42 protein-coding genes are annotated in these 47,599 nt (G+C 37.4%); 12 read left to right on the top strand and 30 right to left on the bottom strand.

What is annotated here, in order from left to right:
* Together PP182_RS20820 and PP182_RS20815 are read left to right on the top strand one after the other, a co-directional pair.
* Positions 1-923: gliding motility-associated C-terminal domain-containing protein (locus PP182_RS20820; RefSeq protein WP_272653180.1), on the top strand; the 923-nt coding region annotated here is incomplete at its 5' end.
* 23 nt (positions 924-946) lie between these two features.
* Entirely contained in the window at positions 947-1,837 is an 891-nt protein-coding gene (locus PP182_RS20815; RefSeq protein WP_272653179.1) for a PorP/SprF family type IX secretion system membrane protein, read from the top strand.
* Positions 1,838-1,892: 55 nt separating this feature from the next.
* On the opposite strand, the gene PP182_RS20810 is transcribed toward PP182_RS20815, so the two are convergent.
* Entirely contained in the window at positions 1,893-3,644 is a 1,752-nt protein-coding gene (locus PP182_RS20810) for an aromatic amino acid hydroxylase (protein ID WP_272653181.1), read from the bottom strand.
* 175 nt (positions 3,645-3,819) lie between these two features.
* On the opposite strand from PP182_RS20810, the gene PP182_RS20805 reads away from it, so the two are divergent.
* Positions 3,820-4,284 carry an Lrp/AsnC family transcriptional regulator gene (locus PP182_RS20805; RefSeq protein ID WP_272653178.1) on the top strand — a complete coding sequence of 155 codons (465 nt, stop codon included), beginning with the start codon at positions 3,820-3,822 and terminating at the stop codon, positions 4,282-4,284.
* Between the two features lie 55 nt (positions 4,285-4,339).
* Here PP182_RS20805 and PP182_RS20800 read toward each other — a convergent pair whose 3' ends face one another.
* A complete protein-coding gene (locus tag PP182_RS20800) occupies positions 4,340-4,915 on the bottom strand; it encodes a DUF4136 domain-containing protein (RefSeq protein ID WP_272653177.1) in 576 nt (191 codons plus the stop codon).
* A 73-nt stretch (positions 4,916-4,988) separates the two neighbouring features.
* On the bottom strand, positions 4,989-5,147 hold the full coding sequence (locus PP182_RS20795; RefSeq protein ID WP_272653176.1) for a DUF5522 domain-containing protein: 159 nt from the start codon (positions 5,145-5,147) through the stop codon (positions 4,989-4,991).
* Between the two features lie 566 nt (positions 5,148-5,713).
* Between PP182_RS20795 and PP182_RS20785 the strand changes: the two genes are divergently transcribed.
* From PP182_RS20785 to hemL, 3 genes are all read left to right on the top strand, one after another.
* Positions 5,714-6,619 carry a 1-aminocyclopropane-1-carboxylate deaminase/D-cysteine desulfhydrase gene (locus tag PP182_RS20785; RefSeq protein ID WP_272653174.1) on the top strand — a complete coding sequence of 302 codons (906 nt, stop codon included), beginning with the start codon at positions 5,714-5,716 and terminating at the stop codon, positions 6,617-6,619.
* Between the two features lie 83 nt (positions 6,620-6,702).
* Entirely contained in the window at positions 6,703-7,542 is an 840-nt protein-coding gene (locus tag PP182_RS20780) for a glucosaminidase domain-containing protein (RefSeq protein WP_272653173.1), read from the top strand.
* Positions 7,543-7,545: 3 nt separating this feature from the next.
* Positions 7,546-8,829, top strand: coding sequence for a glutamate-1-semialdehyde 2,1-aminomutase (gene hemL, locus PP182_RS20775; RefSeq protein WP_272653172.1), 1,284 nt, complete (start codon positions 7,546-7,548; stop codon positions 8,827-8,829).
* A 2-nt stretch (positions 8,830-8,831) separates the two neighbouring features.
* Here hemL and PP182_RS20770 read toward each other — a convergent pair whose 3' ends face one another.
* The 23 genes from PP182_RS20770 to PP182_RS20660 form a co-directional block, all read right to left on the bottom strand.
* The gene (locus tag PP182_RS20770) at positions 8,832-9,068 is read right to left on the bottom strand and encodes a DUF1059 domain-containing protein (protein ID WP_272653171.1); all 237 of its coding nucleotides are present in this window, start codon (positions 9,066-9,068) and stop codon (positions 8,832-8,834) included.
* Positions 9,069-9,100: 32 nt separating this feature from the next.
* Positions 9,101-9,385 (bottom strand): hypothetical protein, encoded by a 285-nt coding sequence (locus PP182_RS20765; RefSeq protein WP_272653170.1) that lies wholly within the window; start codon positions 9,383-9,385, stop codon positions 9,101-9,103.
* 111 nt (positions 9,386-9,496) lie between these two features.
* A complete protein-coding gene (locus PP182_RS20760; protein ID WP_272653169.1) occupies positions 9,497-10,261 on the bottom strand; it encodes a DUF6090 family protein in 765 nt (254 codons plus the stop codon).
* A gap of 11 nt (positions 10,262-10,272) precedes the next feature.
* Positions 10,273-11,376 carry an adenylate/guanylate cyclase domain-containing protein gene (locus PP182_RS20755; protein ID WP_272653168.1) on the bottom strand — a complete coding sequence of 368 codons (1,104 nt, stop codon included), beginning with the start codon at positions 11,374-11,376 and terminating at the stop codon, positions 10,273-10,275.
* A 244-nt stretch (positions 11,377-11,620) separates the two neighbouring features.
* Positions 11,621-12,337, bottom strand: coding sequence for a DJ-1/PfpI family protein (locus PP182_RS20750; protein WP_272653167.1), 717 nt, complete (start codon positions 12,335-12,337; stop codon positions 11,621-11,623).
* A gap of 206 nt (positions 12,338-12,543) precedes the next feature.
* Positions 12,544-13,011: a DUF2306 domain-containing protein gene (locus PP182_RS20745; protein ID WP_272653166.1), complete on the bottom strand. Its 468-nt coding sequence runs from the start codon at positions 13,009-13,011 to the stop codon at positions 12,544-12,546.
* A gap of 82 nt (positions 13,012-13,093) precedes the next feature.
* Positions 13,094-14,710, bottom strand: a complete 1,617-nt coding sequence (locus PP182_RS20740; protein WP_272653165.1) for a M28 family metallopeptidase — start codon at positions 14,708-14,710, stop codon at positions 13,094-13,096.
* Between the two features lie 198 nt (positions 14,711-14,908).
* Positions 14,909-15,859 carry an NAD(P)-dependent alcohol dehydrogenase gene (locus PP182_RS20735; protein WP_272653164.1) on the bottom strand — a complete coding sequence of 317 codons (951 nt, stop codon included), beginning with the start codon at positions 15,857-15,859 and terminating at the stop codon, positions 14,909-14,911.
* A 368-nt stretch (positions 15,860-16,227) separates the two neighbouring features.
* A complete protein-coding gene (locus PP182_RS20730; protein WP_272653163.1) occupies positions 16,228-17,529 on the bottom strand; it encodes an alpha/beta hydrolase family protein in 1,302 nt (433 codons plus the stop codon).
* A gap of 26 nt (positions 17,530-17,555) precedes the next feature.
* Positions 17,556-19,148 (bottom strand): amidohydrolase family protein, encoded by a 1,593-nt coding sequence (locus tag PP182_RS20725; RefSeq protein ID WP_272653162.1) that lies wholly within the window; start codon positions 19,146-19,148, stop codon positions 17,556-17,558.
* A gap of 122 nt (positions 19,149-19,270) precedes the next feature.
* A complete protein-coding gene (locus tag PP182_RS20720; protein ID WP_272653161.1) occupies positions 19,271-19,750 on the bottom strand; it encodes a helix-turn-helix domain-containing protein in 480 nt (159 codons plus the stop codon).
* A 934-nt stretch (positions 19,751-20,684) separates the two neighbouring features.
* Complete coding sequence (gene ppk2, locus PP182_RS20715) at positions 20,685-21,458, bottom strand: polyphosphate kinase 2 (RefSeq protein ID WP_272653160.1); 774 nt, start codon at positions 21,456-21,458, stop codon at positions 20,685-20,687.
* Positions 21,459-21,469: 11 nt separating this feature from the next.
* The gene (ppk2, locus tag PP182_RS20710; protein WP_272653159.1) at positions 21,470-22,318 is read right to left on the bottom strand and encodes a polyphosphate kinase 2; all 849 of its coding nucleotides are present in this window, start codon (positions 22,316-22,318) and stop codon (positions 21,470-21,472) included.
* 226 nt (positions 22,319-22,544) lie between these two features.
* On the bottom strand, positions 22,545-23,060 hold the full coding sequence (locus PP182_RS20705) for a DinB family protein (protein WP_272653158.1): 516 nt from the start codon (positions 23,058-23,060) through the stop codon (positions 22,545-22,547).
* Positions 23,061-23,204: 144 nt separating this feature from the next.
* Complete coding sequence (locus tag PP182_RS20700; RefSeq protein WP_272653157.1) at positions 23,205-23,966, bottom strand: DUF6090 family protein; 762 nt, start codon at positions 23,964-23,966, stop codon at positions 23,205-23,207.
* Positions 23,967-24,203: 237 nt separating this feature from the next.
* Positions 24,204-24,659: a hypothetical protein gene (locus PP182_RS20695; protein ID WP_272653156.1), complete on the bottom strand. Its 456-nt coding sequence runs from the start codon at positions 24,657-24,659 to the stop codon at positions 24,204-24,206.
* Between the two features lie 160 nt (positions 24,660-24,819).
* On the bottom strand, positions 24,820-24,999 hold the full coding sequence (locus PP182_RS20690; RefSeq protein ID WP_272653155.1) for a hypothetical protein: 180 nt from the start codon (positions 24,997-24,999) through the stop codon (positions 24,820-24,822).
* A gap of 169 nt (positions 25,000-25,168) precedes the next feature.
* The gene (locus tag PP182_RS20685) at positions 25,169-27,658 is read right to left on the bottom strand and encodes a zinc-dependent metalloprotease (RefSeq protein ID WP_272653154.1); all 2,490 of its coding nucleotides are present in this window, start codon (positions 27,656-27,658) and stop codon (positions 25,169-25,171) included.
* A 202-nt stretch (positions 27,659-27,860) separates the two neighbouring features.
* The gene (locus tag PP182_RS20680) at positions 27,861-29,291 is read right to left on the bottom strand and encodes an SLC13 family permease (protein ID WP_272653153.1); all 1,431 of its coding nucleotides are present in this window, start codon (positions 29,289-29,291) and stop codon (positions 27,861-27,863) included.
* Positions 29,292-29,387: 96 nt separating this feature from the next.
* Positions 29,388-31,079, bottom strand: coding sequence for a lysine--tRNA ligase (lysS, locus tag PP182_RS20675; RefSeq protein WP_272653152.1), 1,692 nt, complete (start codon positions 31,077-31,079; stop codon positions 29,388-29,390).
* A 39-nt stretch (positions 31,080-31,118) separates the two neighbouring features.
* A complete protein-coding gene (locus PP182_RS20670; RefSeq protein ID WP_272653151.1) occupies positions 31,119-31,853 on the bottom strand; it encodes an SGNH/GDSL hydrolase family protein in 735 nt (244 codons plus the stop codon).
* Positions 31,854-31,892: 39 nt separating this feature from the next.
* A complete protein-coding gene (locus tag PP182_RS20665; RefSeq protein WP_272653150.1) occupies positions 31,893-32,453 on the bottom strand; it encodes a thioredoxin family protein in 561 nt (186 codons plus the stop codon).
* Positions 32,454-32,564: 111 nt separating this feature from the next.
* Complete coding sequence (locus tag PP182_RS20660) at positions 32,565-33,608, bottom strand: response regulator transcription factor (RefSeq protein WP_272653149.1); 1,044 nt, start codon at positions 33,606-33,608, stop codon at positions 32,565-32,567.
* Positions 33,609-33,700: 92 nt separating this feature from the next.
* Here PP182_RS20660 and PP182_RS20655 point away from each other — a divergent pair, with 92 nt between their 5' ends.
* Genes PP182_RS20655 through lipB form a run of 3 tightly spaced genes read left to right on the top strand, consistent with a single transcriptional unit; the run spans position 33,701 to position 35,353 of the window.
* Positions 33,701-33,856: a YqaE/Pmp3 family membrane protein gene (locus PP182_RS20655; protein ID WP_211018664.1), complete on the top strand. Its 156-nt coding sequence runs from the start codon at positions 33,701-33,703 to the stop codon at positions 33,854-33,856.
* A gap of 15 nt (positions 33,857-33,871) precedes the next feature.
* The gene (locus tag PP182_RS20650) at positions 33,872-34,609 is read left to right on the top strand and encodes a hypothetical protein (RefSeq protein WP_272653148.1); all 738 of its coding nucleotides are present in this window, start codon (positions 33,872-33,874) and stop codon (positions 34,607-34,609) included.
* Positions 34,610-34,636: 27 nt separating this feature from the next.
* Entirely contained in the window at positions 34,637-35,353 is a 717-nt protein-coding gene (gene lipB / locus PP182_RS20645) for a lipoyl(octanoyl) transferase LipB (RefSeq protein WP_272653147.1), read from the top strand.
* A 38-nt stretch (positions 35,354-35,391) separates the two neighbouring features.
* Here lipB and PP182_RS20640 read toward each other — a convergent pair whose 3' ends face one another.
* From PP182_RS20640 to PP182_RS20625, 4 genes are all read right to left on the bottom strand, one after another.
* On the bottom strand, positions 35,392-36,003 hold the full coding sequence (locus tag PP182_RS20640; protein ID WP_272653146.1) for a TapB family protein: 612 nt from the start codon (positions 36,001-36,003) through the stop codon (positions 35,392-35,394).
* Between the two features lie 98 nt (positions 36,004-36,101).
* Positions 36,102-37,421 carry an OmpA family protein gene (locus tag PP182_RS20635; RefSeq protein ID WP_272653145.1) on the bottom strand — a complete coding sequence of 440 codons (1,320 nt, stop codon included), beginning with the start codon at positions 37,419-37,421 and terminating at the stop codon, positions 36,102-36,104.
* A gap of 134 nt (positions 37,422-37,555) precedes the next feature.
* A complete protein-coding gene (locus tag PP182_RS20630; protein WP_272653144.1) occupies positions 37,556-40,021 on the bottom strand; it encodes a ribonuclease HII in 2,466 nt (821 codons plus the stop codon).
* Positions 40,022-40,049: 28 nt separating this feature from the next.
* On the bottom strand, positions 40,050-40,643 hold the full coding sequence (locus PP182_RS20625) for a ribonuclease HII (RefSeq protein WP_272653143.1): 594 nt from the start codon (positions 40,641-40,643) through the stop codon (positions 40,050-40,052).
* A gap of 213 nt (positions 40,644-40,856) precedes the next feature.
* Here PP182_RS20625 and PP182_RS20620 point away from each other — a divergent pair, with 213 nt between their 5' ends.
* The 3 genes from PP182_RS20620 (at position 40,857) to PP182_RS20610 (ending at position 47,204) form a co-directional block, all read left to right on the top strand.
* Positions 40,857-43,670: a TonB-dependent receptor domain-containing protein gene (locus tag PP182_RS20620; protein ID WP_272653142.1), complete on the top strand. Its 2,814-nt coding sequence runs from the start codon at positions 40,857-40,859 to the stop codon at positions 43,668-43,670.
* A 13-nt stretch (positions 43,671-43,683) separates the two neighbouring features.
* Positions 43,684-45,102 (top strand): hypothetical protein, encoded by a 1,419-nt coding sequence (locus PP182_RS20615; protein ID WP_272653141.1) that lies wholly within the window; start codon positions 43,684-43,686, stop codon positions 45,100-45,102.
* A gap of 116 nt (positions 45,103-45,218) precedes the next feature.
* Positions 45,219-47,204, top strand: coding sequence for a putative porin (locus PP182_RS20610; protein WP_272653140.1), 1,986 nt, complete (start codon positions 45,219-45,221; stop codon positions 47,202-47,204).
* Positions 47,205-47,599 lie beyond the last annotated feature (395 nt).

Below are 47,599 nucleotides of genomic sequence, written 5' to 3'. Positions count from 1 at the left end.
CGGATACCGATGACGACAACGATGGTACCCCGGACACGGATGACGACTTCCCGTTGGACGAGAACGAGGATGCCGATACGGATGGTGACGGAACGGGCGACAATACGGATACCGATGACGACAACGATGGTATCCCGGACACGGATGACGACTTCCCGTTGGACGAGAACGAGGATACGGATACGGATGGTGACGGAACCGGTGACAATGCCGATGAGGATATCGATGGGGATGATATCCCAAATGATGAGGATCTTTATCCTTACGGAGAGTCAGAAGATCGGGACAATGATGGTGTGCCCGATGTAGACGATGCTTTTCCAGATAATCCGCAAGAAAGTGTGGATAGTGACAGAGACGGTCAAGGAGATAATTCGGACATGGACGATGATAACGATGGTACCCCGGACAATGAAGACGCATTTCCATGGGATTCACAGGAGGATACCGATTCGGATGCTGATGGAATTGGGGATAACGAAGATAATGATGATGACAATGATGGTATTTCTGATGCACAGGATGTATTTCCAAAAGACCCATCCGAATCTAAGGATACTGATGGTGATGGTATTGGTGATAATACCGATACGGATGACGATAATGACGGGGTAGTCGACTTGAACGATGCATTTCCTAGCAACAATGAACCCACTTTGGTACCGGCCCAAGCCTTCACTCCAAATGGAGATGGAAACAACGACGCTTGGATAATTCCTGGAATTGACAATTACCCCAATAATGTGGTGAAAGTCTTCAACAGATGGGGGCGCGAAGTATTTGCCGTACAATCCTATAAAAATGATTGGGAAGGCTTTTACAAGGAAAACAGTGAGAAATTGCCATCTGGTTCCTATTTATATGTCATCGACCTGGGCGATGGTTCCGAGGTAATCCGCGGATGGATATTTATCAACTATTAAATCAACCTAAAAGAATAATTAAAATGACGCGAATTTTAAATACAATAATGGTAATGTTTGCCCTGCTTTTAGCAGGACAGGTATGGAGCCAACAGGATCCCCATTATACCTTTTATCGATATAATATGAACATCTACAATCCCGCATATGCCGGAAGCTCAGAGGGGGTTGAGTTTGTTCTCGGACTTAGAAGCCAATGGGCGGGTATTGAGGGTGCTCCCGAAAGCCAAAGTGCCATTTTTGGAATACCCGTCGGCAATAAAGTGGGACTAGGTGTAAGTATCCTTAACGACAAAACCTTCATTGAGACCCAAACTTGGATGGCTGTTGACTTTTCTTATCATATTCAATTAAACGATGCCAACCGAATCTATTTTGGAATTAAGGCGAGCGCAAACTCGTATAATGCAAATACGCAAGGTCTTTTGACCTATGGAGTTGGTCAGGACGGTTCTTTGATGAACTTTGAGAGTCGCTTTACACCGAATATCGGTGCAGGTGTTTACCTGAAAAATGAAAAGTATTTCATAACACTCTCAGCTCCCAAACTTTTGACTCCTGATAGACTTCAAGAAGCCAACGGTAATGCTTTTCTAGGTGCCGATCGAATTCATGCCTATTTAGGTGGAGGTTATGACTTCTTTTTAGGTAGTAACACCAAACTTCAGGCTTTGGGAATGATCAGATACGTTGATGCATCTCCAATCTCATATGAGATTACAGGGCTCTTGGATTTAGCAGAGCGTTTTACCTTGGGTGCAGGGTATAGGTTCAATGAAAGCCTGAGCGGACTTTTTCTTTTCAAGGTTTCAAATGGATTTCAATTGGGGTACGCCTATGAGTCTGCTTGGCAAAGACCTATAGACGGGTTAGATCAAGGGACGCACGAGGTTTTTATGAGATTTGTACTTTAAATAGATTTGTTTTTTATTAAGAGCCCTTGACCACATATATGGACAAGGGCCTTTCTTATTGTATGATAAATTGCTTATCCGTCAATGCAACACCATCATCGATTAAATGCCCAAGTTTTGGATTTTCCAGTTTTATGGTATTAAGATGTTCCATTATTTCCTTGGCAAATTCCAAATCCTGGTTTCCTACCGCCAGTTCATATAATTCAACGGACAATAACCAATCTTTGGGATAGTTCTTCTTCAATTCTTTAAATACTTTATTTCTTGAAATGGTCGTGTTCGTTCTATTTCTAAAGTCTCGAATTTGCTGGTAAAAGTTCTCCAGCCCATTATTTTCACGACTTTCTGTTTTGGAATCGGAAGTACTTAATTCGTGGTCTATTAAATCAAAACTTTTGAGGTCGGCCGGTCCATGATAAGCGGAAATGATTCTTTCGCCTATAGCCATATTGTAAAGTTCATCATTGGATTGAAAGAGAATCTTTCCGTTATAGGTAACTTTACAATGTTCAAAAGTGATGAGGATAATCTGGCCCTGTAGGTTTCTGGTGCCAGTTACAATTTTACCGCTCACATTAATTCCGCCTTCGAAATTTAAGGAAACTTCATTTCCTTCATAAATGTTATACGCCTTTAAGTCACGTGGGCTCATATCCTCAATCGCGATGTTAATCCCCTTAAGTCGGCCAACCGGTGAACCAAAGCCAGTATCGTGTTGATTGGTATCTTGACCAACCAGCTCCTTTTCTCGGTAGGCCAAAGCAGATTTACCAGTGGTCTGAAAATAGATGGGCTTACCATTATGGGCAATAACGCTTTCAAAATTCCCCGAAACCTGAAGCCCGGTACTCAATTCAATGGTTCCTAGATCTTTTGAATCTATAAGCTTCTTAATTCCGCTAAGACCACCAGTTCGTAGTGCCATAGTGTTAGCGAAGTCTTCGAGAACTTGACTCAAAAATGCAAAATCAGGGGTCACGTAAAGCTGAGGTTGTGGTTTGGTAATATCAAATGGAGTGTGCGCTGCTTCAATAGTGTAGGGTACCTTTTTTACCTTATCGGTCATGCACCACGCACTTTCTCCGATACTGGATAAAAGGCCCGCCCCGTAAATTTTTGGATTTTTCAAAGTTCCAATAAGGCCATATTCAACGGTCCACCAATGAAGGTTTCTGATCATGGCCATTTCGCTAGGTTCTCCCATATTCTTCTGGAGCTCTTCCACCTTGTTATCGGCTTTAGTTATGTCCTTTGGATTTGTTCCTTTAGCTTCTTTGATTATGGATAGTGTTCGTACTGCTTGATATAACTCAAAATCCTTGGCGTTGGATACGGCTTTACTTCCGATTTCACCAAACCTTCTTAGGTATGCGGCATATTCCGGGTTTGCAATAATTGGGGCATGACCGGCACCTTCATGTATAATGTCCGGTGCGGGCGTATATTCAATATTTTCAAGTTGACGAATATCCGAAGCAATCACCAAAACATTATACGCCTGAAATTCCATAAACGCAGCCGGAGGTATAAATCCGTCGACCGCTACTGCTGCCCAACCTAAATCCTTTAGTATACGATTCATTCCATACATATTAGGTATGCTTTCAATGGAGATTCCCGTTTTCTTCAAGCCTTGTGTGTAGGAATCATGGGCAACCTTACTCAGGTAATCCACATTTTTTCGCATAACATAACGCCAAACTGCTTGGTTTATAGCTGTGTAATCCTCATAGTTTTGAGGCTTGATGTATTGCTGTAGATGCTTTGGAAGTTTATCGAGTATAGGATTGCTTTCGTAGCTCATGTGTTCGGATATCGAGGTTTTTTTCATTGAATTTAGGTACTATTAAAGTTACAATATTTAGTTCATTAATCTTTAAATTGTAAGTATTTAGGGTAAAAATCCTTTAATTTCGTTATTTATTAGGAACAAATAGTATTTTTAGTTGTTTTAAACCCCAAATAAAGGAAAAAGTAAAATGGAAAGATTAGATGATATAGATCGGCAGATACTCAGAATCTTGGAAAAGGATGCAAAAACGGTGGCGAAGTCCATTGCCGATCAATTGGGGCTTACTAAAACACCAGTTTATGAGCGGATTAAAAGATTGGAAAATGAAGGATTTATAAAAAACTATAAAGCCATTTTGGATACCTCTAAAATCGAACGTAGTATTACGGTATTCAGCTTTGTATCACTAGAAGCTCAAAAAGGAAGGTTAATAGATGATTTTCTTGAGAATGTTGCCCTTTTTAATGAGGTAACCGAATGTTATGTGGTCGGTGGAGAATTCGATTTTCTATTAAAAGTGACCGTAAAAAATCTGGATGCCTACTACGAATTTGCCAAAACAAGGATAGCCACGTTACCAAATATTGGAGCTGTAAAAAGTGCTTTTGTGCTTAATGAAGCCAAAAATAGTCAACACTTTCCTTTGCTATAAAAAAAGCCCTCCCGATGATTCGAGAAGGCTTTTCCTTTTAATTACATTGAGTTTTTTATCTAGCAGCGACCGAGTTAGGCGGATACTGCTCCAAAATTTGAGAAACAAACTCCCTAATGCGCTGTTCTTTCTTTTCAATGTTATTGGTGTTGGCCAATGTCCCTTCACCTTTACCTTGCCAAACGAGTTCCTTGTTGTTTGTATCGATTAAATCGATGTACAGAGACCCTTGAGTGCGTGTGCTAACGCTACTACCCCCCCAGCCCCAGCCCCAACCGGGACCCCAAGCATAAGGATTATAACCCCAGCCCCAGGCACCGCCCCAGCCGAAGTTGTTATTATATATGTCCACGCGTTCTTGTTCTTTGGTGAAAATACTTATCAGTAAATCGGGATTTTCAGATTTTACGAATCCTCTGGAGGACATTTCCTCCTCTATAGCACGAAGAATTCTTTTTTTATCCAAGTCTGATATTTGTGCTTTATCTATACCGGTTTTGTAAAAAGCATAGGATTTATATTCGCTAAAGTTGGCTTGTTGATCATAGTCCGACAGTACCCTGACCGAAGAACACGAACTAAGTACCGTCAATACCAAAGTAACCAATGCCAGTAATTTAAAGTTTTTCATAACAATCGATTTATTTGTTTAAGGAATTATTTCTCAATATAAATGCCTCAAAAATCATGCCGAAGGTCCTAGTTTATTGACTATTTGTTTTTGGGTCGTAGCCGTATGGGCAATGTCTACATCCACTCTCACAACAGTATCCCCTTTTTAAATGATACTGACGCGTAAACACCCGGTAACCTTCGTCCGACCAGTAAAAGTCGCCATCTTCAATAGGGATTATTTCTTTCATTTATGTGCAAATTCAAGCTTATCGTTTTCGTTTTTCGAAATCTTAAATCAATATAAAATTACTTTATTTCTGTTGATAACCCCAGCAATTAGCGACAAGTAACCTATGTTTAACGGGGTTTTAGCATTTTATATGTCGATTTCACACTGTTAGCAACAAAAGAAATTAACTTTTTATTCGTTAATTTTAACAAGTATCTTTGAGTAGATAAGAATTCAAGTGCCTATGATATTGGTTTTCAAGCATTTCTTTTATAAAAATTATGTGGGCTTATCACTTTGGCCTTTTATTTTTATTAAAAATCATACACTTAAAAATGATAGGGAGCTTATAAATCATGAAAAAATTCATTTAAGGCAGCAGCAAGAACTATTAATAATTCCTTTTTATTTTGTGTACGTTTCGGAATGGCTCATTAGGTCCCTTATATATTTTGATACCTATAAGGCCTATCAAAACCTTAGTTTTGAACGTGAAGCCTATGCTAATGAAGGTTCTAAGGATTATCTGAAGAATCGCAGACCTTATAGCTTCATAAAATACCTATTCCTTAGAAAATAATAGCCTTGCAAATTAAAAATCAATATGTAGACCTTCCCATTTTAAAGGAGAAAAATATTGTCCTTGCCTTAAAACGTGAAGATTTAATCCACCCATTAATTTCAGGAAATAAATTTAGAAAGTTAAAGTACAATGTGCTGGAAGCAATACGCCTGGGACACGATTCGATACTAACTTTTGGGGGTGCTTTTTCCAATCACATTCTGGCTACCGCTGCGGCTGGAAAGAATAATAATCTTAAAACTATAGGAATCATTAGGGGAGATGAGATAGGGAACAAATGGATTGATAACCCAACCTTAAAATTGGCTTCCGAAAATGGAATGCAATTTAAGTTTGTAAGTAGGGAATCTTATCGCAATAAAGAGAATTCCGATTTTTTGGAATCCTTAAAGGAAGAATTTGGTACATTTTATTTGGTTCCAGAAGGGGGTACGAATTCCTTGGCTATAAAAGGCTGTGAGGAAATTTTAGTGGACTCGGATTCTGATTTTGAAATTATAAGTGTTTGTGTAGGAACAGGAGGAACCATGGCAGGTTTGATCAATGCTGCGAACAATAATCAAAGAATATTGGGGTTTCCTGTTTTAAAGGGGGATTTCTTTCAGGATAAGCTGAAAAAATTAACCAAGAAGAATAATTGGACGATTAACTCGGAATATCACTTCGGGGGCTACGGCAAAATCGATGAGAACTTGGTCCGGTTTATTAATGAATTTAAGGAACAAACGAATATCCCCTTGGACCCCGTTTACACGGGAAAAATGATGTATGGGTTGTTAGATATGATCGAGAATGATAATTTTGTACCTGGAACGCGCATTCTGGCCATTCATACGGGAGGCTTACAGGGCATTGCTGGAATGAATACCGTATTGGAAAAGAAAAAATTACCTTTGCTGGATATATGAAATAAGCCGTAAAATTTGATGATTCCTCAGGATATTCAAAGGCGAAGTACATCCGACCGTTAAAAAGAAATGATTTTGAATAGATGAAAAAGAAAATAGTACTGCTTTTATTCTTAGGTATTGCCGCCGTGGGATGTAAGTCAAAAAAGGCATATTCCGATAAGCTTAGAACAAAAAATGTGCTCACCGAAAGTAAAAGGGGAGCCTCAAAAGCTTCAGGGAACCAGAGAGATACCTCCATGCCCGAAGATGCTGGCAAGTTTGTAAAATTTAGAATTGAGACCATTTCAGAGTATATCAATACCTTTTCGGAAGTCGCCCAAATGGAAATGAAGGCTTACGGTATTCCTGCCAGTATTACCTTGGCCCAAGGTTTACTTGAAAGTGGTTATGGACAAGGAGAACTAGCGTTAAAGACTAACAATCATTTCGGAATCAAATGTCATACAGGTTGGCAAGGGGATTATGATTTTCATGACGACGATGCAAAGGGCGAATGTTTTAGAAAGTACAACCATCCTATGTATTCCTTTCGGGATCACAGTATTTTTTTAACCACAAGAAGTCGGTACGCCTTTTTATTCGATTATAAAACTACGGATTACAAAAGATGGGCACATGGTTTACGTAAAGCCGGTTATGCGACGGATAGGAGATATCCCCAAAAATTGATTTATTTGATCGAGAAGCATCAACTATACAAGTATGATGGAGGTGTTTTGGATGCAGGTTATGATGGGGATACGATAGTTGCTACCGAGACTGATGCCGTGCACATTGTAAAAAGAGGGGATACCTTATATTCTTTATCCAGAAGATATTACGTATCCGTAGATGAATTGATGCGAATGAACAATCTTAGGGATTCTGGGCTTTCCGTTGGTCAGAAGCTTTTGGTGAAGTCCACTTCCATAAACAAGTAACACATGATTTATAAAAGAAGTAGTGCACTCTTTGCGGAGGCTAAACAATATATACCTGGCGGTGTTAACTCACCTGTTAGGGCTTTCAAAGCGGTAGGGGGTGAGCCAATTTTTGTTAAGGAGGCCAAAGGAGCATATTTATATGATGAAGATGGCAATAAATTGATAGATTATATTGCTTCCTGGGGACCATTGATTTTAGGACATGCCCATGAGCCCGTTATTTCTGCCCTCATAGAAAAGGCAAAAAAGGGAACTTCTTTTGGAATGCCTACTGAGATAGAGACCGACTTGGCAAAGTTGGCCGTATCCATGGTTCCAAATATTGATAAAATTCGATTTGTAAATAGCGGTACGGAAGCTTGTATGAGCGCAGTACGCTTGGCTAGGGGGTATACTGGAAAGGACAAGATTATTAAGTTTTCCGGTTGTTATCACGGTCATTCCGATTCTTTTTTGATACAGGCCGGTAGCGGTGCCGTTACCTTTGGTAGTCCCAATAGTCCTGGAGTTACCCAGGGCACAGCTAAAGATACCTTGTTGGCTTCTTACAACGATTTGGAAAGTGTTTCCCGATTGATAAAGGCAAATAAAGGTGAAATTGCAGCCGTGATTATAGAACCGGTTGCAGGAAACATGGGTTGTATTATTCCTACGGATGGATTTATTCATGGACTAAGGGCGCTCTGCGATGAGCACGATATCCTTTTAATTTTCGACGAGGTCATGACGGGTTTCAGATTAGGTAGAGGAGGAGCACAGGAAGCATTGGGCGTAAAGGCCGATGTTCTCTGCTTTGGTAAGGTAATTGGAGGTGGATTGCCCGTTGGTGCGTTTGCGGCAAGTAATGAAATTATGAGTTATTTGGCACCGGAAGGGCCTGTTTATCAAGCAGGGACCTTAAGTGGTAATCCTTTGGCGATGAGTGCGGGGTTAGCCATGTTGACAGAATTGAACAATAATCCGGAGGTGTTTACCAGTCTTCAGGAAAAGACCGCCCATTTGCATATTGGTATTTCCGAGGCATTGGATAAAAAGGGGGTTGATTATCAAATTAATCGATTTGGAAGTATGATTTCAGTTCACTTTACAGATGAACCTGTAGTCGATTTCGCTACATCGGCAAAAGGAAATAATGATACATTTAAGAAGTACTTTCATGGGATGTTAGACCAAGGAATATATTTGCCACCCTCCGCTTTTGAAAGCTATTTCCTTAATGATGCGCTTTCATACGACGATTTGGACGCCACTGTTGAAGCGGTTTACAATTTGGACTTAAGTTAGTTTTAGTCTTCCGGCAAGGCATTAAATTCTTCTCGTTTACTATTAAACCAGTTTTGCATAGCTTCAGGAGATTGCATCATGGACTTCATATTTTCCATGGCTTTTAGGTGTGGTTCATCACCCTTTAAAAACATTTCCGTGCCATGTTTTTTGCTCAATTCGGCCATTTCTTCAAAATTCTCCGCTTGGAATTGCATCTCACAAGCTCCTCCTAGTTGTTTACAGGTCATTGTTTTCATTGGAATCGGTATTTACAAATAATAAATAGATTTTAACTTCCTGCGAACGGAGTGCCGAAGACACCTACCGCCAATTCTGCCCAAACCAAAAGAAACAAAACGAGTAGGGCTATTATAAAAGCAACACGGAATTTTGGGGCCACTTTCCGTAGAATTATATTGATTCCTAATCCTACAGTAAATAAAAGAAGGCCAGCTACTACAAAATCACCTAGGCTCCAAGCCACCTCATTGGAAAACTGCATACCAACAAAAGGTATTAAAAGTAAAGCCATTGGGGCTAGGATGGTAAGCGGTTGTTTTTTTTGAAGCGTCATTTTAAATTACTTTATCACTAATTTATAAATTTTTCCTTTTGGTCAGTTTATCCAGAGCCTAAAAAACTTTAATACACCTTTTTGGGAATCAATTAAATACAGCAATATTCTTTAATCTAATTCCTTTGAGATAGTTTCCAATATAGAATCCAAGTACAACATTAATGGTTGGTAATGGGCATCTCCCGTTGCTTGACTAGTAAGGATAAACATAAGGAGTTTGTTTTCAAATTCCGTCGAGGACAATAAACTTAGGTTCGATTGTGTTCCAGCTACTTCGGGAAGACCCATTTCTTTGTAAATACCGGAATCCTCAAAAACGGTCTTAAGGCTATATTCATTGGTTCTGAACATATCCAATAAATTTTCACGCTGCAATCCCAAATCTTTTTCCTGTCTAGCGATATCCTCCAAAGTTGCCAGCCAATTCGTAAGCTTAATTCTAAGTTCAGCATTGGAAATGTTTTTAAGATTTCCGGAATTAATGATTTCGTTTAATAAAGAGTTGTTTGGATTAAAGGCAATATCCGATACCAATGTGTTAAATAAGAGTTTGGAGAATTTCTCTTCTGAAGGTAAGTTGTCCTTAAGATTCGCTATTTCCATTATTCTTTCAGCTCCATTAATATTTTGTTCGTTAATGTTTATGAGTTCCGTTAATTTGGCTTTACTGGTTAAAAATTCCTCTTTTAGACCAAGTAGATAGGTTTGTTCGGTTTGGGCATTAATATTTTGCTGATTTTTATTGTTAATTGCCAAGGCTATAAGTATTCCAATAACCACAAGTACAATCTCTCCAAGGGCATAGGCCAGGTATCGACCGACTTTTTTTTCGGCGAGTAATTTTTTTCTGGTTTTTCTAAAAAACTTTATCATGTGTAAAATAGCTAGTTTGGATGTTTCAAGTTTCTTTCGACCTTGGCCAAAATCAATGATTCATTCTTGCCTTTGAGGGCAACGTTACCAATTTTGGTTATGGAAAACATTTTGTCTTCCAGTTTTAAACGGTCTAACAATTCCATGGATATGAGAAAATCGGTTTTATATGGATTGCATGCTGCTTGTATCCTTGCCGTTGTATTGAGGATGTCACCCGTAAATACAATTTCTTTTTTCAGGGCTCCAATTTCCCCTGTGGTCACTTCCCCAAAATGCATACCACCCTTAAAACTAGGTGCATAACCATAGGATTCAAGAAAGAAGCTTGATTTAGTTGCTAGTGCATCTTTCATTTCAAAAAAAGTATGTAGACAATTGTAATTTTTTACTCCCATTTGGTACTCCCAAGTGATTACGATTTCATCCCCAATATATTGATAGACTTCCCCACCGAATTTGATTATGGCATCTTCCACGGCATTATAATAATCCCTTAAAAAAAGGAAGTATTTCTTGGTTCCCAATTTTTCTGCGATGCTTGTTGAGTCCTTCATATCCGTAAAAAGGAATATTCTGAATTCCTCTATGGGGTTATGGTATTTTCCCGTAAAAAAATTGAGTAAAACCCCGTGCCCTAAATTATCGCTTATTTCTGCATAAATTAGGGAAAGGAACAAGGAGGCCGATAGCTGCACCATAGTGCTGAAATGCACCATACTTTTCAAGAAACTAAAATATTTGGTCCAAACGGTTTTAGAAAATACGGAAGTATCCAATTCAATACTTGCCGCAATGGGATACAGGATAAGCATCACCAAGGAAAATAGCATCAAATAAAAGATCAGTTTAAATAAAATCTTTTGGTAAAAGGGTCTTTGATGGAAGCGTCGGTTAAGAAACGAAAGTTCAATATATCCTACCAAAATACCCACTAAAAATACGGCAAAGGTGGCGAAAAGAAATACCGGAAAATTTAGGTTTATCGCATCAGTCTGGGAATTGTCCGTGCCATCTGCATGTTCAATAAATAGAAATAACCATCCCAACAGCACCCATATTATACCAAATGGGAGTATTCTGCTTAGCTTTCGTTTGGTCTTATAGTTTGGCAAACTCGGTGTTTAGGTTTGGCAGGTTGCATGTTAAATCCGGTATACCAATTTAATGATTCTTATGGAATAGTAATTTTAGGTTCAAGACCTGTCTGAACTTTTAATCTCCTATCATTAAAACTAAAAGTCTAAAAGGAATCTTATATTTAATGATTATCGAGAAAAATTATTCTGTCTAAAAGGCTCAATTTCCTTGAGATTTTTAATGAACTAACAAACAATCCATGGCTTACTAAAATAGTATTTATTCAGCCACAAAATTGTCATTGTCTTTATCCTCAGTCCAATTATATTCGATTTCCTTGGCAATCTTTCTAGCAAAGTCAATTCCGTGTCTATCGGCAAGAAATCCCAGTGCCATATCCATTCCTGCACTCACTCCCGAGGAAGTATAGTATTTGCCATCAATGGCCCATCTCGCTCTTTTGTCCCAATTTACCTGCGTACCTTGTGAGGAAACCCAAGAAAAAGCTCGCTTATTCGAAGTCGCCTTTTTTCCATCCAAAAGTCCTGACTTTGCTAAAAGTGCGCTACCTGTACAAACGGTAAGAACATAATCACTTGCTAGAGAAAGCTCTTTAATTTTAGTAATAAGGGGTATATTATTGACTTCTTTTCTGGTACCCAAACCTCCTGGGATTAGTACTAATTCGGGACTACTACTAATCGATTCTAGTTTTTTGGTCATAATCGGGACCTTATGTCTGTTAGAAATTACTCCACCTTCTAAAGAATAGAACTGAAGATTATATTGGTCTACCAATCGACCAAAAATTTCTGCCGGGCCAAAAACATCAAGGGTTTCATAGTCATCGAACAAAATGAAAGCGATTTCCATAAGCGTATCTTTTTGAGGATTATTATTATTTTCTTGAGCAAAAGCGCCACCCATGGTAAAAATAATTAGGGTTGTAATGAATATATGAATGAAAGAGTTCTTAGAAATATAGCTAGTGTTCATATGCTCCGTTTATTGCGTATTATTAGAATTGGCTAGGTATTCATGTTTGGTTTTAAGTTTTGAAGATAAGATTTTTAGCCTAATCAGGAGATTATATGTAAGAGGTGATTAAAGGGTTGGGCACAGAATACGAGATAAAGATTTTCCTTTAAATATGGGGTAGGACTATAACTTATCTAAGGGGCTAGAATTATCCCTCGTTTTTACTATTTCCCAATATTTTTGGCGGCTTTTTCCGCTCTATTATCTTTGTTTTTAAAAATAAGAACGCTACCCGTAAAGTAAGGGAAGACCCAAAATAATCCAATTCGCAACCAATTTGGCCAATCGGGGAACACGCCGAACAAATGAGAACCAGCAGCCATAACTAAACCGACATAGCTATAACCCATCCATATCGAATGTTGTAAAATCCACTTTTTATTCTTTCTGCCAAAAAGTGGAAAATAAAGTGCAATTACTAAGGTTAAAAAACTAACAATGGACAGAACATGATAAACTCCAAAACTACCCCATAAATTGAACAACCCGAAAGAGGTAACGACACATAGTATCATACTTATAGAATATATGTACCCTATTTTTTTATGTTTTTTGGACCCTTTGGGAAGAAGAAAAATGAGTCCGGCAAGTAATGCCAATATTGAGAAGGTAGTATGAACAACAAAAATCATAATGCCAATTAATTTTTAATTCAACTATTTAAGGAAGTACTTATCGCTAGTTAAATTATGTACTGTAGTGAAAATATTTCAATTAGTCCCTTGCCGCTTTAAACTCACTAGTATCATACCATTTGGGAAAATAATCCTCATTGGATAATTTCAACCCTACATTAAAAAGCAATTGTAAATCTGATTGAACACCGCTTAATTCCGTAGTTTCAGCATTGTATTCATCTGAGGGCTGATGATATTTTTTCAAACGGTAGTCATCGTTATACTTTATTATCTCTTCGATGCTTTTATCTTGTCCTTCATAAGCACCACTAGCATACAAAGCTGGAATCCCAATTTTAGCAAAATTGAAGTGATCCGATCTAAAGAAATAGCCTTTTTCAGCTTCTGGATCCGGTATCACATATCTATCTTGTTTTTCGGCCGCTTCCTTGGCGTATTCATCCATTTCAGATTGACCAAAACCAGTTATCGTTAAATCTTTCATTTTTCCCGGACTGTCCAGCGCATCAATATTAATATTGGCCACTGTTTTATTGGGAGGAAAAATAGGATTCTCTGCATAAAATGCTGATCCCAATAAACCTTGTTCCTCTCCAGTTACCGCCATAAAAACAACTGAACGTTTTGTGTCAGCACTCTTTTTGAATGCCTCTGCTATTGCTAATAGACCTGCAGTACCGGATGCATTATCTACGGCACCATTATATATAGTATCACCTTCAATAGCTTTGCCAATGCCAAAATGATCCCAATGCGCAGAGTAAATAATATATTCGTCCTTACTATCCGTACCTGGTAAAAGTGCCACTACATTTTTAGAAACATCTTTTTTAATTTCATTTTTAATTGCTACGGAAACATTTAAATCCAGCGGAATGGGTGCAAAGCTTTTATTTCTAGCCAGGGTTTTGTAGTCTTGCCCATTCATGGCCGAAGCATCGAACAATTTTCCGGCACTTTCACCACTTATCCAAGATTCGACATTTAACAGCGGCAAATCACTTTCAATAACCAGTCGGGCACCGCTCCAACCCGATTCAATTACGTTCCAACCATAAGAGGCCGGCTCGGTATCATGAATAATAATAAGTCCGGCAGCACCTTGCCTTGCAGCTTCTTCGTACTTGTAAGTCCATCGACCATAATACGTCATTGCATTTCCTTTAAATAATGTGGAATCGCCAGATTTAAAACCTGGGTCATTAATTAGGACAACAGCTGTTTTTCCTTTCCAATCAATACCTTCATAATCGTTCCATCCATATTCAGGAGCAACCACTCCATAACCGGCAAAAACAAGTTCCGAATTTTCAAGGCCTACATCTGACACAGGTTTGTTCGTTGTGGCCACAAAATCCTTTAAATATTCTAGATTAAAGCTACCGTTCTTACCGGAAATAATCATGTTTTCAGAAGGCGTCCCTGTGATTTCTATCATTGGAACATCTTGAAAATAACTGTTCCCATTCCCCGGTAAAAGGCCTAGTTTTTCAAACTCATCTTTTAAGTAGTTGACCGTTTTAACTTCACCTTCCGTGAATGGTTTTCTTCCAAGAAAATCATCAGATGCCAGACGTTCAATATGATTGGCAATCGTTGTTTGATCTACTTCCACTACATTTGCTGTGTCTTGTTTGTCATTTCCGCAACTCATAAAAAGTACTAATACTAAAATTTTTAAGCAGTTCTTCATGTCTGATCTTTTAAATAAATTATTGCCAATGAATGAGTAAGAACAATTGGGTGGTTTAGACGGTAAGGTAGTAAAAGAAAAACAACGTTTTGTAAGTCCGAAGGACTTTCTAGTGAACACGGATCTAGTATTTATTATTAAATAGGGTCCTTTAATATATCGTATATCTTATTGTAGTTAGATTTTTATCTTTATGAATTACTTCTCCCAAGACATAGCCACTTTACCCCTTGTTCTCATTAACTCTATATATGCAATAGCCTGTGGAATTTTGGAATAAGCGTATGTTTTTTCTATATGTGGTTTAAGCTTTCCTTCTTGTACAAGATTAGCCAGAATAGTTAGATCGTCATTATTGGCTTGGGCAGTGAATTGCATAAGGGAAAACCTACTAAATATCTTTTTGATCAATACAGATATCATATGTCCCATGGTTGTAAATCCAACCACAACACCCCGTTTTCCGAGACGTTTAAAATCAGCAAAATTTAGATTGCCATTCGTATCCAAAACCAAATCAAATTTTCCATTGTATTGGTGAATGCTCTCCTGATCATAGGCAATGACCTTATCTGCTCCCATGGATTTAACAAATTCTATATTTCTAGTGGAGCAAACAGCGGTAACATGAGCTCCATATGACTCGGCAATTTGCACGGAAAAATGACCGACTCCTCCTGATGAACCATTAATTAGGACTGATTCTCCTTTTTTTAATTTTCCATGGGTTACTAAAGCCTGTAATGCTGTCAATCCAGCGATGGGTACACATGCCATTTCATTATAGGTTGCCCTTTCTGGCATCAACCCACATACGTTTTCAGCTGCACAGGTATATTCTGCAAAAGCTCCTCCTTGTAAAGATTCTCCATACACCTGATCCCCAACTTTGAACTTAGTAACACCTTGACCAACTTCTTTGACAATCCCGGCAAAGTCGGCACCAAGTTTTTTGTTTTTTGGTTTAAACAACCCAAAAGAGAGTCTGGCGAATAACGGCTTTCCTCTTAGGATATGCCAGTCAGCGGGATTGGCAGAATTTGCTTTGACATTAATAAGTAAATGACCTTCCTTTAAGGTTGGTTTTTCAACTTTTTCCAAGCTTAGAACCTCAGGTCCTCCGTATTTATATCTTGTAAATGCCTTCATGGTCCTCTGTTTTTATCTCTAAGTTGTTTGGTTGCCTTACCTAATTTACTACAACGTCGCACCTTGTAAGACGGTCATAGAGCAATCCATGTGTTGCTGCGGTGGATTTTAATTTTATGGAAATATAGCAAAAACCATTCAACCATCGGATGGGAGGAGCTACTACCTTTTAGTCTCTTGGTGCAAGTGACGTCTGCGATAGTAAACGTCCCAATTGATAAGTTGGCAAATCTAGGATATAATATAGACACATTTGAATGTTATATCATTTATCTATTGCTACATAGGGGGTGTGAAGCTCTTAGGTTTCTTTTGAGTACAGGGTTTTATTAAAGCCTAAAGCCTTGATTTTGTAAATAAATCGTCTACTATTTATTTACAATGTTAGAAAGATTATATATCCAATTTTCAATTGTTGCTAAATAATCAGGATGCAGTTTGGACCAATAAGGGAAATCACTTTCTCCGATATAATACATTGAATGAGAGGCTTCTTCTAGTAAAATAGCTTTAAAGTTATCATTCTCTGATTTCATCAGTGCCTCTGAAATAACCTCATAACTATTTTCAGGTATTATTTCATCCTTTGTTCCCTGAATAATAAGCATGGGTTGCTTTGTTGTTTCAAAGTAGGGTAATGGACTATATAAAAGCTTTTTGTCGGTTTGGACTTCATCCAGATTTGGCACCCAAACATGGGCAAACCACGAATTGGATTTTTCATCATTTATAGCTTTTTCCAAATCTGTTCTTGATAGTTTACCTGCTATAAATTCAAAAACCTTTCGTTGAAATTTAGTTGCAACATCAATTTCATTTCCGATAACATCTCGATTTCTATTCCTCCAATAATTCAAATCGCTTTCTAATAAAGTAACTCCCGGGCAACTTACTGCAACCCCATATTTTAAATTCCCTAATTCACCTAAAATGAATGGTATTTTTGAAGCTCCCTGACTACTCCCTTTTACTCCTATTTTGTTCAATGGAATTCCTGTTTTCTCGGAGAAATAGGTAATAGCATTTACATCATCTGTCGATAATTCCTCAATTGTTGCACTATTCCAATTACCCTCAGAATTTCCGGTTCCTCTTTTATCATAATGAAATGTTGTAAATCCCATTTGTGCAAATAATATGGCTTCTGCACGTGAAGCACTTCGGTCCGCGTTTCCAGAGGAAGTCACAATTACAAGGGCTTTTTCTTCATTGTTATCAGGATACCAAATAGTTCCATTTAGACCTAATCCGTTGGATTCAAAACTAACTTCCTCACTTTTTGGCGTATTGCTATGGTCTAAATATTTTTTTTCTAATGTATATAGGGTTGTAGTAGTGTCCACACTAAGTGAACCCTGAAGTTTGCTATAATTATCTACCCATTTGTTTTTGAAGGAGTAGGAGTAAAAATCACTTTGTAACTTAAAATTTATCGAGTCTTCCTTTACTTCCACATTTTGAAACGGAATTCGGTTGGCGTTTTGCTCTAAACTTGTGAAGAATACATTGAAACTTACAGAATCTCGTTCTATTTCGAATAGTATCTTATCGGAAAAGTTACCCTGTTTAAATATCCCACTGAAGTTCCCTGTCTTTTCATCTTTTTTGATTTCTGAATTGGAGTTACAAGAAAGCATTCCAAAGGTTAAAAAAATGATGAAGATTTTCATAATGCGTTTTTTATTTAATATATAGTTCATATCATATTATTCTTATCATTTTGACTGGCTGATAGTGTATTTCTAGGATAATTTTTACCTCGTACGATAACAGCATTTATCTGGTCATAGGCGGATATGTTTTGTAGCGGATCTTCGTCTAACAATACTAAGTTTGCGATTTTGCCTTTTTCGATAGTTCCGTATTTATCACCTATATGAAAAGCATTCGCATTGTTAATTGTAGCGGCAATAAATATTTTTTCCAATGAAATGCCAGCATTAACCCAATGTTGCATTTCTAAAAAGCCATTATATCCAGGAGGATTGGTCGCCATATTCATAGCTACTCCATCTGTTCCAAAAAGTAAATTGGCATCCTTATCAGCAAGATATTTTGCTACTGTGTTCATTCTTTGTATAAACACTTGCTGAATTCCTCTGAACATAGCTTCATCACTATTAAATTGAGCTCTCAGATAATTATATAGCGTAGGATTAATCGCTTTTATAATTTTGGCCCTGTTTATTATTTTTTGTTTCCCCCAATTCCCTTCTTCTGTGTTTAGCCAGTTTAAATAGGCTTTAGGGTATATATCTACCAGAGCTGGGTCTACGTTGAAATTATCTTTAAATAAATCAACTTCACCATAAATGGTTCTAAATGTTAGTTGGTATCCATTTTTCCTAGTTGCTATTTGCTTTAGTACATCTTGATGTTCTTTTGTGAACTCTGTATCTAAAAATTGCTCAGGATTCTTATACCAATTCCACATGGTATGTGCAAATATGTCAACTCCAGCTTCAAGGCCGAATTTTTGTGCGTCATAGGAAGTGGCATGCATTAAAACAGGGACTCCTTCTTTATGGGCCTGTGCAACCAGATCTCTCATTAAATGGAGACTTGGTAATTCCCAACTTTGCGGAAATCCAGATGATTCATCTTCATAAACTATTTTAATACCTATACCTTGCTGTCCTGCTACAATAGTATTTACAATTGCCCGTGGTGAATGTAACTCGAGATTAATAGAATCTGGGATGTGAATGTTATCATTGTATTTATCGAACAAAAAAGGATATTCAAGTCTGTCTCTAAGTGGTAATTCTTCCATTTCCATCATAAAATCATTCATCACCTGAACTTGCTGTCCACAGGTATATATATCAGGCCTGATGACCTGATTTTTGATTTCATCTAAAATATCTGGCGCATAATTGTTGACATCGATTAAGGTTGTGTACCCATAAAAAAGATAACTTTTAGGCAGCTGATTGAAATAGCTTTTGGCTAATTTGGGATGATTCCTTTTATTTTGCCAGGTCATACCGGCTATATTTGCTAAATGGACATGACTATCTATTAACCCGGGAATTATAAATTTCCCTTCACCATTAATGTTTTTTATAGTACCTGTAACGCTTGGTTTTTGTATTCCGCTATAAAGAATCATCTCATCATCAAGCAATACATATCCAACACACTTATCAATTTTACCATCCTTATTGGCCGATATAATAGTGGCATTCTCTATAAGTATCCCGTTATTTACCTGGAAAGTGGGACTGGTATCTGTACAGCCTATTATTGCTATTAGCTCAATAAAAATAATAATTCGAGATAGATACATCTTTTAAGATTTGAGCCGCTAAATAATTATATATCATGCGATTAAATGCCTTAAAAGAAGATTTAGGACTCGAAATATTTAGAATAGTGGTCTTAAAACAGGATTTAGGACCGTAGGTAATGTTATTTGCTTCTATATTCGGATGGAGATAATCCAGTGGCTTTTTTGAAAGCAAGATTAAACGTTGATTTGGAATTAAAACCGCAATCAAAGGCAATTGTTAGCATTTTTAGGTTACTGTATTTTTTGTCGTTCAGCCTTTTCTTTACCTCTTCAATGCGCCAATCATTAATATACTGGTTAAAATTCTTATGCATGTGTTCGTTGATTACATAAGACAAGGCTTTGGGATTTACTTCTATAGAACTGGCAAGAGTAATTAGGGAAATATCGCCCTCTAAAAAAGGTTTTTTCTCATTCATAAAAATAGTCAATGTATTCAATAAGTTTTTGCTGTCTTCCTCCTCCAAAATGAAGGTTTTCCTTTTTGTCATTTCCTTAATATCAAAAAGAAAACGGTCGTTAATAATTACTTTTAAACTCATATAATAGAGCATCACAGCTAATATTAGCATCATCGGATAATAATATATAAGCTCCATACTATAGTTGTAATAGACTAATTCGGCCAAAATGTAGACTAACCAAATAACAAAAAAACCAATAAAAATGAATGTTAGTTTTTTTAATAACGGGTAAAGGCCCTCAGCATAAGTAGACTTATGTGCTCTAATAATTTTATAGGTCAGATAAAGGTATATTGAAAAATAGATGATGCTAAAACCATCGTTTACTTTAATAATGTTGATTAGATAGGTCCGGTAATGGACTGAATTTTTTAAAAAAACATGAAATAATAGGTACCCTGAATTTATTATCAGCAAGGGTAGATAATGCAGGTAATTGATTTTCAGAGGAGTCTTAGTACTTCTTGAAGATTCTTTTGCATAAAAGTAGAATGCGGGAGAAATCAATAAAATGAAGTTAAGATTGATAAAGACCCATGAATGATTTTCATAGAAGCCTAGTATAACAACTCTTCCTAAAATTGCCGCAAAACCAATTAGAATGAGGGCTAAATAAAAATTTTCTTGTCTTAATTTATAGCCTTTTATTAAAAGAAAAATTCCAATAATAAGGCCTTGCATGGCACCAAATGAAATTACGAAGTTAATTATGTTATACAATTTTTTACTTCTTTAAAATTTTGGTCTTTTCAATTTAAATATTCTTTAGCGGTTCGGCTATCGGAAGTAGGGCAGTACGACAAGCTTTTCGTATCCTTCTGTGCTTATGGACAAAGCTTTTTGTTTAGCCTTTTCTTTATTTTTCTAAAGCTAAATTCAAAAGATTAGGTAGACAGATTAAATACGCCATGGCTTTTAAATATACTACTTTATGGCTTATGGTTATTGTGCGTTTTTTCCGTTATTATTTTCTGTCAATCTCTTTCCACTTTCCTTCCTGGAAATTCATTTTCCTAAAATCGATAGTCAATATTTGGGTCTATATACAACTTAGTAACCCTAATGATATTTATTTATAAGGTATAACCTCTAAAAGATGGGAAACGGCTTTTAAGCGAGCCGAAGATTTTTTATTGGCGTGTATAATTAACCACGGAGCAATTTCTGTGTTTGTTGCCTCAAACATCCGTTCTTTATATTTGGTATATTCTTCCCATAATTCCTGTGCTTTTTCATCTACCGGAGTCATTTTCCAACGTTTTAAGGGACTGGACTTGATATCCTTAAACCGTGCCGCTTGCTCTTTCTTATTTATAGAAAAATAGAACTTCACCAAATGAATGTTAGAGTCAATAAGCATCCTTTCAAAATCATTTACTTGTGACATAAATATTTCGTACTCTTTTTTTGTACAAAAACCATTCACGGGTTCTACTACCGCCCTGTTGTACCAACTACGATCGAAAAAAACGATTTCTCCCGGTTTGGGGAGTTGGTTAATGTAGCGTTGAAAAAACCATTGTTTTCTTTCATCTTCGGTAGGTTTGTTCAAGGCAACTTTTCTGAATCGTCTTGGATTAATATATTCGGTAATTCTTCTAATGGCACCTCCTTTTCCTGCGGCATCCCTACCTTCAAATAGAATTACTACTTTCTCATCATTGTCTATGACCCAATTTTGAAGCTTTATAAGCTCCTCTTGCTTCTCTCTTAGCGTTGTTAGGTATTTAATTTCTTCTAGAGCCTTGTCCGGATTGTTGTTTTTCCTTTTTAAAAGGGTGTGCAAACCTATTTTAGAATTGAATAGATCCATCTCTTCTTTTGTGTATTTATCTTTCTTCATTTTTGGAGCTATTAAATATCTATTTGTATGGCACTTCTGTGGTATCCCATGATAATATTTGGATCTGGTAAGAGCGATACCTTAGATTGTCCTTTTCCATCATAATCAAATTGAGACAGTACGTAGCGCATACTTTCCAAACGGGCCTGTTTCTTACTGTTTGTTTTTACAATGATCCAGGGGCTATAATTGGTATGTGTTTTGCTGAACATTTGTTCCTTGTAATGCGTATACTCGTCCCACAAACCCTGACCTTTCATATCTACCGGGCTAAATTTCCATCGTTTTAGGGGATTGTTTAAACGGGAATCAAATCTTTTCTTTTGTTCTTCCTTAGAGATTGAAAACCAAAACTTAATAATTTTTACATTATCCTCATATAATAAATGTTCATATTCCGGAACTTGAACAATAAACTTTTTGTATTGTTCCTCTGTACAAAAGCCCATTACCGGTTCTACCACGGCCCTATTGTACCAACTCCTATCAAAAAACACAATTTCTCCGGGATTGGGTAACACTTTTATATATCTTCTAAAATACCATTGTCCCTGTTCTACATGGGTAGGTTTATTAAGTGCAACCACACGGGCGGTTCTTGGATTCAAATGTTCGTTAAACCTTTTAATGGAGCCTCCTTTTCCTGCGGCGTCCCTACCCTCGAATATTACGGCGATTCTAATATTCTTTTCGGCAACCCATTTTTGCAGACTCACCAATTCTGATTGCAGCTCCCTTAATTCAGCTTCGTATTTTAGTTTCTTAATTGTTTTTGATATGGGAATTTTATTCTTTTTCGCTATTTTCTTTAAATCGGCGCGTGTTTTAGCCTGGACTAAATGTTCACTGGTAAACTCCATTCGTATATTTTTTTCTTGCACTTAAACTCCTGCTGAGCAGGGGAAAGTTATATGTTTTTAAAAATAGAGAATTTATTTCCAAAACTGTTAAATTACTGGTGGATCTTGGTAGCAAGGTAAGTTTGTGTTAAGCTCGATAGGTTAAAAGCATTACTTGTAATCCACTTTTTCGGATTTCCTAAATAAGTATGAACAAGCGATAACTTATGGCCATTATTGGCGTTAGTTATTGTAGTGATCGTAAAAATTTTTCAATTCGCTTCTTCTGTTTTAAATGGTGCCTCATATGCATTTCTGAATACTGTATCCATTCAAAACAATTCAAAAATCCAATTCCAGGATGTTCTGATTTACCGTATTTTGATGTATTACTTATTGTTGTCCAAATATCGTTTGTGTTCTTTTTTAATTGTTCCAATTGCAATTTTAATGTAGAGGTTTTGGTAGGCTGTTGGATATTTTCCGATATCAACGGGTCGCCCCGAAATTGTTTGTTTTCAAAAGACCCCCTTTTAAAAAGGATTATAGCAGCATCCGAAGTCTCTTTTTCAATATTTTTTTCGTTTCCAAGCGTCTTTTCTATTTGACCGTTGTACCAATTTGTTTCTTCAATCAGATGTTCGTAGAGCTGTCCAAGTGACCAACTTTTGTCATCAGGCTTAATTTTAAGTTGTTCAATACTGAATCGAGATAGTTCTTCTATCCAAATATCGATTGTATCATTGAAATTTTTAATTCCCATTTTCCAATGTTTTAATTACCACCAATTTCAAGGCTAGGATTTCTTGCCTTGGTTGGTACTTAATTTTTCTAGTACTGGAAATGTCGGCGAAATTTCCAATGTAGACGAACGGCGCAATTACTTATAGCCAATCTTGTACATTCGTTATTTTTTATTCAGTTCTTTATTAATCATTTCCTTCAATAATTTAGCTTTATTTTTCAAATTTTGGGTGATGTTGATTCCAAGTGACTTTCTCGAAATATTATTTCTTAAATTGTTTCTACCTAAATTAGATTCTAACTTTTGTATTAATGCTGTTTTCCTTGTCTCTTCATTTTCTGCAAAAGGAAGATTTATATTTTTACTTTGACCCAAAACTGGATTGATTTCATAATCATTGGTAACAAACCAGAAATCATCATCATCTATTGAACGTTTTTCATCATAGTCTATGAACAAATTAAATCGGTAAAGGTCTTCTGAATAATAATTGTTTATAACGTCATTTAATTCGGTAGAACCTAATTGATTTGCAAGTCCATAATTCTTTATTTTTTGGAAGGTTTGGTCAGAGATTTTATAATCGTTGAAATAGCTTGTTATAGATAAAACAATAGAATCAATTGGAAGATTTTGATAACTCTTATCCTCAAAAATCAACGTGTTGCTTTTAATTTGTTCATTCAAGTTCTTAATGATTATATCAAATCTTCTTATGTCATTATTTAAATCAAGTACCATCCCTTTTAAATAAGTGTTGACTATTGTGTTTTGCTTACGAGCTTCATTCCAATTATTAATTTGCAACGCAATCAAAATTCCAATGACTACAAGAACAATTTCGCCAATCGCATACAAAAGATATTTGCTAAATTTGTTTTCGGTCAGCATTTTTTGCCTAATACTTCTAAAGAATTTTATCATTGGTTAGCTGTTTCTGATAATGACGCACAACAATTGTATATAGTAACAAGTTACTATATTTCTATTATAGGGGAGGTACTATAAAAATCCAATATTTTTTTGTTTTTGCCTAATTCACTGGAGGTTTAGAGTCTTTAAACATTTTCAATTGCTTACAAACGACTATAAACTTTTGTAAACAAAAAAAGACCCTACTTTAAAAGCAGGGTCTTTCTCATCAATCAATCACTAAACAACCTATTTTTTTGGTCTTCTTTTACTTTCTTGGCCTCTATGGTGTTTCCCTTTACTGTGCATCCCTTTTCTATGGTTCATTTTTTCCCATTTGGCATATTGCTCATCATTTAAAATGGATTTCATTTCTTTTTTATGGGCAATCTGCATGTCCAAGCGTTCGTTCTTCAAGGCAAATTTTTCATCATCCGAAAGTTCTTTGCCATTCTCCTTTCTCGCCTTGTGTTCTTCCATGCTTGCCTTTCGCGCTTCAGCATTTTTGGCAAACATCTCTTTTATTTTAGATTGCTGGCCCTCCGTTAGGTCCAGGGCCAAGGTCATCCTCTTGGACTGTAGTGTTGCCAATTGTTCCGGATTTAAATCTTGCATTTGCCTTCTACCTTCTTTCCTGTTATGGTCTTGTGCCATTGCCGTTATCCCCGTAAGGAAAAGAGCGGCCAATATTAATTTTCTCATCATTTTGATTTTTTATGGGTTCACTAATAAGACCTGTTAAATGGTAAATAGTTTAAATGGGAATCGTCTTTTAATAGTATTTTAACTTTGCGAACTAACGTTTTAAAACGAAAAAAGCGCGACTTCAAAGTCGCGCTTTTTTATTTACTTATGTTTTGTATACCTATTGTACCGCTTCTGTATTCATGTTTTCAGTGAAGGGCTCTACAACGATATCGGCTTCTGCCATAACTTCGTTCTGTGGAAGGTTTTGGCCAGATTCATTATTGATTTGAAAATGATAAAATACGGCAGCAACCATGAAGCAGCTGAGATAGATTAAGCTTTTGAGTTTGTTATTCATGATGTGGGGGTTTTTAATTTATATCTAAATCTATAAAATAAGAACGTACAAAAAAGCCTATTGTTGTCAAATGGACTTTTTATGATGGCAAATACCATATAAATGTGGTTAAACGGTTACATTCATCGGTTTAATGATGTAATTCACCGATACTTTCCAAAAAAGGGTTTTAGTTGGGTTCCAATATCTGGTCTATTCGTTCCTGTACATCCTCTAGATGATATCTGCTCATTCTGTCGTTAGTTCTGCCCATAGCGTTTCTAATGTTTCTTTTTAGGATATTTAGCTCAGCACGGGCCACAGAACGGATATCCGACTGGCTGGTGTTGACCGCAGTAGATTTTCTATAACCGCCATAGTCCGAAAGCTTTTTCTGGTTCTCGGCAGTCATCAAATAGGCCAAACGGTCTATATGTGCTTTCTGCAAGTTCCTCCTGTAGGTGTCTATCTTTTTGCCAGAAGACAGTTCGGACCAAATGCCTTGCCTAAGGTCGTCCATCATTTCAACCAAGGTATAGGCTTCGTTTCCAATAGCGGCCTCGTTCTCCACCAAACGGGCCATTTTACCCAAGCTCATCATGTTTGTTAAGTTACGCTCCTGTATGGAACGAATACGCTCTACAAATCCTGAATATTGAATCCTACCAAAAATATCCTGATCTAATAACCACTCCGGAGTCTGAAATAATTGCTCCTGTAAGAATTCCATACAGTTTTCCTGATGTTCTGCATCTACATGGGTATATACTGCTCCTTCTTGGTCATAGGTTTTGTGAAATTCGTAAACCCCGCCAATGTTGTTGGAAACATGGCCCATATAACGATTATACTGTGCAATTACCTGCCCGTAGAGTGTTTCCAAGTCATCATAATTTTTACCTTCTTCTTGGGTCCATTCCATGAGTTTGGGAACAATGCGCTTAAGGTTGGCTATACCATATGCACTGGCCTTGATGGCGTTATCCCCTAAATCCTCGGTTTGGGAACTAGGGTCAACGATGTCGCCTACTTGTTGGTGTCCAAATCGATATAGCGGGTCCCCTGCATGTTCCAGAATCCACTCGTCCAAAATAGGTTTTTCCCCTTTGGCATCGGTATCCAAAATAGGCTTATAGCCCCATTTAATGGCATATTTGTCATAGACCCCAATATCTGGCATTAGGGCAACACCTTCATCACCGGGTTGGGCGATATAGTTGAAGCGGGCATAATCCATGATGGAAGGTGCCGTACCATATTTTTTGGTAAAACTTGCCGAACGTAGCGAATCTACAGGATAGGCAACACTACTCCCCATATTATGCGGCAAGCCAAGCGTATGGCCTACCTCATGGGACGATACGAAACGAATTAACCTTCCCATCACATCTTCATCGAATTGTACGCCTTGTGCGGACGGGTTAATAGCGGCGGTCTGCACAAAGTACCAGTTTCTCAAGAGGCTCATCACGTTGTGATACCAGTTGATGTCCGACTCCAATATCTCACCGCTTCTCGGGTCGCTCACATGGGGACCATTGGCGTTAGGAATTGGAGACGCCAAATAGCGTACCACGGAATAACGTACATCCTCGGGAGACCATTCCGGGTCTTCTTCGGGAGTTGGCGGGTCCTTGGCTATAATGGCATTTTTAAACCCAGCTTCCTCAAAAGCTACTTGCCAATCTTCTATCCCTTTTTTTATAAAGGGCACCCATTGCTTTGGAGTGGCCCGATCTACATAATAGACGATCTGTTTTTTAGGTTCTACCAGTTCCCCGTTTTTAAACTTTTCCAGATCCTCGTCTTTTACTTCCAATCTCCAGCGGTCCAAGAAATTTACGGTCTTGCTTTCCTGTGCATCCAGTCCATAGTCTACTTGACCTCTTGCAAACCAGCCTACGCGACGATCAAAATACCTACGTTTCATAGGTTCCTTGGGTAACAAGACCATGGAGTTGTTTATTTCAATGGATATGGATCCAAGGCTACCATTGCTAGGGGGGTTACTTGCCAAATAGGTTTTAACATGCCTAGCTTCCACATTTAGAGGGTAACTTCTTATGTTTTCTATAAAGCTTCTACTATCGTCTAAACGGGACACCTTATATCTTTTTCTATAGGAATCCGGCATACCAAATGCCTTGGTGTCCTTGGTGAAGATGTCATCGACTTCGATAACGGTTGCAGGATTAAGGGAATCCTTTTTGAAGGCCTGAATGTCAAAAGCATAAAGAACTGGTTCAAAATTCGAATTTACGACAGCTTCGTGCACTGGAAGGGAATCGGCAGCAACTACATCATGGGAGACCACCCGTAACAACACCTTTTTGTCTTTCTTTTCCCAACGGAGTACTTGGGTATTTATCTTTCCTCCTCCAAAACCAATGTTAGAGGCGGTTTTGGAAATTCGGCTTACCATCAACATTTCCCTATTAAAAAGGGAATCTGGAATTTCATAGTAATGCTTATCGTCCACTAAATGAACATCAAAAAGCCCGGTATCCGTTTTTGCCTCTTTCGTAATTACCTGGTTGTAAGGCTTAATTTTATCTTTGCCGGTTTTTTCTGATGGGCTTTCGGTCTTCTTTTTTTTCTTCTTGAAAATTTGTGCTTCAGTGGTCTGAAAACTTAACAAACAAGCCGCCGCAAGTAGCGGAAATAGTAATTTTTTTGTCATTTATATCTTGGAATTTGGTCAATTTTTCAAAGAACCGAATAATTAATTTAAAGACTTGTTAATGAAATCATAAGCCTAAAATGTAACATTTTCATTTTTATGGCGTCTACTTAGTAGGGAATATCATTTTTATCCCGATAGCTATCGGGACTGAATTAGTTAAGTATAAAGCCTTTGCATAAGCAAGGGCTTTATCTTTTGGCTAAAACAGTATTGGGAGGATAAACTGAAACAACCCTATCAATAAGAGAACAGCGATTACATTTAATAGAAATCCGGCTTTGGCCATCTCATGAACCTTTATATAGCCACTGGCAAATACAATGGCATTGGGGGGAGTGGCCATTGGGAGCATAAAGGCACAACTGCTCGCCATAGTTATAGGGATTAACAAATAGACTATGGGAAGCCCCAACCCAATGGCAATTCCTGCCACGACGGGTGCTAAAACGGCAACCAAGGCAACGTTGCTCATCAGTTCCGTCATAAAAAGCATAAGGAAAATCAAAAGTGCCGCTGTAAACAGCACACTTATTTCGCTTTCTGCAATAACTCCGGCGACCAAATCTACAATACCCGTAACCGACATACCTTTTGCTAGGGCCAAACCGCCTCCAAATAAAATCAAAATTCCCCAAGCCAACTTTTGGGTGTCCTTCCATTCCAGTACAAAGTCCCCTTTTTTTAGGTTAAAGGGGATGGCGAACAAGGCAATAGCAGCAAACATGCTGATCATAGCATCGGACAATGCCATAAATGGAAAAAGAGAATTTAGGACTGTTCTAAAGACCCATAGAAAAACGGTTATTCCAAAAATAGTCAAGACCATTTTTTCCTTCCCTGAAGTTGGACCTAATTTTTTAAGCTCGGAATCGATAATAGTTTTTGAGGCATTGAACTTCAACGCGCCATTAGGGAAGATGAGTTTAACAAGAACGATATAACAAAAGGAAATCATAATAATCGAAAACGGTAGCCCAATTATCATCCACTTAAGAAAAGAAATCTCTATGTTGTATTCGTTCTCCAAAAGACCGATAAGGACGGAATTGGGCGGTGTGCCAATGACCGTGGCGATACCTCCGGCATTAGCGGAGAAAGCAATACCCAGCATGACGCTGAGGGCAAAATTTCGATCGCTCTTGGTAAAACCATCAGCATCATCTATCAATAGCTGTATGACCGACATGGCAATAGGTAACATCACGACCGTGCTTGCCGTATTACTGATCCACATGCTAAGAGTAGCCGTAGCTATCATAAACCCTAAAATTACCTTGTTTGGGGTTGTGCCGGTAATTTTGATAATGGAAAGGGCTATACGCTTGTGTAGATTAACCTTTTCAAGCGCCAATGCCATCACAAATCCTCCAAAGAACAAAAAGACTATGGGGCTCCCATAATTGGCACCGACCTCCTCCATGGGCATTATTTTTAAAATAGGGAAGAGCAACAAAGGTAAAAGTGCAGTTACGGAAATGGAAACAGCTTCAGTAATCCACCAAACAATCATCCAAAGGGCAACGGCAATAACAGCATCTGCCTGTTTGGATATTAAATCGTTGGGTAAGTTGATAAGTGACAGAAATAGAATGGGGCCCAAAAAAAGCCCCCATTTTTTACTTAGTCCCATGGGTTGATTATCAATATGGGACTAAACTACTATTTTTCCTCGAAATTCAGGATTGAAATATTCGGGCCTTTATGATTGGTGAAAAATATTGCAAGGCTATTCCGTAAAGGAAACCAAAAGAGACTCCTCTTCCTTGTAAACTTTGGCCAGTTTTTGTTTCGTCAGTCCCTTGATTCCTTTGTCCCACCCCTTATTGCTTAAACCGGATTGTGACTTAAGTTCATTTAAGGACATATTCTTTTCTTTCTTGAGAATATCATAAATGGCCTTTTCATTTTCTGAAAGCTGAATCGCCTTTTTCTCTGGTCGCATTTGAGGGAAGAACAACACTTCTTGGATGGAGGAGTTGTTGGTCATCAACATCACCAAACGATCAATACCGATTCCAATTCCCGAAGTGGGAGGCATTCCATATTCCAAGGCCCTTAGAAAATCCTGGTCAATGAACATCGCCTCATCGTCCCCTTTTTCGGAAAGTTTTAGCTGATCCTCAAAACGCTCGCGCTGATCTATGGGGTCATTAAGCTCGGAATAGGCATTGGCCAATTCTTTTCCGTTCACCATCAGTTCAAAACGTTCCGTAAGTTTCGGATTGTTTCTATGCTCCTTGGTCAATGGACTCATTTCCTTGGGATAGTCCGTTATAAAAGTGGGTTGTATGTAATGATGCTCACACTTTTCACCGAATATTTCATCGATAAGTTTCCCCACGCCCATGGTATCATCTACTTCTATTCCTAAATTTTTGGCTGTTTCCCGGAGCTCCTCTTCTTCCATATTGGAAACATCGATACCGGTGTGGATTTTAATAGCTTCTAAAATGGGAACCCTGGCATAAGGTGCTTTGAACTCGATTTCATTGTTGCCAACTTTCAACTTGGTAGTTCCATTGGCATCCAAGGCAATTTTTTCCAACAATTGCTCCGTGGTGTCCATCATCCAATTATAGTCCTTGTAGGCCACATAGAGCTCCATGACCGTAAACTCAGGATTATGGGTTCGGTCCATACCTTCATTCCTGAAATCCTTGGAGAATTCGTACACACCGTCAAATCCGCCAACAATCAGGCGTTTTAGGTAAAGTTCATTGGCAATTCGTAAGTACAACGGAATATTTAAGGCATTATGGTGCGTTAAAAATGGTCTTGCCGCTGCACCACCGGGTATGGGCTGTAAAATGGGAGTTTCAACTTCTAGATACCCTCGGCTGTTGTAAAATTCACGAATACTGTTCGTGATTTTGGTCCTTTTTATAAAGGTTTCCTTCACCTTTGGATTGACTACCAAGTCCACATATCGCTGACGATATCTTAATTCCGGATCATTAAACTCATCAAAAACTTTTCCCTCGGCATCTTGTTTGGGTAAGGGCAATGGCCGCAAGGCCTTACTGAGCATTTTGAAGTTTTTTACCATGACCGTCTTTTCACCTACTTGGGTGGTAAACAATTCCCCTTCAATACCTATGATATCCCCGATATCCAACAGTTTTTTATAAACTTCGTTATACAGGGTCTTATCCTCATCAGGACATATTTCATCCCTGTTGAAGTAAACTTGTATACGTCCTTCACTATCCTGAATTTCCGCAAAAGAGGCCTTTCCTTGAATACGACGGGACATTAGCCTACCGGCTATAGTCACTTTCTTTCCTTCTTCATATCCGTTTTTTATACCCTTGGATGTTGTGTTTACTGGATATAATTCGGCAGGATATGGGTTGATTCCCAAGTCCCGCAATTTCATCAACTTTTCTCTTCGTATTACCTCTTGTTCGGATAATTGCATGATCTGTAATTTAAAGCCGCAAATATAGGTAAGAAAGCGCTAATCTTTGAAACCTTCCAACACAAAAGGAAGGATAAGGTCAACAAATTTACCGTAAGCTTCCCCGGAGGGGTGAAGTCCGTCATTGGCAACAAGTTGGGGCTGCTCCAGCCCTAATCTTGTAATATCCGTAATTTCGACAAATGTAATATTGTATTTGTCGGCTATACTTTTAGCAAATTCATTGTACTGATCGATTTCTGTTGATATTTTATCCACATCCCGTGTTTGACCAAAGGGGGTAAAGGCATAATCTGGAATGGAGATGACCAACACCTCTTCCGTATTACCGTTCACAAAACCTAGGGCAGTCTGCAATAGTTCTGGAAATTCTTTTTCATATTGTTCAAAAGGTTTGTTCTGATACTGATTGTTGACGCCAATTAATAAGGTCACTAAATCTTGAGGTATGTCTATTCTTGTATTGGTAATGGCGTTTTTAAGATCGTCTGTTCTCCACCCGGTTTTTGCTATAATTCTTGTTTCTACATCGATGTCTAGTTCGCTTTCTAACCTTTTAGAGAGCTGAACAGGGAAACTATTCTGGGAGATAACACTTTCTCCTATAGTATAGCTATCACCAAGCGCCAAATAGCTAAAATCTTTTTTCTCCTCTTGATTTTTTTCTTCAGGTTGATTTAGAATGGTGTCATTATCATTGGTTGTGCAGTTCAAAAACAACACAATGAGGACTATAATTTTAAAAGGGTTCATATCCGTAATTTGCATTTTCATACCCTAGATACGAAATATTCCTATAATGGATTCTTAAATTCAGTCGAAATGTAGCGATTTGGCCTTGTTTGGAACATAAGAATTGCCATCAATGATTTCCAAAATATCTTTCTCCAAGGTTTTATTTGGAGTCTCTATGATTCTATTGACCTCTCTTCCATTTTTGTAAAAAATAATTGTAGGTACGCGTAAAATTTGTAATCCCCATTCCTCTTCGGTCGGACTTTTTTTGTAAAAATTCTTTCTAACATCAACGGCGACCATCTGCAATTTTTCTATGGGGAATTTTGCATGCTCCAGAATTTTAAGGAACCTGGGAACTTCCCGTTTACTGTCACCACACCAAGTTCCCATAAAAATTTTGACATGATAGGAGGATAGCTTTTCGGAAAAATCCAAGATGGTACTTTCATCTAAAGTATAATCATCATAATTTTCCTGAAACCAGGTATTGTATGTGGATTGGGTCAATCCAGTTTTATTAATTTTCCCTACCAATATTTTTTGATTATTGTTTAGCGTTATTTCTTGGTTATAGGGCTGCGAAATAAGAAGAGTTGAGGAGCATACTGCGATAATAAATGATAGTAAGGTTTTCATGATTTATGTATTTAAATGAAAACCAAAACTGAAAAAAACATACTTGCCAAAAATGGATTCGGGGTTGGAAAAAGGGACTAGACCCCAGGTGGAAATATGAATTTCTTTGGATTAAAGCCCTTTAAGCGTATCTCGGGAATCAACATTCAATTTTTTATAAATGTTATTGATGTGACTCTTTACGGTACTTACTGAAATAAATAGGTTGGATGCGATTTCTTTATTGGACATTCCTTGTTTTATGAGGGCCACAATTTTTTGCTCCTGTTCGGATAACGCTTTAATCAAATTCCTTCTTTTATCTGCAACAAAAAGATATCTGGACCGCCATAAATAAAGATTAGTAATCAATGAAATTAATAACAGTGAACCCAGAATAACCACCCATTTATAGTGGTTTTTTTGGACTGGTTTTCCCAAAACTGAAAAGGCTTCGATTTCTGCCTCAAATTGTTTGGTGAAAGCGGCTACAGGGTATTCTTTTCTTAATCTTTCCGAAAGTTCAAAATAATAGTTATTGTCTTCAAAGTCCTTTGTGAAATATGCATAGGATTCGTTTTTTCTATCCGATAGAAATTGATAGATATACAATTCGGACAAGGGCTCATTTAGACTTTTGCCATAGTCCTGCAATTTATTGAACCATTTTTTAGAATTTAAACGGTTATTGGCATCGCTCCTGAAACTAGCAAAATCAAAGGCCATTTCACCAAAAAGTTCATCGATTTTTAAAATGTCGGCAGAAGCGCTATTTGTAGAGGATAAATCGCAAAATATTTCGTCGTTAAAGGTTGTAGGGAAGTAAATAGTATCCTTTACATTGGCTATGAATAGAATACTTTTAGTATTTACACAATTACCAAAAAAGTGTTTTTCATACAACTCTTCGGAGCAATCATCGATATGTATTTTGTAAATTCTGTTCTCCCCTAATAAGTTGTCACCCTTAAACTCAAAATAACCAGTATTGTCGGTGGTCGTTTTTTTGAGAATTTGCTCCAAATAGGTTCTGGACATTTTTCTATAATCTTCGACAACGGAAAGGTATACGGTTTTACCTGCAACACTATCGGAAATATTGCCATTAAAAAAGTATTGACAAAAAGTGCTCCATGAGCAAAAAAGAAAGCATATGGATAATATAGCTCGTTTCAAGGTTTGTTTCTTTTGCGTTAAAAATAAACGATTCTGTAACAAATCCGGTAATTTAGCAACTAATTAGTACATCAATCAAAATCAAATTAAATATGAGTTTCATACGAGTCTTATTGGCTATTTTGTTTCCTCCGTTAGCTGTAATAGGTAAGGGATGCGGATCATTCCTAATTGTCTTACTCTTAACTTTTTGTGGTTGGGTACCCGGGGTTATCGCAGCTTTGGTTATCTTGAACAATCCAAACTAAATAATACAAAACAAGATGGCATTTAAAAAGGTATTGTTGGCCGTATTCTTAACGGTCTTGTTCGTTGCCTGTAATTTTACGGAGGAAATCTATATTAATACCGATGGCTCCGGAAAAATGAGTATTGGTTTCGATGGTAGTGAAATGATGTCTATGATTCCGGAATCGGATAGCCTTGAAACGGAGGAAGTGATAGATTCTACCTTAGTTTTCAAGGATTTTCTAAGGGAGAAAAAGGATAGTATAGCCCAACTCCCCAAAGAGGAACAGGAAAAGCTTAAAAAATTGGAACCATTTAGTATGCATATGGTCGTAGACGCTCCGAACGGAATCATGAATTTTGAAATGTTCTCGGATTTCAAACAAGTTTCCGATGTGAACGACGCCTTCAACGCCTTCCAAAACGCGAGTAAAATGGGTCCATCAGCAACAGATAAGCCGGTACCCCAAAACTCGGGAAATGACGCCACCGAAGTAGAATATTCTTTCAAGAAGAGCCTTTTTGTTAGGGAAACGAAAATAAAAAATAAGGAGATGTTCCAAAAAAGTTTGGATAGTCTGGAGAGTGCAGAAATGTTTTTGGGCAGTTCTACCTATACCTTTAAATACCATTTCCCTAAAAGAGTAAAATCCACCAATGTCGAGGAGGCTACATTTTCCATGGACGGTAAAACCATGATTTATGAGGTTAATTTTCTGGATATGCTTAAAGACCCCGAATCTATTAGAATTGAGGTGGAGCTAGAAAAATAGCCCACACCCTTTTCGTATCTTTGCACCATGAACAAAGAGGTGATTTTACAGGATTTAGGGGTAAAGGACTATAAGGAGACGTGGGATTATCAAGAACTACTTTTTCAACAGACCCTCGATATTAAAATAAGGAACAGGAGAGAGGAGCGTACTCTTGAGACGCCCAATCATTTTATATTTGTTGAACATCCACATGTATATACTTTGGGAAAAAGTGGGGACGTACAAAACCTTCTTGTTGATGAAAAAGAATTGGATGCTAAAGGAGCGAAATTCTATAAGATAAATAGGGGAGGGGACATCACCTACCACGGTCCGGGACAAATTGTGGGATATCCTATTTTGGACCTAGAAAATTTTTTTACGGATATCCATAAATACCTACGATTTTTAGAGGAGATGGTCATTTTAACTTTGGCTGAGTATGACTTAAAGGCAGAACGTTCCAAAGGTGAAACAGGAGTATGGTTGGATGTAGGTACACCATTTGCCCGTAAAATTTGTGCCATGGGGGTCCGTGCTTCCAGGTGGGTAACTATGCACGGGTTTGCGCTCAATGTTAATTCTGATTTGGGTTATTTTGATATGATGATACCCTGTGGGATTAAAGATAAGGCCGTAACCTCATTGAATGTTGAGTTAGGAAAGCGAGAAGTAGATTTGGAAGATGTTAAGAGAAAGCTTTTGCGACATTTTGAAGTCCTTTTTGAAGCCAATTTTATAAAAGAAAAAACCAAGATATAAACCTCGGTTTTTCATGACTTTTATTTTTTCAATGACTTTTATTTGTCAAATTTTGTAAGTTCCATCCGACTCATAAGCTTACCGTTTTTTCCGTAGGTTTCCTGTTTTACCATGCCTACTCCCTCTGAAATCCAAACTTTATTACTAGTCTCAAGATTGCTCATCATCACTTTGGACTTACTTTTTTCCGTTATTAAATAACAGTCGAACGTACCGGCTTCCGTAGTAACGGATTCTTCTTTTTCAACTTTTCGATCGTAAGTATCAACATTGATCTTCATCTTCATTGCTCCCATGTCCATGGATACATTTACATTGGCATCGTCCAAGGCTTGTCCCGCTGAAAGGTCATTCGGAATTTCAATATCGGTACCTGTAATATCCATCTCCATGCCCATATCCTCATATTGTTTTTTCATTTGAGTAGGGAAGAGGCTTTCGTAATCAATTTTTATTCCTTCACCGGTACAGGTTATTTTATAATCGGATTCCATAATATTTTTGCCTTTTTCATCTGTAAAAGTGAATTGCATCGTAGCAGTAGTGTTATCACCGGAATTTTCTACAGCTGATATGATATAATCGGTAACGCCTTCTACTTTATCCTTTTTGTTATAAAGCGTGTATTGAAAAGTGGCACCTTCTTCCATTGGGTAATATTTGCTACAGTTATTCTGCCCAAATAATGAAGGGCATATACAGAGAAGGATTAGATATAAGAAAAATTTAGTGTTCATTATTTGTTGATTTATTGTTTAATAAATTCTACTCTCCTGTTCTGTGACTTTCCATCGCTGGTGGTGTTATCCGCTACAGGTTCGGTTTCACCCTTGCCATCCGTTGAAAGTCTACCGGCATCTACCCCATAAACACCAACTAGAGCATTTTTTACAGCTTCTGCACGACTTTTTGAGAGTGAAAGGTTGCTATTTTCATCACCATCCGCATCGGTGTGCCCCACAATTTTCAAACTAATCGATGTATCTTGTTGTAATACCTGAAAAATTTGGCGAATAACCCCCATGGATTCCGGCTTTAGCGTATTGGAACCAGAACTAAACAGAATGGCGTTCGTAGATATTTTTCCTTCGGATAAAAGTTTTCTTCTTAAATCAACGCCCCCTTTGGCTACCTTAAGATTAGAAATAAACAATTGCTCCGAATCGTCCTTAAAGTTATTGGCGTGGAATTTTAGCGTCGTTATTTTATCCAAGGGTATTGCTTTGGGAACATCTATATATTTGGTTTCATCTACCCAAAGCCTGAATCTTTCATCGTTCACGGCAATGGAAATATGGGTGCCTTCAACAATTTTGTTTCTAATGTCAGCCTTAACAGTACTGTAAATCTCACGTTCGTTATCTATTCTGTTTTCAATGGTAATTCCCGCAGCAGTATATTGACAAAAAGGGATACTTGCCTGAACAAAATTGGCACCTTCCTTGAATTTGTCATCATCACTTAGATCTACCCTTAAACGCGAGGTCGAGGAAGTTCTATCAACGCCAATACCAATAACATCGAATTCAATGGTATATTCCTTTGGAAGTTTCGGGACATTTGGAATGAAAAAGATGTTATATCCAGATTTTAATTTAAACCATTTTTCCGATTCATTACCTAGCATAACGACTTCGCCACCTGCATTGGTATTCCATTTAACCGGGAAGTCGCCCACAAAGTCATTGGAGAAATCATCATAAAAAAGTTGTTCGTCACCTGGGACAAAATCAAACTTACTATAGACTTCTAAGCTCTTTGGTCCACTCGATTTACCACTGGTGTTATCAGTGGAAGAATTATCATTTGGGGAACCTGCAACGGGATTATCCTTTTTAGGAGTGGATGGGTTTTCTGTTTTTTTTGAACCAGGTTCCAAAATACTGTCCAAAGCCTGATCTGTTTTTTCTGTTGCTTCCTTATCAACCCTCCTTTCTACAGCTCTTTCTGCAGCTTTTTCCGCTCTTTTTCCAAGTTTTTTAAGGAATTGGGCATTAGAAGATGTAAAACAAAGTAGTAGAATTCCTGTCACCAAAACTACTTTTTGGGACAATTTGATGGTCTTCATAATAGTGTAAATTAATTTTTTAATTAAGACCCATAAATTGGGTATCCTTTTAAATTTAAAGGAAAGCGTGTTAAATAGCAACTAGGATTGTATGGCTGGCAATTAAGTTAGTATAGAACCGTACAAAAATTGTATTAATGTACTTTATAAACTACCAAAGAATTTTCTTGATCTTTAAGCACTATTTCAGGCTTGTTGTCATTGTCCATATCGGCCATATCTATTGTGGAAGCCCCATATACGGGAAATCCCGCAATAGGTTCCGCCTGACTATCATACAGATAGGATTTTAGATTCTGAATATCCGTAACGGAAACGTAGATTTTATCGTTCAAATAGAAGATTGAGGGTTTGGTGTATACCCCAAGGTCCAGCGCTACTTTTTTTCCTCTAATGGAAAGTATGTTATCGTTCATCGAAACCAAAGTTCTGGAGGTGGCATCCATTCCGTGATCTGCATTGATTTGTAAATCAGTTGTTTCAACCTTTCCTTGCGTATTAATTTCATATAAGATTCCATCCTTGGAGGTGACAATGAATTTGTTTTGATGCACTTTAACTTCATTTTCTGAAAAGGAAATTTTTTCAGATACTCTGACCCTTACATTCCCGACACGGTTTAGGATTTTTAAACTACCATCGGACAATTTAAACACTAAATAGTCCCTTGTCCCTATTGCAAAATGCTGTGGGGCACCTAAAATATTTTCTTCTGCCTTAGTGTATTTAAATCCGGAAACTATTTTACCGTCATTATTGTACATGTAGACTTTGTCCCCTTGGGTTACTACAAATCGATAATTTTTATTTCCAGAATAATCAAAGACCGAAAGCGGATTAAGGTTTCCGCCGTCAAACTTAAAAGTAAATGGAGCCACTTCTTTACCATTACGATCTACAATATAAAACCTGTTGTTGGTCGTGAAGGCTAATTGATACTTGCCATTTCTATATATATCTACTTCATGAATTTTCCCTTGGATCGCACTTTCCAATTCTTTTTTCCAAATGATTTTCCCTTTATAGGATATTAAATAGAGTACATTGTTCTTGTCCTGTACTACAATGTCCTTTCTATTTGTTCTGTGGTTTGTAAAGAATTGAGGGTTTAAGGAAATATCCGAATCAAGTTGTAACTTGAACATTTCCGACGTACCCGTCTTGATATTTGATTCCGTGATTTTTTTTATAAAATAATTGGTGTGCATAAAACCTGCATCGGCAATTATCTGTGAACCGAATAAATAATCCTTTAAATCGGCCTTGTTGAGCACATTGTTTAAACCTCCAATACCTGTTTGTTCCAAATTGTTTTCGAGGCCTTTGGAGTTAGAAATGGATAATATGGTAGATTCGGAAGTAATCAATTCTTGTATATTCTCAAAAATCAAGGCTTTTTCAATCGATTGCTCCGACTTACTGGAACTGATAAAATTTTCTATTGTTTCCTGTTTTGAAGAAAAGGCAAAAATATTTCCAATGATGGTAGAAAACCGAGGTTCAAAATCCTTAATGATGGGATAAAAACTCTGTTGTAAAGCACTGTCCCCATTCACCTCCATAATTTCACTGCCCTGAAATTCAATCGAATTTATTTGTATTCCCTTTAGGTAGTCCGAAATATTTGCCGTTCCATATGTTTTTAATAAGACTATCTTTTCTGTATCTATATCGGCAATTCCAATTTCTTCCACAGCAGAAAATATAGAGTCTTTGTTTCCTATAGTATCTAAAAAGCTTTCCTGTTTTTTGGAGAAGGTTTTATAATTGTTAAAGGTATAGGAGATATAGGAATCAGCGTTTATGGGTGTAAATTCCTTGGTTTGATTAATTAAGGGTTTTGTATTGGAGAACAACCCAAGGTAATTTTTAAGGGAATCATTAAGTATTGAAATTCCATTTAAGAGAAGCTCATCGTCATTAAGGGTTATATCTAGAGAAATCCAATCCGCGTAACTTTGTCTAACTACGGAATCTATCCCAAAAATATTTTGAAAAAGTCCTTTGCTATTATTTACATCTACCCAAATCTGTGCTGATTTTGAAAGGTTCTCCAGTTCATTAAATTTTCTAAACTGGTTTTTTACGATTGTACCATTTTCAATATCGGTCCAAACTTCTTCAAGGGCCAAAAGAGAAGAGCTCACTATCTCTTTGTTTTGAATAGATGAGGTATAAAAAGTATTTCCTTCAATTTCATACTTTCTAAATTTCAAATTGTTTTTTTCAATCGACTCAACGGTTTTATCCGTTGTACTATCCAATACAATTTGTGGTAGACTATCAGAAGGAACATAAACAAAATCAAAACTATTCTCAGAATTGTTTAAAATGGCAATAAGACCAGCTTTTTGAGAACTTACGTAGGTAAGGGGTTTTAATTTTTCAGTTATTTTTGTTATTCCCCCAGAATTTTGAAGCTCAACAAGAATTTTGTTTTCGCTTATTTCCGATTTGAAAGTGTCGAAGTCTAAAATTTTCAAAACCACTGGACTGTTCCTAGGTATAAAATCTATTAAGGAAGAAGTATTTCTTTTTTCAGAAGTACAATTGGTAAAAAAGATGATACCAAAAACGAGAAACAGTTGACTTAGCCTCATAAATTGCCTTTTGGCAAATTTATACTTTTTATAGTTCTAGCGTAAGTTGCTCTGGTAGTAGTCTAAAACTTTTTCTATGATATTTTGTTATTCCATATTTTTTAATGGCATCTCGGTGTTCTTTGGTGGGGTACCCTTTATTTTTCTTCCAGTTATACATGGGGAATTCTTCGTGTATTTTTTCCATATAGGCGTCCCTATGGGTCTTTGCAAGAACCGAAGCCGCGGCAATACTCATGTATTTTGAATCCCCTTTTACTATACATGTATATGGTATCTCCTTATAGGGTTTAAACTTGTTACCGTCCACAATTATATAGGGCGGAGTTTCTATGAGCTTATCAATGGCTTTGTGCATGGCTAGAATTGAAGCATTTAGGATATTAATTTCATCAATTTTTAAAGGATGAATATGGGCTACGCCATAGGTAATGCATTGTTCTTCAATAATGGGTTTTAATCGCTCTCTATTTTTGACCGATAAGAGTTTGGAATCGTTAAGAAGAGTGTTTTGAAAGTGCTTTGGCAAAACTACCGCAGCAGCCGTAACAGGTCCTGCTAAACAACCTCTGCCTGCCTCGTCAGTTCCGGATTCGTTAAAAAAAGTGTAAAATTTTCTCAAAAATTAGGATTTCGTTAACTAGATGAGGGTAAAAACAAGAATTAAACAAAAGTTAAATGTTTGAATACTTCGTGTTAAAAAATTATAAATAAATATTAAAAACATAATTAAAGCCAATTTTTTAACAAATATAGGCTTTGTCTTAAGAAACCATTTTGGATTAGTTTGGTTTTTTAATGAGCTTTGAAGCTTGCTAATTCAAAAACTAAATCTATGAAACAGAAGTTTAAATGGATGCTTTTGCCATTATTGGTGTTAAGCATATCATTTTCCTATGCACAGGAAAAAACAGTGTCCGGTACTGTAACGGATCAATCCAATTTACCGCTCCCGGGTGTGTCTATCATTGTGGTTGGTACAACAGATGGAACCCAATCGGATTTTGATGGAAATTATTCTATTAATGTAAGTGAAGGGGATGTATTGAGATTCTCATACATAGGACAGAAAACAGTTAATCGAACAGTGGGTGCAGGTTCAACGATTGATGTAACAATGGAGGAAGATGCTCAGGCTTTGGAAGAAGTGGTTGTCACTGGTCAGGGTTCGGGTATCGCACGTAGAAAATTATCTACTACCGTTGATGCCTTGGATTCAGAGGATATTGACAAATTACCTGCAAATCAGATTGATCAAATATTGCAGTCTACTACCCCAAGTGCACAGATTCGATTAAGTTCTGGGCAGCCGGGTACAGCGGCAATTATTAGAACGAGGGGTCCAATATCAGCTGCAACTTCTGCAACACCTGTAATTATTGTGGATGGAGTTCGTGTTGATAACTTGAACTCAAATCCAGAATTGGGGATTGCTACTGGTGGTGCCAATGTATCTGCTCTGGCGGATATTCCAGTTGAGTCCATCGAAAGGATTGAATATATTAAAGGTGGTGCGGCAACAACATTGTATGGTGCCGATGCCGCTAATGGTATCATTCAAATTATAACAAAGAAAGGTAAGGATGGAAAAAGTTCTGCTTTCTTTGAAAGTAATGTGGGTGTTATCAAAGCAACCACGGATTTCTTGAGGTATGATAGAACTGCCGAAGCAATTTTTGAACCGGGATGGTCACAACAATATCGTGTAGGCCTAAATGGAGGTTCAGATAAATTCTCTTATAATTTTGGAGGTAGCCTTTATAAGGATGATAGTTTCAATGATATAAATGAGCAAATAAGAAGGTCTTTCACTTTTGGTCTTACGGCCAAGGTTACGGACAAATTAAGATATCAAGGGTCTTTCTCTTTTGTAAATTTCGAATCCAATTTGGATTACAACGCAAATACGAGCTTTTCTAGATTCTCCAACATTGAAGGTTCGGCACGTGGGGCAACCGATGAATTTACGGATGAGGAATGGCAAAGTGAGTTGGCCAGATACAGGAATATTGGTCAGTTAGTGGATATCACTAGTACAACGAACCGTATTACTGCTTCCAACAAATTTATCTATGATATCAATGATGCGCTTCAAGTAAATGCGACCATTGGTATCGATAATAGAAATACTGTACAGGAGGAGTTGTTGAGTAATGAGTTACAAGTGGCCCTAGGTTCAGTTGCCGAAGGTACTACGGACCAGGGTGAATTGACTAGGGTTCTAAGGTCAGCGTTTACTTTAACAACCGATGTAAATGTAACGCATAGAGCGAATACTGAAAACTTTTCTTTTGTTTCTATTTTAGGGGGACAATTTTTTAGGACTTCGGATAGACAGAATAGGTTGAATGGTTCTGGAGGTGTTGACGGAACACGCTCTTTGAACAATTTCTCAGAACAAACTTTTTCTGATTTTGTATTGGAAAATGCCAACTATGGCCTTTACTTTTTAGAGAATATTGGTATTTATGATGTGGCTTTCTTAGAATTTGGTGGTCGTTTGGATCAAAACACCGCTTCTGGTGCCAATACCGACCCGTTGTTGCTTCCTAAAATTGGACTAACCTATAATTTTAGTGACCATGATTTCTATATAAATTCTGGTTTTAAGGATATTCTTTCTACTATTAAGTTAAGGGCAAACTACGGTGAGGCAACAAATTTTGCACAACCTTTCTCTCAGGATAGAACATTTGCTCAAAATCCATTCTTAGGTGGGCCGTCATTTACTTTTGATAATCAAGGAAATGATGAATTGGTTTCAGAACGTGTTAAGACGACCGAATTTGGTGTAGAACTTGGTTTTTTCAGCAACCGGTTGTTCTTAAGCGGTACAAGATATATAGGAATTACTGAGGATGCTCTTTTTACACCTCAAGACCCACCTTCCTCAGGTCAGGCCAATCAGATTCAGAATATTGGAGAAGTTGAAAACAAGGGATATGAGTTCGCTTTAACGGCTACTCCGATTCAAACAGAAAAGCATAATTTAAGTATAAATCTATCTTACAATACGAACGAAAACTTAGTTACGGATTCCGGTGGAGCTCCTGCATTTGTAGTTGGTGGGTTTACAGTATTGGGCTCCGTAGTTGAGGAAGGGCAAAGTTTAGGTTACCTAAGAGGTACTGCTGCAGTATTGCAAGATGACGGTACATATACTTTTGAGCCTAATACGGCTTTAGGTGACACTTTTGCCCCTAACTTCGGTTCTATGGGCTTTAATTATACATGGGGTGACTTTAATTTATTTGCCACTGCTGATTATCAGTTTGGGGGTAAGATAACTGATTTGAGTTTTTTATTGAGAAATCTAAGAGGTGTCGATAGCACGGGTATACCCGATGAACTAAATGGGCAAACATCTCCTTTTAACTATACCAATTTTTTTGTTTTCGATAATGATTTCTTGAAAGTCAGAAATATTGGGGCATCCTATAATTTGGGAGATATAGCTAAGCCATTATTTAGTAACATTAGACTAGGTCTTAACGTAACAAACCCATTCAATTGGACAGCGGGTACATTTGATCCTGAAACCACAGGTTCTGGTATCTCTGCTCAGAACGGTTTTGCTAGTGGTGGTTTTGCATATGGTACAGAATCAGCACCAAGAACATATATTGCCTCTATGAGGTTCGAATTTTAAAAAATAAAAACAGATGAAAAAACTTATAATATTTTTTACGGCTGCTTTAATATTTGGCTGTACTGGTGATTTTGGTGATGTAACCGACTTCAAGGAGGTGGAGAACCCAAATCTTTCAGAAGCATCGGTTGTAGGGCAACCAAACTCGGCTACAATTTGGCTGAGCGGTTTGGAAAGGCAATTGGCATTGGTATTTCAAGAGACCTTGACTTTAGCCGAATTAGGTTCTGATAATTATGTAAATACACAAACTTTCTTTAATCAATTTATGGATGATTTGGTAATTCAAATTACCGATCCGGATATGAGGGATACGCAACGTGATATTCAAAGATTAAGGGAGCTTGCCATTTTCGGTTTAAACGAGGTTGGTCCTGGAGATCCAAATTATGATGCGGCAACCGAGGCTGAATTCAATTATTTTGAAGGTCTTGCTTATTTGTTTTCTGGAATGTATTTTTCTACCCTTCCGGCTGAACCTGTAGGTGTTCCTGTAACATCGGAGCAACACTATTTAAATGCAATTTCTGCTTTTGATGCGGCAATTGCCCTTAACGCAAAACCTGAATATCAACTGGCGAAGGCCAGGGCAAATTATTATTTAGGGAATCAATCCGGAGCTGTTGCAGCTGCTACGGCGGCTTTGGCCTTGGATTCTTCCTTTGATAGAACTGTAAAGTTTGATGAGTCTAATGGACCTAGCAATACCTTTGAAGATGCATTGTATGAAAGAGCGACTTTCGACGATTTACAACCGCTTCCAACATTGGATTTCTTAGATCCGAAATATTCGTTTTTGGATCCAAATGAAGATGCCCCCGTACATTTTATGAAAGCGGAAGAGGCATACCTTATTTTGGCTGAGGCAGCTTTAGCGGATAACGATATTGCAGGGGCAAGGACTAATCTAACCTCATTGTTGGATTTAATCGCTACAAGAGAAGTACGTAATATTGATGATTCGATTGAGCAAAGAAGTCAGGTAGATGAGGGATCTAGACCCGATAATGCTTCAGTGGTTGTAAACGGAAGACCTGGTCTAGTTTTGGATAGACAATCCGGTAATGTTGATATTCCATCTGTATCTGGTACTTCTTTAACTGCCGACGATATTGCGGCAATGCAGGATGATGATGACGGACTAGTTCTTTTGTATAGGACTAGGCAAGAAGTTTTTATTTCGGAAGGAATAAGGCTTGTTGACATGGGTGTTAAATTGGTCATTGATGAAAATGAGATATTGCTAAATGAAAATATCAATGAAGGTGATGCGGGTACAGTTGCAGTAATACCGTCTTTTATTGATGCAGTGGTGAGCGATTTGGACGCCATTACTTATGAACCAGGTTCTGGAGTGGCTACTACGGCCATCGATTTAAATGAAGTCTTGGTTGCTAATAAGAGTTCGGATCAAGTTGTTCCATTCGAATAATTTCACAACAAATTTAAAATTTTAAAGGCCCCAGTTTTGGGGCCTTTTTCAATACGTTAAACTTTCACATTTCGTTAGGAACAAAAAAATTAACTTTGCGATTGTAATATTTTTGAATGAAGTATCTATTAGCACTCGTTTTTTTCTGTTTCGCATATTCCATGTTTTCACAGGTGCCAAAGGCGGCTAGAAAAGAACCTGATTCACTTATAAGGAACAAGCCCAAGGTTGCCCCAAAAGATGTGGCTAGAAAAGATAGTGTTGCAGAGGTCACCATAAAAGATTACAAAATTATTTCATTTTCTCGGGATACTACCTTTTTGGACACCACCTTAACGATCCAGAAGGAATACAAGTACAATTATCTACGTAGGGATGATTTTGAGTTAATGCCTCTTTCCAATATTGGGCAAACCTATAACTTGCTGGGAATGGATTTGGATAGGTCCACCATGTATCCAAAGATTGGTGCAAGTGCCAAACATTTCAATTATTGGGAGGTAGAAGACATAAATTATTATAATGTGGCTACTCCAATGACGGACATTCTTTTTAAGACGACCTTGGAACAAGGTCAATTATTGGATGCCATGTTAACTTTTAATACCTCCAGGCGTCTCAACTTTTCTATAGGGTATAAAGGACATCGTTCGCTTGGGAAATACAATTCAAACCAGATTCGCTCAGGGAATTTTACAACGACCACCAACTATTTGACCAGTAATGGGAGATATGCTCTTAGGGCACATATCGCTGCTCAAGACATCAATTCCCAAGAAAATGGAGGGTTGACCGAGAAGGTTGCCCAATTTGAGTCTGGGGACTCTGATTTTACGGATAGGGCAAAGGTGGATGTACGTTTTGATGATGCAGATAACAAAGTACTCGGTAAAAGGTATTATTTGGACCATACTTATAAGTTACTTAGAAAAACAAAAGATTCCAGCTACCTCGAAAAAACATCGTTGACTATAGGTCACGTTTTTAATTATGAAACCAAATACTATCAATACATGCAGTCAAGCGGTGATAGTTATTTTGGAGATGTTATTTTATCACCTATTAATGACAAGGCAAATCTTAAAACCACATTCAACCAGTTGAATCTTGAGTTTTATAACAAGACCTTAGGTGCATTGAAGGGTAATATAAATTTCTTTGACTATAATTATTTTTTTAACAGTGTTTTTTTTGCTGAGGATGGGAGTGTTATAGAAAATCAACTTAAAGGCAATGAAGTTGCTTTGGGCGCGGACTACAAAAAGACCGTGAGAGGATTTTCATTGTCTGGGTCATTTAAATATAATCTTTCAGGCAATCTATCCGGAAACATTTTTGATGCCCATGTAGGGTATAGTTTGAATGAGAAAAATCACTTGAAGTTTAAGGTGCATTCATCTTCGAAAATGCCTGATTTTAATTTTCTCTTATATCAAAGTGAATACCTAAATTATAATTGGCAAAATACGGACACTTTTAAAAAGGAAAGAGTGAACAGCTTGGAGTTCACACTGGATTCAGATGTTTTTGGAAATGTTTCGGCCAAGTATACCAATTTGGATAATTATACCTATTTCTCAATTGACCCTCAAATAGCAGTTTTAGAAGGGGCTGATCAAGCAGCTATAAAACCTTTTCAAGAAGATGCAGGTATATCTTATTTAAAGTTGAAGTATAAAAAAGAGTTTAGGTTGGGCAAATTTGCGCTGAACAATACGGTAATGTATCAATCCGTTTCACAGGAGTCCAATATATTAAATGTCCCTCAACTGGTCACACGTAATACCTTATATTTTTCTTCTGATGTGTTTAAAAAAGCCATGTATCTACAAACGGGTGTTACTTTAAAGTACTTTACGAAGTATAATATGAATGGTTATAATCCTGTACTTGGTGAATTTTTTGTGCAAGAAACGGAAGAGCTAGGTGGTTTTCCGTTGCTAGATTTCTTTATTAATGCACGTATTCAGCAAACGAGAATATTTTTAAAGGCGGAACATTTTAATTCTTCCTTCAGCGGATATAATTATTATGCTGCCCCAAATTATCCTTATAGGGATTTTGTGATTCGATTTGGTCTTGTCTGGAATTTCTTTTCTTAATTTTTAAGGCACTGTGATATAGGCAATTGACGTTTTCCTCGTTTTTACTTCCATATAATATCAAATTGATACACAAGTATTTACCATTTTTTTGAGTGTTTTTATAATTTTTTTAGTTTGAAAATAACTGAAAAACAAGAGGTTATAAATTAATTTGAATTTTTTTCATTTTTTTTTGGTTTAGCTATTGTAGAATCGAAAACGGTGCGTATATTTGCACCCGCTTAGGCAAAGACCTAGGGGCGGGAAGAGGAAACTTGGCGAGGAGCCTTGTTGAATTTCCTGATTGGAGTTCATTGAAATATTGTGGAGAGAGTCGTATCCTTAAATGGGGGTGCGATGGTAGAGAAACATAAAGAATTAGATCGAGAGAATCGGGGCCGTGGACAAGTTCG

Source organism: Maribacter sp. PR1, assembly GCF_028464145.1.
GTDB lineage: Bacteria > Bacteroidota > Bacteroidia > Flavobacteriales > Flavobacteriaceae > Maribacter.
This window is presented reverse-complemented; position numbering and strand designations above follow the sequence as displayed.

Bases quoted from the DNA above. Each gene is read 5' to 3' on its own strand.
- PP182_RS20720 (WP_272653161.1), bottom strand. From the start codon at position 19,750: ATGGAGCTTATATATTATTATCCGATGATGCTAATATTAGCTGTGATG.
- PP182_RS20810 (WP_272653181.1), bottom strand. From the start codon at position 3,644: ATGAGCTACGAAAGCAATCCTATACTCGATAAACTTCCAAAGCATCTA.
- PP182_RS20670 (WP_272653151.1), bottom strand. From the start codon at position 31,853: ATGAAAATGCAAATTACGGATATGAACCCTTTTAAAATTATAGTCCTC.
- PP182_RS20760 (WP_272653169.1), bottom strand. From the start codon at position 10,261: ATGATAAAGTTTTTTAGAAAAACCAGAAAAAAATTACTCGCCGAAAAA.
- PP182_RS20635 (WP_272653145.1), bottom strand. From the start codon at position 37,421: ATGAAGACCATCAAATTGTCCCAAAAAGTAGTTTTGGTGACAGGAATT.
- PP182_RS20615 (WP_272653141.1), top strand. From the start codon at position 43,684: ATGAAAAAACTTATAATATTTTTTACGGCTGCTTTAATATTTGGCTGT.
- PP182_RS20815 (WP_272653179.1), top strand. From the start codon at position 947: ATGACGCGAATTTTAAATACAATAATGGTAATGTTTGCCCTGCTTTTA.
- PP182_RS20630 (WP_272653144.1), bottom strand. From the start codon at position 40,021: ATGAGGCTAAGTCAACTGTTTCTCGTTTTTGGTATCATCTTTTTTACC.
- lipB (WP_272653147.1), top strand. From the start codon at position 34,637: ATGAACAAAGAGGTGATTTTACAGGATTTAGGGGTAAAGGACTATAAG.
- PP182_RS20705 (WP_272653158.1), bottom strand. From the start codon at position 23,060: ATGGGAATTAAAAATTTCAATGATACAATCGATATTTGGATAGAAGAA.
- PP182_RS20745 (WP_272653166.1), bottom strand. From the start codon at position 13,011: ATGATTTTTGTTGTTCATACTACCTTCTCAATATTGGCATTACTTGCC.
- PP182_RS20700 (WP_272653157.1), bottom strand. From the start codon at position 23,966: ATGATAAAATTCTTTAGAAGTATTAGGCAAAAAATGCTGACCGAAAAC.
- PP182_RS20750 (WP_272653167.1), bottom strand. From the start codon at position 12,337: ATGAACACTAGCTATATTTCTAAGAACTCTTTCATTCATATATTCATT.
- PP182_RS20805 (WP_272653178.1), top strand. From the start codon at position 3,820: ATGGAAAGATTAGATGATATAGATCGGCAGATACTCAGAATCTTGGAA.
- PP182_RS20665 (WP_272653150.1), bottom strand. From the start codon at position 32,453: ATGAAAACCTTACTATCATTTATTATCGCAGTATGCTCCTCAACTCTT.
- PP182_RS20685 (WP_272653154.1), bottom strand. From the start codon at position 27,658: ATGACAAAAAAATTACTATTTCCGCTACTTGCGGCGGCTTGTTTGTTA.
- PP182_RS20800 (WP_272653177.1), bottom strand. From the start codon at position 4,915: ATGAAAAACTTTAAATTACTGGCATTGGTTACTTTGGTATTGACGGTA.
- PP182_RS20650 (WP_272653148.1), top strand. From the start codon at position 33,872: ATGGCATTTAAAAAGGTATTGTTGGCCGTATTCTTAACGGTCTTGTTC.
- PP182_RS20610 (WP_272653140.1), top strand. From the start codon at position 45,219: ATGAAGTATCTATTAGCACTCGTTTTTTTCTGTTTCGCATATTCCATG.
- PP182_RS20690 (WP_272653155.1), bottom strand. From the start codon at position 24,999: ATGAATAACAAACTCAAAAGCTTAATCTATCTCAGCTGCTTCATGGTT.
- PP182_RS20640 (WP_272653146.1), bottom strand. From the start codon at position 36,003: ATGGAAGAAGGTGCCACTTTTCAATACACGCTTTATAACAAAAAGGAT.
- PP182_RS20770 (WP_272653171.1), bottom strand. From the start codon at position 9,068: ATGAAAACAATGACCTGTAAACAACTAGGAGGAGCTTGTGAGATGCAA.
- ppk2 (WP_272653159.1), bottom strand. From the start codon at position 22,318: ATGGAGTTTACCAGTGAACATTTAGTCCAGGCTAAAACACGCGCCGAT.
- lysS (WP_272653152.1), bottom strand. From the start codon at position 31,079: ATGCAATTATCCGAACAAGAGGTAATACGAAGAGAAAAGTTGATGAAA.
- PP182_RS20655 (WP_211018664.1), top strand. From the start codon at position 33,701: ATGAGTTTCATACGAGTCTTATTGGCTATTTTGTTTCCTCCGTTAGCT.
- PP182_RS20740 (WP_272653165.1), bottom strand. From the start codon at position 14,710: ATGAAGAACTGCTTAAAAATTTTAGTATTAGTACTTTTTATGAGTTGC.
- PP182_RS20765 (WP_272653170.1), bottom strand. From the start codon at position 9,385: ATGACGCTTCAAAAAAAACAACCGCTTACCATCCTAGCCCCAATGGCT.
- PP182_RS20730 (WP_272653163.1), bottom strand. From the start codon at position 17,529: ATGAAAATCTTCATCATTTTTTTAACCTTTGGAATGCTTTCTTGTAAC.
- hemL (WP_272653172.1), top strand. From the start codon at position 7,546: ATGATTTATAAAAGAAGTAGTGCACTCTTTGCGGAGGCTAAACAATAT.
- PP182_RS20725 (WP_272653162.1), bottom strand. From the start codon at position 19,148: ATGTATCTATCTCGAATTATTATTTTTATTGAGCTAATAGCAATAATA.
- PP182_RS20680 (WP_272653153.1), bottom strand. From the start codon at position 29,291: ATGGGACTAAGTAAAAAATGGGGGCTTTTTTTGGGCCCCATTCTATTT.
- PP182_RS20620 (WP_272653142.1), top strand. From the start codon at position 40,857: ATGAAACAGAAGTTTAAATGGATGCTTTTGCCATTATTGGTGTTAAGC.
- ppk2 (WP_272653160.1), bottom strand. From the start codon at position 21,458: ATGAAGAAAGATAAATACACAAAAGAAGAGATGGATCTATTCAATTCT.
- PP182_RS20795 (WP_272653176.1), bottom strand. From the start codon at position 5,147: ATGAAAGAAATAATCCCTATTGAAGATGGCGACTTTTACTGGTCGGAC.
- PP182_RS20695 (WP_272653156.1), bottom strand. From the start codon at position 24,659: ATGATGAGAAAATTAATATTGGCCGCTCTTTTCCTTACGGGGATAACG.
- PP182_RS20780 (WP_272653173.1), top strand. From the start codon at position 6,703: ATGAAAAAGAAAATAGTACTGCTTTTATTCTTAGGTATTGCCGCCGTG.
- PP182_RS20735 (WP_272653164.1), bottom strand. From the start codon at position 15,859: ATGAAGGCATTTACAAGATATAAATACGGAGGACCTGAGGTTCTAAGC.